Origin of the sequence: Rhodoferax ferrireducens T118 (assembly GCF_000013605.1) — a bacterium.
In the GTDB taxonomy this organism is placed as follows: domain Bacteria; phylum Pseudomonadota; class Gammaproteobacteria; order Burkholderiales; family Burkholderiaceae_C; genus Rhodoferax; species Rhodoferax ferrireducens.
The window spans coordinates 3,318,853-3,376,523 of the sequence record NC_007908.1 but is presented as its reverse complement, the minus strand read 5'-3'; the positions used below and the strand labels follow the sequence as shown (position 1 = coordinate 3,376,523).

At 60.3% G+C, this 57,671-nt stretch carries 41 protein-coding genes, 1 tRNA gene, 1 pseudogene and 2 riboswitches (2 of these 45 only partly in view); of the genes and pseudogenes, 18 read left to right on the top strand and 25 right to left on the bottom strand.

What is annotated here, in order from left to right:
• The 6 genes from RFER_RS15420 to RFER_RS15395 form a co-directional block, all read right to left on the bottom strand.
• On the bottom strand, positions 1 to 413 hold the 5' portion of the coding sequence (locus RFER_RS15420) for a hypothetical protein (RefSeq protein WP_011465327.1). Its footprint begins 256 nt before the window's first position; only the first 413 of its 669 coding nucleotides appear in the window; the start codon lies at positions 411 to 413; the stop codon falls past the left edge of the window.
• A 4-nt stretch (positions 414 to 417) separates the two neighbouring features.
• Positions 418 to 1,188, bottom strand: coding sequence for a hypothetical protein (locus tag RFER_RS15415; RefSeq protein WP_011465326.1), 771 nt, complete (start codon positions 1,186 to 1,188; stop codon positions 418 to 420).
• A gap of 144 nt (positions 1,189 to 1,332) precedes the next feature.
• Complete coding sequence (locus tag RFER_RS15410) at positions 1,333 to 2,211, bottom strand: hypothetical protein (RefSeq protein ID WP_011465325.1); 879 nt, start codon at positions 2,209 to 2,211, stop codon at positions 1,333 to 1,335.
• On the bottom strand, positions 2,208 to 2,480 hold the full coding sequence (locus RFER_RS15405) for a hypothetical protein (protein WP_011465324.1): 273 nt from the start codon (positions 2,478 to 2,480) through the stop codon (positions 2,208 to 2,210). Before RFER_RS15405 ends, RFER_RS15410 begins: the two co-directional genes overlap by 4 nt.
• A 100-nt stretch (positions 2,481 to 2,580) precedes the next feature.
• Positions 2,581 to 3,291 carry an SHOCT domain-containing protein gene (locus tag RFER_RS15400; RefSeq protein ID WP_011465323.1) on the bottom strand — a complete coding sequence of 237 codons (711 nt, stop codon included), beginning with the start codon at positions 3,289 to 3,291 and terminating at the stop codon, positions 2,581 to 2,583.
• Positions 3,292 to 3,461: 170 nt separating this feature from the next.
• Positions 3,462 to 4,511 (bottom strand): helix-turn-helix transcriptional regulator, encoded by a 1,050-nt coding sequence (locus tag RFER_RS15395; RefSeq protein WP_011465322.1) that lies wholly within the window; start codon positions 4,509 to 4,511, stop codon positions 3,462 to 3,464.
• 60 nt (positions 4,512 to 4,571) lie between these two features.
• On the opposite strand from RFER_RS15395, the gene RFER_RS24165 reads away from it, so the two are divergent.
• On the top strand, positions 4,572 to 5,042 hold the full coding sequence (locus RFER_RS24165) for an HAD domain-containing protein (protein ID WP_011465321.1): 471 nt from the start codon (positions 4,572 to 4,574) through the stop codon (positions 5,040 to 5,042).
• Between the two features lie 406 nt (positions 5,043 to 5,448).
• Here RFER_RS24165 and RFER_RS23555 read toward each other — a convergent pair.
• A pseudogene (locus RFER_RS23555) lies at positions 5,449 to 5,664 on the bottom strand (transposase); the annotation flags it as partial.
• A 74-nt stretch (positions 5,665 to 5,738) separates the two neighbouring features.
• Here RFER_RS23555 and RFER_RS15390 point away from each other — a divergent pair.
• Together RFER_RS15390 and RFER_RS15385 are read left to right on the top strand one after the other, a co-directional pair.
• Positions 5,739 to 6,881 carry a metallophosphoesterase family protein gene (locus tag RFER_RS15390; protein WP_011465320.1) on the top strand — a complete coding sequence of 381 codons (1,143 nt, stop codon included), beginning with the start codon at positions 5,739 to 5,741 and terminating at the stop codon, positions 6,879 to 6,881.
• Complete coding sequence (locus RFER_RS15385) at positions 6,878 to 9,520, top strand: AAA family ATPase (RefSeq protein ID WP_011465319.1); 2,643 nt, start codon at positions 6,878 to 6,880, stop codon at positions 9,518 to 9,520. The genes RFER_RS15390 and RFER_RS15385 overlap by 4 nt, the downstream gene beginning before the upstream one ends.
• Positions 9,521 to 9,535: 15 nt before the next feature.
• Here RFER_RS15385 and RFER_RS15380 read toward each other — a convergent pair whose 3' ends face one another.
• The gene (locus RFER_RS15380; RefSeq protein ID WP_011465318.1) at positions 9,536 to 12,622 is read right to left on the bottom strand and encodes a TrlF family AAA-like ATPase; all 3,087 of its coding nucleotides are present in this window, start codon (positions 12,620 to 12,622) and stop codon (positions 9,536 to 9,538) included.
• Between the two features lie 25 nt (positions 12,623 to 12,647).
• The gene (locus tag RFER_RS15375; RefSeq protein WP_011465317.1) at positions 12,648 to 19,316 is read right to left on the bottom strand and encodes a DUF3320 domain-containing protein; all 6,669 of its coding nucleotides are present in this window, start codon (positions 19,314 to 19,316) and stop codon (positions 12,648 to 12,650) included.
• Positions 19,317 to 19,893: 577 nt separating this feature from the next.
• On the opposite strand from RFER_RS15375, the gene RFER_RS23550 reads away from it, so the two are divergent.
• A complete protein-coding gene (locus RFER_RS23550; RefSeq protein ID WP_084795522.1) occupies positions 19,894 to 20,148 on the top strand; it encodes a helix-turn-helix transcriptional regulator in 255 nt (84 codons plus the stop codon).
• A gap of 127 nt (positions 20,149 to 20,275) precedes the next feature.
• Here RFER_RS23550 and RFER_RS15365 read toward each other — a convergent pair whose 3' ends face one another.
• From RFER_RS15365 to RFER_RS15345, 5 genes are all read right to left on the bottom strand, one after another.
• Positions 20,276 to 21,295 carry a site-specific integrase gene (locus tag RFER_RS15365; protein WP_011465316.1) on the bottom strand — a complete coding sequence of 340 codons (1,020 nt, stop codon included), beginning with the start codon at positions 21,293 to 21,295 and terminating at the stop codon, positions 20,276 to 20,278.
• 150 nt (positions 21,296 to 21,445) lie between these two features.
• Positions 21,446 to 21,521, bottom strand: a tRNA-Lys gene (locus RFER_RS15360).
• A 111-nt stretch (positions 21,522 to 21,632) separates the two neighbouring features.
• Complete coding sequence (locus RFER_RS15355) at positions 21,633 to 22,520, bottom strand: NAD(P)-dependent oxidoreductase (protein WP_011465315.1); 888 nt, start codon at positions 22,518 to 22,520, stop codon at positions 21,633 to 21,635.
• A 146-nt stretch (positions 22,521 to 22,666) separates the two neighbouring features.
• Entirely contained in the window at positions 22,667 to 23,644 is a 978-nt protein-coding gene (locus RFER_RS15350) for a GMP reductase (protein ID WP_011465314.1), read from the bottom strand.
• 174 nt (positions 23,645 to 23,818) lie between these two features.
• Positions 23,819 to 24,547 carry a hypothetical protein gene (locus RFER_RS15345; RefSeq protein ID WP_084795520.1) on the bottom strand — a complete coding sequence of 243 codons (729 nt, stop codon included), beginning with the start codon at positions 24,545 to 24,547 and terminating at the stop codon, positions 23,819 to 23,821.
• Positions 24,548 to 24,571: 24 nt separating this feature from the next.
• On the opposite strand from RFER_RS15345, the gene RFER_RS15340 reads away from it, so the two are divergent.
• Positions 24,572 to 26,980: a UvrD-helicase domain-containing protein gene (locus tag RFER_RS15340; protein ID WP_041790830.1), complete on the top strand. Its 2,409-nt coding sequence runs from the start codon at positions 24,572 to 24,574 to the stop codon at positions 26,978 to 26,980.
• 25 nt (positions 26,981 to 27,005) lie between these two features.
• Here RFER_RS15340 and panC read toward each other — a convergent pair whose 3' ends face one another.
• The 6 genes from panC to RFER_RS15310 form a co-directional block, all read right to left on the bottom strand.
• A complete protein-coding gene (panC, locus tag RFER_RS15335; protein ID WP_011465311.1) occupies positions 27,006 to 27,854 on the bottom strand; it encodes a pantoate--beta-alanine ligase in 849 nt (282 codons plus the stop codon).
• Between the two features lie 11 nt (positions 27,855 to 27,865).
• Positions 27,866 to 28,750 carry a 3-methyl-2-oxobutanoate hydroxymethyltransferase gene (panB, locus tag RFER_RS15330; RefSeq protein WP_011465310.1) on the bottom strand — a complete coding sequence of 295 codons (885 nt, stop codon included), beginning with the start codon at positions 28,748 to 28,750 and terminating at the stop codon, positions 27,866 to 27,868.
• Complete coding sequence (panD, locus tag RFER_RS15325; RefSeq protein WP_011465309.1) at positions 28,747 to 29,154, bottom strand: aspartate 1-decarboxylase; 408 nt, start codon at positions 29,152 to 29,154, stop codon at positions 28,747 to 28,749. Before panD ends, panB begins: the two co-directional genes overlap by 4 nt.
• A gap of 35 nt (positions 29,155 to 29,189) precedes the next feature.
• A complete protein-coding gene (gene nadB / locus RFER_RS15320) occupies positions 29,190 to 30,800 on the bottom strand; it encodes an L-aspartate oxidase (RefSeq protein ID WP_011465308.1) in 1,611 nt (536 codons plus the stop codon).
• Positions 30,801 to 30,808: 8 nt separating this feature from the next.
• Positions 30,809 to 31,657 (bottom strand): segregation and condensation protein A, encoded by an 849-nt coding sequence (locus tag RFER_RS15315; RefSeq protein ID WP_011465307.1) that lies wholly within the window; start codon positions 31,655 to 31,657, stop codon positions 30,809 to 30,811.
• A gap of 75 nt (positions 31,658 to 31,732) precedes the next feature.
• Entirely contained in the window at positions 31,733 to 31,939 is a 207-nt protein-coding gene (locus RFER_RS15310) for a DUF3460 family protein (protein WP_011465306.1), read from the bottom strand.
• A 170-nt stretch (positions 31,940 to 32,109) separates the two neighbouring features.
• On the opposite strand from RFER_RS15310, the gene RFER_RS15305 reads away from it, so the two are divergent.
• On the top strand, positions 32,110 to 33,618 hold the full coding sequence (locus RFER_RS15305; protein ID WP_041792523.1) for a DEAD/DEAH box helicase: 1,509 nt from the start codon (positions 32,110 to 32,112) through the stop codon (positions 33,616 to 33,618).
• Between the two features lie 21 nt (positions 33,619 to 33,639).
• Here the strand turns inward: RFER_RS15305 and RFER_RS15300 are convergent, their stop codons facing one another.
• Positions 33,640 to 34,488, bottom strand: coding sequence for a symmetrical bis(5'-nucleosyl)-tetraphosphatase (locus tag RFER_RS15300; protein ID WP_011465304.1), 849 nt, complete (start codon positions 34,486 to 34,488; stop codon positions 33,640 to 33,642).
• Positions 34,489 to 34,512: 24 nt separating this feature from the next.
• On the opposite strand from RFER_RS15300, the gene RFER_RS15295 reads away from it, so the two are divergent.
• From RFER_RS15295 to RFER_RS15275, 5 genes are all read left to right on the top strand, one after another.
• Complete coding sequence (locus RFER_RS15295; RefSeq protein ID WP_011465303.1) at positions 34,513 to 35,841, top strand: hemolysin family protein; 1,329 nt, start codon at positions 34,513 to 34,515, stop codon at positions 35,839 to 35,841.
• A gap of 155 nt (positions 35,842 to 35,996) precedes the next feature.
• On the top strand, positions 35,997 to 36,599 hold the full coding sequence (locus tag RFER_RS23060; protein ID WP_166485737.1) for a cyclic nucleotide-binding domain-containing protein: 603 nt from the start codon (positions 35,997 to 35,999) through the stop codon (positions 36,597 to 36,599).
• A 6-nt stretch (positions 36,600 to 36,605) separates the two neighbouring features.
• Positions 36,606 to 37,613 carry a tRNA dihydrouridine synthase gene (locus RFER_RS15285; RefSeq protein ID WP_011465301.1) on the top strand — a complete coding sequence of 336 codons (1,008 nt, stop codon included), beginning with the start codon at positions 36,606 to 36,608 and terminating at the stop codon, positions 37,611 to 37,613.
• 106 nt (positions 37,614 to 37,719) lie between these two features.
• On the top strand, positions 37,720 to 39,333 hold the full coding sequence (locus tag RFER_RS24935; RefSeq protein WP_011465300.1) for a methyl-accepting chemotaxis protein: 1,614 nt from the start codon (positions 37,720 to 37,722) through the stop codon (positions 39,331 to 39,333).
• A gap of 459 nt (positions 39,334 to 39,792) precedes the next feature.
• Positions 39,793 to 41,907, top strand: coding sequence for a D-(-)-3-hydroxybutyrate oligomer hydrolase (locus tag RFER_RS15275; protein ID WP_011465299.1), 2,115 nt, complete (start codon positions 39,793 to 39,795; stop codon positions 41,905 to 41,907).
• Positions 41,908 to 42,010: 103 nt separating this feature from the next.
• On the opposite strand, the gene gcvP is transcribed toward RFER_RS15275, so the two are convergent.
• The 4 genes from gcvP to RFER_RS15255 all read right to left on the bottom strand — a co-directional run bounded on the left by gcvP (position 42,011) and on the right by RFER_RS15255 (position 48,598).
• The gene (gcvP, locus tag RFER_RS15270; protein ID WP_041792514.1) at positions 42,011 to 44,899 is read right to left on the bottom strand and encodes an aminomethyl-transferring glycine dehydrogenase; all 2,889 of its coding nucleotides are present in this window, start codon (positions 44,897 to 44,899) and stop codon (positions 42,011 to 42,013) included.
• A gap of 104 nt (positions 44,900 to 45,003) precedes the next feature.
• On the bottom strand, positions 45,004 to 45,378 hold the full coding sequence (gcvH, locus tag RFER_RS15265) for a glycine cleavage system protein GcvH (protein ID WP_011465297.1): 375 nt from the start codon (positions 45,376 to 45,378) through the stop codon (positions 45,004 to 45,006).
• Positions 45,379 to 45,417: 39 nt separating this feature from the next.
• Complete coding sequence (gcvT, locus tag RFER_RS15260) at positions 45,418 to 46,563, bottom strand: glycine cleavage system aminomethyltransferase GcvT (RefSeq protein WP_041790829.1); 1,146 nt, start codon at positions 46,561 to 46,563, stop codon at positions 45,418 to 45,420.
• Positions 46,564 to 46,631: 68 nt separating this feature from the next.
• Positions 46,632 to 46,772: riboswitch (glycine riboswitch) on the bottom strand.
• Positions 46,773 to 46,794: 22 nt separating this feature from the next.
• Positions 46,795 to 46,898, bottom strand: a riboswitch (glycine riboswitch).
• An 8-nt stretch (positions 46,899 to 46,906) separates the two neighbouring features.
• Positions 46,907 to 48,598, bottom strand: coding sequence for an electron transfer flavoprotein-ubiquinone oxidoreductase (locus RFER_RS15255; RefSeq protein ID WP_041792512.1), 1,692 nt, complete (start codon positions 48,596 to 48,598; stop codon positions 46,907 to 46,909).
• A gap of 136 nt (positions 48,599 to 48,734) precedes the next feature.
• On the opposite strand from RFER_RS15255, the gene RFER_RS15250 reads away from it, so the two are divergent.
• The 7 genes from RFER_RS15250 to RFER_RS15220 form a co-directional block, all read left to right on the top strand.
• Positions 48,735 to 49,517, top strand: a complete 783-nt coding sequence (locus RFER_RS15250) for an SDR family oxidoreductase (protein ID WP_011465294.1) — start codon at positions 48,735 to 48,737, stop codon at positions 49,515 to 49,517.
• A 90-nt stretch (positions 49,518 to 49,607) separates the two neighbouring features.
• The gene (locus RFER_RS15245) at positions 49,608 to 50,519 is read left to right on the top strand and encodes a DMT family transporter (protein WP_011465293.1); all 912 of its coding nucleotides are present in this window, start codon (positions 49,608 to 49,610) and stop codon (positions 50,517 to 50,519) included.
• Positions 50,516 to 51,109 carry a chorismate--pyruvate lyase family protein gene (locus RFER_RS15240; protein ID WP_011465292.1) on the top strand — a complete coding sequence of 198 codons (594 nt, stop codon included), beginning with the start codon at positions 50,516 to 50,518 and terminating at the stop codon, positions 51,107 to 51,109. Before RFER_RS15245 ends, RFER_RS15240 begins: the two co-directional genes overlap by 4 nt.
• Positions 51,106 to 51,525, top strand: a complete 420-nt coding sequence (locus RFER_RS15235) for an acyl-CoA thioesterase (protein ID WP_011465291.1) — start codon at positions 51,106 to 51,108, stop codon at positions 51,523 to 51,525. The genes RFER_RS15240 and RFER_RS15235 overlap by 4 nt, the downstream gene beginning before the upstream one ends.
• Before the next feature lie 113 nt (positions 51,526 to 51,638).
• On the top strand, positions 51,639 to 54,272 hold the full coding sequence (locus tag RFER_RS15230; protein ID WP_011465290.1) for a chemotaxis protein CheB: 2,634 nt from the start codon (positions 51,639 to 51,641) through the stop codon (positions 54,270 to 54,272).
• Complete coding sequence (locus RFER_RS15225) at positions 54,259 to 56,118, top strand: sensor domain-containing diguanylate cyclase (protein WP_011465289.1); 1,860 nt, start codon at positions 54,259 to 54,261, stop codon at positions 56,116 to 56,118. Before RFER_RS15230 ends, RFER_RS15225 begins: the two co-directional genes overlap by 14 nt.
• Positions 56,119 to 56,208: 90 nt before the next feature.
• Positions 56,209 to 57,671 carry the 5' portion of an adenosylcobalamin-dependent ribonucleoside-diphosphate reductase gene (locus tag RFER_RS15220; RefSeq protein WP_011465288.1) on the top strand. 307 nt of this gene lie beyond the right edge of the window, so only the first 1,463 of its 1,770 coding nucleotides appear in the window; the start codon lies at positions 56,209 to 56,211; its stop codon lies off the right edge, out of view.

Sequence of the window (57,671 nt, the reverse complement as noted above, 5' to 3'; positions counted from 1 at the left end):
CGGGGTTGATGCTCCTGATCCACCGGATAAGCCATGTGCACGCCTTCATCGCCAAAGCCTATTTCGATATCCCAGAAACAAACGTGGAGCAACGGCTCTTCATTTCCATCAAACGACATCCCATCACCCGTCAGGCTAATCTGGTAGCCAAGATACATTTCGGCCCTTTTTTTCCGAAACGCCTTGTCCATCAACGGCAATGAATAAGCGACATCTGTAAAGATCCAGTCCCATTCATCTTCTCGAGAACTTTTCATAAATTGGCCAGCAACTTTACATGGCAATTCGTCCTTCAGATTATCAATTTCTTGGGTTAGCCGCGCATTGAGCGTTTCGCATAAAGCTTCAATTTCTTTGCCGTAGGCTGATACCGCACGGAAGCATTGCACTACTTGTCTTCCTTCTTCAGTCATCACATTACTCCTTGAAAAAAAGTTTGAAATCAATCTCTGATTTAGGTAGTTCATTTGCTGCAACTGCGAAGCCCGTGAACCGGTGGGTTAGTCCTTTAAAGGACCAGAGATGCAAGATTTCTGCGACAGGTAGCTCTTTTTGGGCCTTATCGAAGCCATTGAACCGTCTGATGCCTATTTTTTCAAGAAAATGGCTCGTTAATGCAGCCCAACGGGCAAGGCCATCCGGACGTCCCTGACACTTGGACAGGGCATTGCGTATCTGAGCCCAACTGACAAGAATTAATCTTTCGTCATTGCCAATCTTCCACACATTACCGGAATCCCTGGCCTCTAAGCCCGCACTAATTTCGGGAGCGATGAAAACATGCCAGCAATTTTGTCTAACATCCTCATCCAAATAGTTCAGCCACTGCAGGCGGAGCTGATTTTTACCACTTAATGGCGCATGCCACTTAACTTCGATCAGGATATCAAAGCGTTTGTTTTCAGCGGAAAAAAACGTTAGGTGTGCATCCGGTTCGACCTCATGCCGCGGCCAAAGTTTGAACTTGTAACGAACAGGCGCTTGCACTGGTAACGCCGCTGATCGACCTTGCAGCCGAAATACTTCACTCCAAAATTGAAAGACTGAGGCCGCCTCGATGAATTCGAGGGGCCCGAATACCGTCGACGTGATTTCGTCTTCTTCGCATACCCGCTTCTCATGCCCATCACGGTAGCCTAAGTAGCGTCGGTAATAGGCTGTTTTGTTCTTCTCAAGAGCATGCAGCATTGAGTTCCCTTGTTGATTCTACGCGTGACATATATGACTGATCAGGTCGCTCCCTAGCCGCCGCTCCGACCATGTTACTGCTGATCAGTTTTTGAGCAGTCTATTTGTATTTCACCGAGGGCCAGTATCACCTGCCATCCGACGTCACCATCGACCACCCCCTCGGCGCCAGAATAAATTCTGTCCTGACAACTGTTCACCATTGCAACCAGCGACCCTCATCCTGCCAATGACGCTGATGCCGCCGGTTGCGAGAATGTTGTCATAACTCAGCGGTGAATTTTGAATGGGTTCCCAGTCAAGCCACTCAGACGGATAAACATGGCCTGCATCTGGAAACCCACCCAGCCGAACTCCTGCAATCTGGCCGAAGCATCCTTGAATAGTTAACGGTGTCCCGGTCTGGTGAATTGCTGCAGCAAGACTTAGCGCGTCTCTCAATTCAGAGAATCCAAGGTTCTCTGGGCTCCACAGTCCGACCATGGCCTCTATCGGATCGGGGAACATGCCACCCATCGGAATCCACTCGACCCTGGGCTTGGTCCACCATTCACCAGGGCCACCGAGGCCCTCACGCCGACTATCCCTCTTGTACCGATTTCGTCTACCTCCTTGGGGATAGTTGCTGTCGATCGTTTGGAGCAGATCCGCTTTGGGGATGATCCGCAGCAGCGGGTCCCAGTGGTTGGGATGCCCAAACATGGCGCTGGCCCAACATTGCAGCAGGCCATCACCCATACTTTCCCCCAGCAGCTTGCCTGCGCTTTCAAGGTTGACTTGGGCGATTGGCTGCATCGGCTCATCGTCTGCCAATGGCCACGGCCACGCCGCGCTGGTGAACGGAAAGCCGGGGCCCAGTTGATCGGCCAGCCGATGAGCTGGGTTGGATTTGTCCAACGGCAAGAACCGGGGCAGACAGTAGGGGCGTGACATTCCGGCGTAGGCTTCAACGAAGTTTCTCAGTACAGCCGTGGGCTGCACGCGGGCGAAGGCATCAAGACGGCGTAATGCATCACCGTTCATTGGGTAAACCCCATTGGCCGTGGATTGCCAGTCAGGCCCTGACGGCTGTGCACCTCCTCCTGGACCAGCGCCGCGAGGTCGCCGTTCAGCAGTTCGGGCGTAAATCGCAACAGGCGGGAAACCACCTTGGCCACAGAACGCTCAATCGGCAATGCGGCATCCGGGTGCTGAAAGCGTGACAGATAGCGCATTGTTTGTGGCTCAGCGGGCGGTTCATGCTGGGCAATGCCCGCAGGCTGGTGGCGGGGACTTTGGCGTTTTGTGGGCATGAGGCATCTCCTTGGAAGTGCTCATGGTCGCTCAAAGTTGCGACAACATCTGTCGCTAGTAGCGTCAATGGTCAATGATTCCCTGATTCCGCCCGTTGCCTCATCCGGGCGACTTCTTCTGACATTCGGCTGCCCATTCGTCAAGCATATCGCTCCCGACCAGAACGTCATCACCGTACTCTTTTTTAAACTTTTCAGTTAAATTTTCTACACAACTTTCGATGAAGTCTGCGTGCGCTGGAATCGATTGGATTCGATTCGTTGGGGTGGGAGTAACGGGAATAGCGCTGGAGCTTTTGGCGTCGTCCATTACTTCAAAGGTCAATAAAAAATGACCGTCAGGGCTCTGCTGTATTTTGTAAGACACGGGAGCTTTTTTTGTGGTGTTCAGCGTAATGGTCGCTCGGCATGACAGCTCACCCGATTTTGCATCGCGGCTTTGCTCTGTGACATCACTTACTAGAATCGCACTCAAGTTTATTGATCTTGCAAACTGAGACTGATCAAATGCTTTCTGAAGCGTGTCCTTGGCGACAGCGCTATTGCATTGCAGTTTTGAACTATTTGAATTGCCAACAGGGCTGACAGGGCTGACAGGGCTAGTGTGGCCAGCAAGGCTGCCAAATGCATTCAAAAGGCTGATGGTGCCGATGATTAGCAGGGGTATTGCCCAAAACAGGCGGCGTGACTTCTTTACTTTGGGGCTGCTGGTATTCAATATTTCCGCCTTTTTGGCAGCAAATTCTTCTGCGCTAAGCACTCCCTTTTCTTTGAGTTGGCTCAGCTTTTCCAGTTCGTCGGCTTGACTCATGTTGTTCCACCTTGAGAAAGTTGTTATTGAAGTTGTCGAAAAAATCAAGGGGAGGTTTCATTGGCATGAGGCATCTCCTTGAAGGTGCTCATGGTCGTCCACTATTGCGACAGTATTCGTCGCTAAAAACATTGGCAAAACCGATGCCCGGCACTGCGGCCAAAGGCGATTCAGCGCGGTACGCGCAATCCCGGTTCGGGAATAGCCCCCGATGGATGGCCATATTGCGCCGCACCGTCGCGCAGGCGGGACGCTACTTCACGCTGAAGCGCCAGCGGTTTTTCGACCTTCACGAATGGGCCGAAACTCAGCAGCCACCAGATCAGGCGCTCCGTGTGGGGCACGGTGGCCGTAAAGCGCAAGCGCCCGTCGGACAGCTCTTGAACCGCCTGGTCCGTTGAAAGTGGAGATTCCAGCAGATGCGCTCCGGATTGAGGCCCGAAAACCGCTACGAGTCGGATGGGCTTCGCGTTGCCACTCTGGGTGCCGAAACCGAATGCACCCTGCGCAATGAAACTCTTCAGCGTGAAACCGGGTGGTGTGGTGGATGGAGCGTCAAGAAGCGTGGCCGACTTGATACGATGCAGCGGCAGCAGCCGGGGGTCGTCGTACTGTAAGAAAGTGGCGACGAGGTACTGAACCACACCATGCTGGACCAGGCCAAGCGGGTGAACCGTCGAAGATTTGGCCTGCTTGCCGCCCGGACTGGTGTACTGAATATCCAGTTGCCGTTCAGACAGCAGACCTTGTGTCACGGCGTCATGCACGGCACGCTTGACCGGTGGCGGAAGCAGCGGCTGCGACGCCGGCACTATGGCAACCTTGTCGAGCCAGCGTTGCACAGCAGTGCCGCCATAGTGCTGGTTGAGCTTGTTGCTTGCCTCTTCAAAATAGGGGCGTAGCTCTAGGACCGTCGACTCCGGCAGCAAATCAATGAGATAAATCTGCAGCAGCCGCAAACTGAGCGCCTGACTGGCATCCATGCCCGGGACTGTAATCCGTTTGTTCTCCTTGGCCCAGTACCAGCCGTACGGTTTGTTGCGGTTGTCGCACTCCAGACCGAAGGGAATGGTCAGGGATTCCAGATCCCGTTGAACTGTTCGAGCGCTGACATCGTACCCATGGTTTTCCAACCGTTCCTGTAGCGTCGACGTGGAGATTTTTCCTCTCGTCGGTATCAGTTGAAGGGTTTGGAGAAGACGTTGGAAGTTGCGATCCATGGGCGCATGATAGCAACTGAGTGCGACAGCATCTGACGCATCAGTGGGCACAATCACCAAATGAACTGCATTCTCTTTTTAGATTTCGATGGTGTCACACACCCCGACCCCTGCCGCAAAGGAGCATTTTTTTGTCAGTTACCGTTGATCGAGGATGTACTGCGTGAAAACAAGCATGTGGATGTCGTGATCAGCTCAAGTTGGCGGTATGACCATCGGCTCCCAGAATTGCAGGCATATTTCTCATCTGACATAAGGACTCTGGTCATTGACGTAACACCATCGGTTGCTCGCACTGATGATGAAGGCTGGATACCACCCCATTTATTGCAGCATCATCGCGAATGGGAGTGCAGAAAGTGGATCCGGCAACACTGCCCATTGGATACGCCCTGGCTGGCCATCGATGACGTTTCTGAATGGTTTCTACCCGGCTGCGCCGATTTGCTGATTACGCGCTCTGAGTGTGGTTTCCAGCCGGAGCAGGCTTCAAAGTTGCGCGAGATGCTTAAAGTAAGGCTAAAGAGTTAGTCCTTGACGCTGGTGCACCATGTCGGGAAGTGACGACTGACAGGATTGGATAACTCAAGACTAATTTTGGAGTTCTCCATTGTGGACGCTGATCAATCTCGGCTATATGGTCGGAAGAGCCATCCGCAGTCATGACTTGTATGACCGGATACCCTGCTCACACGACTTACATTTTTCCCCATTGCTGACGTTCAATTTTGACGGTCGGCTTCGGAGAAAGTTGATTGGCTCCGGAAGACATATACCTGACGGTCAGATTTTTCGGGTGTCGGTCTGCTGGGTGCCCTTACCGGTCAGCCGTCGCTGGAGGAAGCTGTCATTCAACTTGGTGCACGGAAATCAGCAAGCGGACCTTCATACTTGACGGTCATTTTTGCCGACTGGTTGGCACTTGTGCAGCTTGAATTCAACCTGTCGATGCAACAAGTTGACTGAATCGTTCAGCGGGCGTGTCGTAGTTTAGAGTCTTCCTTGGTCGCTCGTTGAGTTTTCTCGCCACCGCATGTAGCTGTGCCTGTGAGTAGCTGGAGATATCGATCCCTTCGGGGAAATACTGCCTCTGCAGTCGGTTCGGATTTTCATTGCTCCCGCGCTGCCAGGGACTATGAGGATCACAGAAGTAACCTGTGTATAAATGGCAATAGGTGGATGGTCATGCTGTATCCGCGATACTAGGGAAAAACCAGCGAGGAAGTTATGGCTTTGAAATTGCTGCATTCAGCCGACTGGCAGATTGGGAGGATCTACGCGCAGTTCGAGCCCGACGACGCGGCGGCGTTGTTCGAGGCCCGCTTTCTCTCCGTCGAGCGATTGGCCACATTGGCAACCGAGCATAAGGTCGATGCCGTCCTCGTCGCTGGCGACGTTTTCGACGCACAAACGGTGTCGGACAAGTCGATCCGCCGCCTCTTCAATGCCATGATGGGCTACCCCGGTGCTTGGGTGATGCTGCCCGGTAACCATGACGCTGCACTCGCAGAGTCAGTTTGGACCAGAGCGCATAGGCTGGGTGTTGTTCCCCCCAACGCCGTCATCTGCCTCGAACCCAGCGTCCGTATCGTGGGCGAGCGCTTCGCAGTGCTACCCGCACCCCTGACGCAGCGCCACACCTACGGCGACTTGACGGAATGGTTTTCCTTTGCTTCCACGCCCGAGGGTCTGCACCGCATTGGACTGGCTCACGGCTGCGTGCAGGGCGTGCTTTCGGACGACGTGGACTCGGCCAACCCGATCGCCGCCAACCGTGCGGCCACCGCCGGGCTGGACTATCTGGCGTTGGGTGACTGGCATGGCAGCAAGCGCATCGATGAACGCACCTGGTACGCCGGCACGCCCGAGACCGACCGTTTCAGGGCCAACGACTCGGGCCAGGCGCTCCTGGTTGATATTGCTGCACCGGGCGCAGTACCCGACGTACAGACATTGCAGATCGGGCGATATCGCTGGCAACAGATGGAACCCCGGTTGGCTGTCCCGAGCGACTTGGACGAAACTCTGCAGACTCTCGCAGAAACGCGCTCTGACGACGTGCTGCAGATTCGCGTGTACGGGGTCTGCGATCTGAACGGCCAACGGCGTCTTCAGCAAGCCGTAGAAGCCGCCCGTGCGCGCTTGCGGGCGCTGGTCTACGAGTCGCACGCGCTGCGGCTGGAACCCACTGAAGAGGACTTTGCGTCGCTGCGTGCTGACGGCTATGTCGGTGAAGTGCTGCAACAGCTGCGTACCGAGCAAGACGGGCCGCAGGCGGACAGGGCTCGCGATGCGCTGGTGGTCCTGGCACGCATGCTGGATGAACTGGGCAGTCGCCCAGCAGCTACTGGCACGGAGGCCCGAGCATGAAGCTGAGACGCTTGCGCATCGAGCACTTCAAGCGCTTTCGCGACCCTTTGGTTATCAACGGATTCACCGACGGGCTGAACCTCTTTGCCGCGCCGAATGAGTCCGGCAAATCCACCGTGGCCGAGGCTATCCGAGCGGCCTTTTTTGAACGGCACCGCTCCGGCAGTGTGGAACACCTGCGCCCATGGGGCGACTCTTCAGCCACACCCACGGTCGAAGTGGAGTTCGACATGGGTGCGAAGCGGTACCACCTCACCAAGGTGTTCCTGGGCAAGAAGCGCTGTGACCTGGCCATCGAAGGGCAGCCTTCGCTGGACGGTGTCGCTGCCGAAGACCATTTGGCCCAGTTGCTCGGTTTCAAGTTCCCAGGCAAGGGCGCCAGCGCGCCCGAGCACATGGGCATTCCCGGCCTGCTTTGGATTCGACAAGGCACCGCGCACGAACTGGCCGAAGTCGTGACCTACGCGGCAGATCACCTGCGACAGGTGCTGGGGGAGTCGCTGGGTGACCTGACCTCCTCCAGTGGAGACCTCGTGTTACGGGCCGTGGAAGCCGAGCGCAACGAACTGCTGACGCCCTCCGCTGGCAACCCCAAAGGGGAATACGCCGCCGCCTTGCAGCGCAAGGCCGAGCTGACAGACGCGCTGGCTGCGCTCGACCGCGACATCGCGGCCTACCAGGGCAGCGTTGACCGACTCGCCACCCTCCGCCTTGAGCACCAGCGCGACGAGCAGGAACGCCCCTGGGTGGGCATCCGCGAGCAGCACCGGCTGGCGCAGGCCAGGCTGGAGGCGGCGCAGGGGCTCGAAGCGCGACAACAGGCAGAGCAGGCCACCCTGCAGCAGTGGCGCGCGCAGACGGCCTCACACCGTTCGGAGCTGGAGGCCTTTGCCCGCGACGATGCGGCCGTGACAACGCGCCAGCAAGCGCTGGAAAAGCGAGCTGCTGCGGAAGCCGCCGCACTGACCGAGGTGCAATCCTGGGACCGACGACACAGCGGAGCCCTGGCCGCCGACGCGCAGGCCCGCCAGATGCTGGAGCGGGTGCGTGCAGCCGCGACGCGTGCCGAGACTGCCCGCGCCGCAGGCGAACTGGAAACCACGCTCGCTGCCATGACTGACGCGCTCACCCGTGCGCGCGACGAACGCACCCGCTTGGCCCGCCTGCAAGCCGAGGCTGAAGCCATGGCAATCCCCCCTGCGGACTTGAAGACGCTCAAGCAGCTTTCGGAGACGCTGCGCGACGTGGGTGTGCGGCTGGACGCCTCAGCCACCACGCTGGATTTCGAACTGCTCGAAGGCCAATCGCTGCGTCTGGTCGACGAAGAAGTGAAGGGCCATGCACGCCGCACGGTGGTGAGCCGCACGGAAATTCAGATCGACGGCGTCGGTTGCATCGCCGTGCAGCCAGGCGGCGCCGACATCCCGGCGCTCACGGCGCAGCGCGACGACATCTCTGCCGAGCTGACCACCTTGCTGCAGAGGCTGGCCGTTTGCAACCTGGCCGAAGCCGAAGAGCGCGCACGCCAGGCCGCGCAGCGGCAGCATGACGCCAAAGCCAGCCAGAAGGTGTTGGAAGCCTTGGCCCCCAAGGGCGTGGACGCACTGGAAGCCGAGCTGGCGTCCCGCACCGTGCGCGGGGAAGAGCTGCGCGCAGCCCTCGCCGCCTTGCCGCAGCCGGCGGAGGGTGACGACGGGCTGCCGGACCTTGCCACAGCGCGGGGGCAAGCCGAACACACCGCTGCTGCTCTGCAAGCCGCAGCCACCTCGCTCAACCAGGCCCGGGTGGGCATCGGCAAAGCCCAGAGCGACCACGCCACCGCGAGCCAGGAGCTGGCCGCCGCCCAAGCCACGACAAACGATGCCCAACGCGCACAGCGTATCGTCGCCGCGCGGCAGTCGTTGAGCGATGCACTGGCCCAAGAGGCGACGGCCCTGCAGCGCGTGGAGGCCACAGCCGCCGAGCTCAAGAGTGTGAATCTGGCCCTGCTGCGCCAGGACGTTGATCGTTTCGCGCGCAGCGCACAGCAATTGGAAGAAGGCCATGAACGCCGTCGGCAAGACATCATGCGGGTGGAAGTGGATCTCGAAACCAAGGGTGCGCTGGGCCTGGAAGAACAGGGCGCCGAGCGCCTGCGCGAGCTGGAAGCCGCCACCCGCCGCGCCGACGAACTGACCCGCCGCGCTGCCGCACTGGATCACCTGCTGGGCCTGTTGCGCGAGAAGCGCTCAGCGCTGGCCCGCCGCCTACGCGCGCCGCTGCAAAAGCACCTGGACCATTACCTAGGCATCCTGTTCCCTGGCGCGCGCATCGAAGTGGCGGACGACCTCTCACCCGGCGCCATCACCCGCATCGGCCCGCGCGGGCAGGAGAGCGGCGAGTTTGAGGAACTGAGCGTGGGCACACGCGAGCAGATGGGCATCGTGGCGCGGCTCGCGTATGCCGACCTGCTACAGGAAGCCGGCCGGCCCACACTGCTGATCCTGGACGACGCGCTGGTAAACACCGACGACGACCGGCTGGGGCAGATGAAGCGGGTGCTGTACGACGCGGCGCAGCGGCATCAGGTGCTGATCTTCACTTGCCATCCGGCGGCTTGGAGGGATCTGGGGGTCCCACAAAGAGCTATCCTGAATTAACGGGTACGGCGTCTGTCAGTGGTACTTAATTCGCCTATTGTTGAAGGCTGGCTTCGTCCCCTCAAGGACATCTATCACACCCCTGTTGATCACTGGGTTTTCGATAGCGCCCGCCGTGTAGGAAATCCTGGATCCATCCTTTCTATCGAAAGTGGCCCAAACGATCTGTTCGGCATCGCAAACGACTGCTAGGTTCGGATTGTGCGTCACCATGATGATCTGCCTACGCTTCTTTGCTTGAGTCAGAACAGGCACTAAGAGGCTGACGACGGTCCCGTTGTCAAGGTTTTCTTCTGGCTGGTCAAGGAGGATTGGATTTCTGCCCTTGTCGACCAAGAGGTAGAAAATCAACAGCAGTGCACCTCGTTGCCCGGGGGAAAGCTGCTCGATTTGAGCGTCTTGGAAAAGTAGTGAGTAACGAGGCTCAAGGTAGTTCAGTCCAAAGAGTAAGTCATACACCTCACTGGCGACCTTGTCCTTTCGCAGCGTAGATGCGATTCCGATAGAGGACTTCCCACTGTTGGCCGCTGCTGCTGCCACTTTTCCGTGAAGCTGGGTCAGAAATGCAAGAACATCATCTCTCTTGTTGAAGTCGAACTGCTCGGCCAACTTGCGCACGGTGCCATAGCTTTCGTCGTCACCTCGAAATTCGCCAGAGTTTTGCTTGATGAGCGAAAACAATGATCCGCAAAGCGGATCGACGGAACCGCCGAGTGCCGCGCGAAACTGAAGCTTGTACTCCTCTCGAATGAGACAGTCACTCTGAATCAATTCCTGCACTGGCTTGAAGAGCAGTTCTCGAGCTTGCCGCTGCGCGTTCAGACTGTCGAATATCTCTCCCGAAAGGCTGAGTCGCTTTGCACAAAGTGCTTCAAGTGCGGAAGGCAACGCATCCAACTGTCCAATCCGAGCCTTCAACCCTTGGAGCGAGTCGGGAGCGTCTGGCGATCCGGTCAGTTCTCCAAGCTTTGCATCCCAGTCGGAGGCGCTCTTCAGGCTCTGCTGGTATTGAAGCTGAGGCGCGTTCAGCTTGGCCTGGAGTGGTGCTTGCTGCTTCAGCAATCCCTCTCGCTGCGTGACGTTGTCTGCCACGCTCTGCTTCAGCTTGGCTTGATCGTCGGCGACTTGCGTAGCGGCGTCGTCCAGAGGTTTTGGCGTAACCGCAAAGCTGATCAGATCAGCAACCTTCAATCCGAGAACAATCAAGTCCTTAGCAGCCTCATCGACGAACTGCTTGTGAGCACGTTCCAGCAAGCGCAAGTGCTCGCGGATGTTCTGCACAGACCTCACCTTGGCCGCAAACGTAGTTCCTTCACCGGCGGCCTTCACATCCGCCTCGTCAATAGCCTTCAGCTTGGCATTGACCGCATCCAAGTCCGCGGCTGCGGCTTGTTGTTCCGGTGTCAACTGCTCCGAAGGCTCTGTCACTTCAACGGGCTTGACCTTCTGATGCTCCTCGATCTGGCGTTCCTTCAGCGTCAGCAGTTCTTGGAGGGTCTTCCTCACGTCGGGCTGGAGCTGATCCTCGGAACTCGAGATTGTCTGGTTTAGAGCATGCAAGTCCTTGCGGCATTCGTTGAGCCGCGATCGAAAGACTCCCTCTTGCTGCTCGATGAGTTGATTGAAGTCCAGTGCGCCGAGGCGGATGTCCTCACCTGCGTGAGAGAAGATCACGGAGCGTAGTTCGTTCTCGAATGCATCCGACTTGCCCGAGACGTGTTCGTTGCAGAGATCCTCGAAGTGCCCTTGCGGGATGTAGCGGACCAGCTCAACCCGATCATCCGGTGGGTCGTCGTTCAGACCGCGCGTCTCCGAACTGCCATCGCGCCACGTTAAGGTTCCCGCGAAGTGTTTGGCCGGATCGCCCGACTTGCCGCGAAATCGATCCCTCTTCAGGAAGGAGAAGTGCGCTTTCTGCCGCGAATTTCCCAACAAAGCGATCACGTCGGCAAGCGCACTCTTGCCACTGCCCTTGTTGCCGATGATGGCCACCAAGTCAGCACTCAACGGCAGCTTGACACCGTCCAACCATGTCCCGGCTTGCGTTGCAGCAGCGTTCTTCTTGATCTCAACGGAATCAATGAAGAAGGTTTTGTTGGTCGCGATCTCGACTTGCTTTGGTGGACTTGTACCGATGTAGGAGCGCTTGGCAGGCTCCATGATTGCCTGTTTGAGTCCCTGGAATGTCGGGTCTGCCTTTATCCAAGTGATCTTGCCTGAAGGGAAGTCGCCATAGCCTCGTTTGTCACTGTCACCCATCGTGCCATTGAATCGGTGAGCATCACTTCCAGAGACTGCCAACCTTGGAATGCCTCCGAGCGCACCCTGGAAGTTCGATATCCACTTCTTGTTCCCTTCTGTCACCTCTCCCGCAAAGGCCGCTCGCGTGTCCAAATCGCGTGTTTCAAAAATTGGAGAGGACTGAAACAAGCCGAGACAAAATGCATAGTGCGCGTGCCACTTGATTTCTTCAAGCCCGTCACTCGTATTGAAGGGCATAAATCCAATGGCGAGACCGTTGGGGACCTCTGTGATCGCGGTTTTGTAGCTGTCACAGTTGATCTCGGCGAATGTCGAGCCTGCGCGTAGCGCTGCGTCATTGTCAGCGTCAACGGCCTCCTTCTTGAACCCGTGGTGCTTCAGTTTGTCTTCACCAACCTTGCGCGCCAAGGCAACCAAGGCGTAGCTGGAAAGTGGAAGATCAACAAGTTCGATGCGAAGCTTCGCTTGGAAGTCTCGAAGCAGTTGGTCTTCTATTTCGTCTGAAAACAGGACATGCGCGTTAAGCCTGCCCTCCATTGGGGCCATCAACCGAAGCTCGATCCCTGGGAAGACCTTCTTTTTTAGTTTCGGCGCATCGGGCTCCTTTAGGCGCCGTTGCAAAGCGAACCATCCATCGAAGGTCCAGTAGTCCATTAGTGCGAACACTGCTGGTTCGGCGACGTTCATCGCCTGGATCATCTGGTCCACAAGTGCTTTGCTTGCAGCAGAAAACGGGTCTGCGCCGAACCTCTCGCCTAGCCAATGAAACGACGCCGGCGTGTGAATGTGTAGGTCCCACTGTCGCCACTCGGACCCTCGGATGTAATTACCAACGCTCATGAAACGACCCCCAATTTCTCGAACATCATTTTGATTCGCAGCCCTTCAAGAGGACACCTTCAAGTCGGTCACGGCTTGCCTCGCGCAATCTTTGTAGGCCAAGCTCGCGAGCCATAGCGATCAACGCTTCTTGCCCAGAGTGTCCCCGCCGCAGCACCAGCCGAGCCAGTGACAACAACTCCGCTTCGCAGATTTCTTCAACGCCTCGAGTGCTGTCATCGTCTGTTGGCCATCGGAAAGCTACCTCGCTGCAAGGTTCCACTTCACGAGGCCAGTAGAACGTGTCACCTGCCTCCTCTGTGGTCTTGAAGAGCCGCCGCGCGCTCTGCTCCACCCGTTCCTGAATCCGGCTTCCCGTCCGCTGGAAGCCATGTGCCCGGGCGATGCGCCGCGCCAGCACCGCATCCAGCACCGGTCCCTCACGTTGCACGACCCACTCCACCATCGGCTGCAACACCGCGTCGTATGTGGGTTCGTAGAACAGGTCGGTAGAGATGGCGCCGGGTGGCACCGCGTCGGTGGGCTGTGATGCCTGGAAGCGACGATCCCTTTGCGTGTCGGCGCCCCCAAGAACAGGCGTTGACGGCGTGGATGCCGACCGGGCGTAGACCGCTTCGGTTGGTGCATCCGCTGTCTCCTGGTGGGGTTCGACAGCTGCCGGGGGCAGGCCTGCTGCCGCACGCGTGATGGCTGCTTCGGCCTCGTTGATCGCATGGAGACTGGGTGTTGCTTCGTCGTCACTCGGCTCGGACAACGCTTCGTCGGGCGGTACCTCGGCTTCGTTGGCGCGCCGCTCCCGGTCCTTTTCGAGCAGTTCGGTCAGCGCGGCATGCACGCGCTCCAGCGTGCCTCCTGGGTTCACCCACCAGTCGGTGGACCAGATGCGCACGATCTCCCAGCCCAGGCCGCGCAGCACCTGCTCGCGCAGTTTGTCCCGGTCACGCGCGGTGGCGGATCGGTGGTAGGTGGCGCCGTCGCATTCCACTCCCGCCAGATACCTGCCTGCAAAGTCGGGGTGCACCACGCCCAGGTCTAGGCGGAACGACGATGCGCCGATCTGGGTGTGCACCTGCCAGCCTTTTCGGCCCAGCGCTGTGGCCACGCTGGCTTCGAAGGGGCTTTCGAAGTCGCCTTGGCTGCCGTGGTGTGCTTCGGCCAGTGCGCGCGGCCCGAATTCTGCAAACTCCAGGAAGTGCTTCAGGTCCCGAACGCCAGCCGCCTTGGTGCGCGACAGGTCCATTTGCTCGCCACGCAGACTGGAGAACACGCGCAGTTCGTGCCGGGCGCGGGTCACGGCCACATTCAGGCGCCGCTCGCCGCCGTCGCGGTTCAGCGGGCCGAAGTTCATCGACACGGCACCGGCCATGTCCGGCCCGTAGGTGATGGAGAAGTACATGATGTCGCGCTCGTCACCTTGCACGCTCTCCAGGTTTTTCACGAACACCGGTTCGAGCTCCATTTCGGAAAAATAGGGTTCCAGGCCAGGGTCTTTGCGGCGCGCCTCGTCGAGCAAGTCTTCAATCAGGCCCTGCTGCTCCGAGTTGAAGGTCACCACGCCGATGGTCAGGCCCGACTCCCGGAAGCCCGGGCGCTTGAGCCGGCTCACCAAGTCAACCACAAGGGCTTTGGCTTCCGGTTGGTTGATGCGGGCGCCGCCTTTTTCATAGCACCCCTTCCCCAGGTGGAAGCTGACGGCGCGGTCGTCGGTGACGGGCGACGGGAAGGTGACCAGACCACCCCCGTAATAGCGGTGGTTGCTGAAGGCGATCAGGCTTTCGTGGCGTGAGCGGTAGTGCCACGACAGGTTGCGCGTGGGCAGGCTGGCACCCAGGCACTCGTCGAGGATGCTTTCCAGGTCGCCTTCCACGACGTCGTCGTCACCGTCGGTGCTGTCGCTGCGGCCGAAGAAGTTGGTGGGTGGCAGTTGTTTGGGGTCGCCCACCATCACCACCTGCTTGCCGCGTGCCATGGCGCCGATGGCGTCCCACACCGGGATTTGCGAGGCCTCGTCAAACACCACCAGGTCAAAGTTGCTGGCCTCGGCCGAGAGGTACTGCGCGATCGACAGCGGACTCATCAGCAGACACGGGGTCAGCCGCAGCACGACCGAGGGGATCTCTTGCAGCAGTTGGCGCAGCGGCTTGTGCTGTTTCTTCTTGGTGATCTCGTGGCGCAGGATGCCCCACTCGCTGTTGCGCTGGATGCTGTCGGTTGCCGGCAGGTTGGCACACAGCTTGGCCCGGATCCACTCGCGGGAGACTTTGGTGAACTCGTCATCGAGGGCGCGGAACTCTTTGATGCGAAGTTCGTGCTCTGCTGAGACAAACCGCTTGAGCACCTCGTCCTCGTCCACCGCTTCGGCCAGCCACCAGCGGGCGTAGTTCACCTCAAATGCGGTGGGCACCTGCGCCGGGGTCAGGTCACCCGCCTCGATGGCGCTCACCAGCGCGGGAAGGCCTGCATCGCGTGCGTCGGTCTGTGCGTGGCGCCAGGCGCACCACGCGTGCAAGCCAAGGTGACCGCCCTCCAGCCGCACAGCCGCTTCGGCCAACTCGGCTGGCGCAAGGTCGGCGAATGCGCGGTGCACGTTCTCTGGCTGCGTGGCGGTCTGGCAAAACTGATCTGTCGCCGCGTTGATCTCTGCCAACTGCGCCAGCACCTGGTGACAGGCCTGGCCGATCAAGGCCGTGTCGCTCAGTTCTGCGCGGCGGGTGCCCAGCACCTGATGCAGGCTTTGCCGCGCCTCCACAATGGAAGAGGGCTCCAGCCCGAGGCCCGACAGGCCAGCCTTCAGAGACGCGTGGAACTTCAGCGCGCGCTCGATGCCTTCGCGGTCGGTATCCAGTGCATTCCAGACACCGGGGCATTCGGCGGCCAGGCCGCTCATGGACAGCAGCCGGGTTTCGACCGCGCCGCGCGTCTGCAAGAGCGCATGCTGTTGCTGCAAGGCGGGGCCGCATCGCCCTTCAGCCACATTCGGGTGCGGTGTTTGCAGCGAGCCCCGCTGTGGCAAGCCCAGGCGTTCGCGCTCAAACGCCAGCGCGGCCCGAAGTATCGCGCTGCCGGTGTCGTGACCTTGCCAAAGTCCTTGGCTGCTTTCCGAAAGCGGTGCGCACTCGGACAGGCGGTGATCCAGGTCCAACAAGGCTTTCAGGCGTTGCGCCTCGCGAGTCCAGCGTTCGCCGCAATAGCCCTCACTCGCGCCTTCCAGGCCCTCCAGCGAAAAGGGTTTGTGCATTCGCGCAGCGTGCAGCGCGGCGTTGGCCTTCAAGGCGCTGCTGGCGTGATCGGTTCGCGTCTTGACACCTACCCACAGCCCTTCGGCGGCAGCGCCGGGGTTCAGTTGCTGGACTTCTTCGCGCAGGCTCCTGATGCGCACGAGCGCGGACAGATCATCGGCAACACGTGGCTCGCCAGTGCCTTCGATGACCGCCTCCAGCACCCCACGCACTTTGCGCTTGCCCAACCAGGACATCGGCCAGAACGACTTGTCGGCTTTCGCCCAATCGCGCTGCAGCTGCGCCACGTTGAGCTGCCCCACACCAGCACCGTACTTGACGGAGAGGCTTGCGCGCAGTTGGCCCATCTCTTCGATCCACTGCACTCCGCGCTCGATCTCGTCGCTGACGGTGGGGGGCCATGGCGATCCGAGTTCCGTGTACAGGTTGCGGCGCTTGTCGAGCAAGTCGAGCGCCTGGGCCAGGCGAGTCTGCAGCTCGGTCGGCCACGGGGTGGACATCTTCGAAGAGAGCACGCGGTGTTGACCGAGTAGGTCGTTACCGGCCTTCAGCGCCGCGCACACGGTGTCGCTGTCCGGCAGAGCGCAGAAGCTCCAGTCCTGGGTCGATGCCTGCGGCAAGACCTTGGCGAGCACGCCGATGGAGGACCGGGTCTGCCTGTGCAGCGCAGGCCATTCCATGCCGATCATTTGACCCAGGTCTTGCGCTGCAGCCAGGAAGCCATGGCTGGTGGTCTGCAGCGTTTGAGCGGACCTGACCATCTCCTGCTGCCACTTGGCGGACCAATCGGTGACGTGCACCGGTACCAGGGCGCCAGTCAACAGCTGCTCAGGACCGACCGCCGCAGCGTTGGCTTGCAACCGGCCCGCGAGATTGCGTAGCGCGGTCAGGGCAACTTCATCGTGCGCCCGGGGAGTGGCCCAGCTGAATCGCAGGTCGGGCAACGCATCGCCACCGACGACGCACCCGATGGCTTTGTAGATCGTCCAACCGTTGCCATGGCGTTGGTGAAGGCGCTCAACATAGGTCGACAGTTGTTCGCGCACCTGCCCCAGTTTCCGGGCCTTGGCTTCCCAGGTGGCAGCGTCCACTTCACCCTTGGATTCCCAGGACTTTTGGAGCTGGCTCAACACGTCGAGCTTGCGGCTCTTGTTCGAATGCAGTTCGAGGCAGAACTCCCCGAGGCCCACTTCACGCAGACGGCGGAAGACCACATCTAGCGCAGCGATCTTTTCGGCAACAAAAAGTACGCGCTTGCCTTCAGCCAGGCACTGTGCAATCAGGTTGGCAATGGTCTGACTCTTGCCGGTACCCGGTGGTCCGATCAACACGAAGTCTTTGCCATTGGCCGCGGCCATGACGGCAGAAAGCTGGGATGAGTCAGCGGGGAGAGGGCAGAAGACCTGTTGTGGCGCGTAGTCGGTGTCCAATCTGCGCGCGTCGGGGAAGGGCGTTGTCGACGGATAGGGCTCGCGCGGCGTGTCGATCAGGTGCGCCACCACCGGCGACTTGCGCAAATCGTCGGTGCGATCAGCCAAGTCCTTCCACATCAGGTACTTGGCAAAGGAGAACATCGACAACACGACGTCTTCGCTGACTTCCCAACCCCGGATGTCTTTGATGACGCTGCGCACGCGCTTCCAGATGCCAGCGATGTCCAGGCCGGACTCATCACGCGGGAGGTCACCAGCGGGAATACCCAGCTCCAGCTGGAAGTCTTGCCGCAGCATCTCGACCAGCGTTGGATTGAACAGCGCTTCGTCTTCATGCGCCTGCAGCGTGAACCCCGAGCGAGCGCTTTTGCGGTTCAGCGTGATGGGCAGCAGGATCAAAGGCGCTTTGACACGGTGTTCCGGCTTGTCGGATCGGCTCCAGACCAGGAAGCCCAATGCGACGAAGAGTGTGTTGGCCCCGCCTTCCTGCATCGCGTTGCGGGCGCCTCGGTACAGCTCGACCAGGCGGCTTTCCAGTTCCTGTTGCTCCAGCCGGATGAACACCTCGCGGCGTTGGAGCGCATCGGCCGCGTGCGTCTTGCGCAGGTCTTCAAGGCTTCGGGCTTCGTGCAGTTGCTGGCTTCGAGGGTCCTGGCCCTGCATCAGTTCTGGACTGGGCAGAAGTTTGATCGTGTGCCCTTCCGCCAGGGTGTCTTCGAGCGATGGAGCAGCCACGTCCAGCAGCAAGGCTTTCTTTCCCTGCTTGAAATTCAGCAGCGCGTTTCGCAGAGAGAGATCAAGCAGTTTGCGTTGCCACCGCGCCAGTCGGTCCTTGGGGTCAAGCTCGGCGGTGGGCGTGTCGATCACAACCTCGTCGGGCAGATCAGGTGCTTCTTCGATCGTGATCGTTGTCTCAGGCTCCAATGTGTGAGGAACCACGTCCGCAACAGCCTGGGCCTGGGCGAGCGGTTTGATGCGCGACATGCGGGCGCGCTTCACGTCAATAACCAGCTCGAACTTGTCCTCTTCCTCTTCCGCAAGTTGGCGGTTGGCGTTGTCAATAGCTTGGCTGAAATTGACCGGTTGTCCTTGAGTTGCAAGGGTGGTTTCGAAAACGACCAACTCCTGCAGTTTGAGGCGCTTGCGCAGCGCTGTGATGTCGTCCACGACGGCTGTTGAGAACTCCTCGTTGCGTAACCAGAAACCAACAAAGGAATGACCCTTGGTGAAGACAAGCAGGGGGTTCAGGTTCGCTTGTTCAAGGCACGCGGCAAACAGCAGCGTGGAGTCGAAACAGGTGGCAATGCCGGAGTCCATAATTTGACTGGGGCTGCGGACCTTTTGCCCGGTGTGCTCGAAGCTGGCGGGCGGCAGCGAGTAGTTGAGCTTGCGCTGGAGCACCGCAGCCCAAATCGCCGATGTCAGTTCCCAGGCCCGCTTGGGGCCATGGGTGTAGCCGTCAATCGATCCCGACTTGTCGGCCGCCTGCAAAGACAAGGCCGCCCCCTTCAGCAGGCGATCCACGGCCGGGTCATTGGGCTGTACGAAGGCCGCAACCATTTCGGGCAGTCTGCCGATTCCTCCCCATTGATTGCGAGCCAGCAGTTCGACATTCGATTCGTGCGCGGCCAACACAAGGTCTGGTTGCATGGCACTTCTGAGTTCGAACCGGAGTACCGCCGGTTCGGCTTCGGTCAAACGCGAGAACAATGCACCGTCTAGCCGGACATCCAGATCAGGCAGGTGATAGCTTTCCCCAGGGCCGACGGCATCGAGATTCCACGTTCGTGGTTTCACGAACGCGGGCTCCGAAGTCAGATGGATCGTCAACTCGGTAAGCTGGGATGCCGTGTCGTTGACCACGGCCAGCTCAAGCAACGCGGGTACCGCGTTCTGAAAGGCTGCGAGGTTCAGCTTTTTTGCGGCGCTTATCTGCAATCGAACTATTGGCGGCGGCACCTCGGAAACAGCAGAATTTTCAGGCGTACCAGCCTCTGTCGATTGACTTGACTCCCTTGTCATGCACGTTCTCCTTTTTGGCCCCATTGTGACGCGCGAAGAACGTTACAACAAATTTCGGTGATGTTCTGGAAATACTTGGGCGCATTCTCATGAGCAGGAGTTCTGATTATTGAATGAGCCCAGATGGTGTATGGCGCCGAAATTGCACTTCAGCCGGGGGTTCAAGCTCGAGGTGACTTCATGCAGTCTTTGTCTGCAAAGATCCGAACACCTCAATGTTCCTGTGTGCGGCCAATGTCGGCAGTTGGTCGGGATGCACCCTTCAGTTCAGGGTCCAAAGCAGCCGGTGACGATTCCAGCTTGAATTTCGGCAGCGCAGCGTGCCGTCTGCATCCGGAGTCTCCCCGCGAAAATTGCGACCGCATGCCGGCCCGATATGTGCGATCGCTGGCATGGTTGGCGCTGGCCTGCCACCGTCAGTCGTGCCAACTGCCATGATGGCCACGTCGACGGACTATATGGTCAACCTCACTGGAGGACGAAATTGCAAACATTAGATGAAAAATTACGTCGAGTCCCATGGAAGGGAACGCTATACATCTTCGCAGCGATCTGACTGCTTACTGGCTTGAACCTCATGACCGCCCTCTTATCTCCTGAAACGTTGGCCCAAAAATTGTGTCTCTCAACTCAAACGATTTATAACCGCATGGCAACGGGCGCTGACCTGCCTATCTATCTGAAACTGGGAAGATTGCCTCGCTGGCGAGAAGCCGATGTCGACCATTGGATTGCAGCAAAAGTTCAGGTCCTTCCTGCCCAGGCTTCTGTGCTGGTTCGTCGACGAGGGCGGCCAACCAAGTCTGAACAAATCGCTGCTAGGTGCCATTAAGCGGTGTGGGCCTTGGACCTTTGGGTTGCTCCCAAAATTGTGCCCACGCCAGTTGCGGCTGCGTTGCAGCCGCGCCGGCGTGGGGGGCCAACTAAAGCCGAGCAAGTGGATTCTCGGCGTCAGTTGGCTAGGCCGGTAACCTTACGACCTTGTGCTCGATTTCATGCAGCAGGTTGACAGCCTCGCTGGCCAGCTGGTTGTAATAGCGCAGACTCATTTGGAACGAACGCCATCCCATCAATTTGCATAACGCAGTAGCGGGTACGTGTGGCGCCAGTCGCGATGCGGCTTCATGCCGCAGGTCATGAAAATGCAAATCGACGATATTTGCGCGTTCGCAAGCACGGCGGAATGCAGCGCTGAGTCCGTTCGAATCGTGAAACTCGAACAAACGACCTCCATCCTTGGGGCGTGGTATGGCGCGCAGTAGCTCGACAGCTGCTTTGAAAAGCGGCACGACCCGCGCGTCGCCGTTCTTGGTCATGCTCAAACTTATCGTGTGCTGTTCCAGGTCGATTTGGCTCCATTCGAGATGCGTCAACTCGCCGTTGCGCATGCCGGTCAGAATGCCAAGCTTAATCGCCAACGTCAGGTTCAGTGCATACGATTGCTCGGCAGCAGCCAGTAGCCTGGTTTCTTCATCGCCGACGAGTCGACGTGAGCGCGCATCGCCGGGTTTGGGTAACAAGCCTTTAACAATCCAACTACGCTCAATGGGGAGCGACCATTCGGAGATTGCAACGGTGCAGAGGTGGCCAATGAGCGCCAGCTCCAATCGAACTGTGTTTCGACCGACAACATCCAGGCGCTCGTCCCGGTATTCAGCGAAATCGGCGGTGCGCAAGCTCGCCAGGGAACGCATGGCGAGTGGGTGCTTCTGCCAAGCCCGGATTCTGTGGATTTCCTGTTGAGGGGAACGTTTATGGATTGTTTTTTCTTTTTGGTAGCGTCCAAGCGCCTCCCCGAGCGTTGTCCGCTCGCATTCGGCTCGGTCCGCAAAGATGCCTCGATGCATTTCCGATTCGATGACTGACACCCATTTCTTGGCGTCATTACGTGTCTCAAAAGTTTTTGTTCGGCTGGGGTAGCCTTTTTGCCGTACGATGGCTTGGAATTGGTAAGGACCGCGCTCAGTGATAGTCGCCATTGAATCTCCATAAAAGGAGGTATAGGCAAATTCACAGGTCTACTTCGCGCCATTTGCAGCAAAATTGCAGCAAATAATCAAAACGCTCGGTTTTGGACGAAAAAAAAGACTCGCAATTTCTTGTAAGTCATTGATTTATATGGATTTTATTGGTGGGAACTGAGAGATTCGAACTCTCGACCTACGGATTAAGAGTCCGCTGCTCTACCAACTGAGCTAAGTTCCCACGTTATTAAAACGTTGCTGTGACCGAGGAAAATGGGTTAACACCCGCTGCACTTTGCGTTGCCGGCGCAAGACTTTCCTGACCACGTCCTTCCTCTTGGACAGGCCGAGATCATAGCAGGTCTTTGACGCCGTTAATGCCATTGCGGCTGGCCAATTCAACGAACAAAGCGGATTGATCCAGGTCGCCCAGACCGTGCTCGATGCCATCGCGGTAAAGCTTTTCAAACATTTCGGTTACGGGGGCGTCGAAGCCGATTTCTTTCGCCGTGGCCAGGGCGTTGCGCAAATCGTTATGTTGTATCGACATGCGACCATAGGGCGCGAAATCGCGCTCCACCATGCGTTGGCCGTGAACCTGCAGGATGCGGCTGTCGGCAAAGCCGCCCGAAATAGCCTCTTTGACCTTGGCCATTTTGGCGCCCCCTTTTTCGCACAGCAGCAGCGCCTCTGCCACCGCGCCGATGGTGATGCCCACAATCATCTGGTTGGCTAATTTGGCCAACTGGCCGGCGCCATGGGGTCCCACATGGGTGGCGCGGCCAAAGACCTGAAAAATGGCCTCGGCACGGCTAAAGGCGGCTGGCTTGCCGCCGACCATGATGGCCAAAGTGCCTTGTTCCGCCCCCAGAGTGCCGCCTGACATCGGGGCATCGAGATGGCTGATGCCCAAGGCGCTCAGACGAGCGGCGTGGTCGCGCGCTTCGCTGGGTTGAATCGATGAAAAGTCGATGACCAGCGCTTCGGCCTTGAGCGCCTGGGCCACTTGTCCGACAAAGAGCACTTCATTCACCGCGGGTCCGTTTTCCAGCAGGCAGATGACGATGTCTGCCGTGCGCACGGCATCAGTGGCTTCGGCGTGAATGGTCGCGCCGAATGGTGCCAGTTGGTCGGCCTTCAGGCGCGTGCGGTTCCAGGCGTGGACCGTGTGGCCGGCTTCGCAAAGACGCCGACCCAACAGGTAGCCCATTTGGCCGATACCCAGTACTGCAATCTTCATTGCTCCCCCCTCAAGAAAAATAGCCAGTCGTCGCAAGATGCGATGAAGAGGGTGTACACCCATCTTGCTGTCGAACAACTGACGGTTGCGTCAGCCTATGTAGGGGTGGGGACAGGATCGCTCGGCCGCAAGATGGCCGCCCTGGCTTACATCAGCAGGTGTTCACCCGCGTTGTCGCCGCCCAGTGTCACGTAGTTGACCTTGCGGATGTCCATCAGGCGTTTGCCGCCTGAATAACTGATGGAGCTTTGCACGTCCTGCTCCATCTCAATCAACGTATCGGCGAGCTTGCCTTTGACGGGTTCCAGAATGCGCTTGCCTTCGACGTGTTTGTATTCACCCTTGTTGAAGTCGCTGGCGGAGCCGTAATATTCTTTGTACAGCTTGCCGTCCACTTCGACCGACTTGCCCGGGCTCTCTTCGTGGCCTGCCAACATCGAGCCAATCATCACCATGGTGGCACCAAAGCGGATCGATTTGGCAATGTCGCCGTGCTCGTGGATGCCGCCGTCGGCGATGATCGGTTTGGTCGCCACGCGGGCGCACCACTTCACAGCGCTCAGTTGCCAGCCACCGGTGCCAAAGCCGGTCTTGAGTTTGGTGATGCAGACCTTGCCCGGCCCGATGCCGACCTTGGTGGCGTCGGCGCCCCAGTTTTCCAGGTCGATCACGGCCTCCGGCGTGGCCACGTTGCCGGCGATGATGAAGACGGTGGGCATTTTCTCTTTGAGGTAGCCAATCATGTTTTTCACGCTGTCGGCATGGCCATGGGCGATGTCGATGGTGATGTAGTCGGGCACCAGGCCCAGTGCCAGCAACTGGTCCACGGTGTCGTAGTCCGGCTTTTTGACGCCCAATGAGATCGATGCATACAAGCCGCGCGCTTTCATGTTCTTGACGAACTGCACGTTGTCCAGATCAAAGCGGTGCATCACGTAAAAATAGCTGTTTTGCGCCAGCCAGACGCAAATTGATTCGTCGACCACCGTCTTCATATTGGCGGGAACCACCGGGATGCGAAAGCGTTGCCGACCCAGCTCGACGCTGGCATCGCATTCAGAGCGGCTCTCCACGCGGCATTTGCGCGGCAGCAGCAGGATGTTGTCGTAGTCAAAAATTTCCATGGTCCCAAGCTCCTGTGTCCAACTGGTTGAAAGCATCCCCAACGCATCAAGGATGGGCGCTTGGACTGGACCCGGGTTTTGTTCGTGTGCACTGGACAAGCAGCGCAGAAACAAAAAACCGGGCCGCAATTGCTTGGGCCCGGTGCTTGATTCTACGGCAGTCGCGCGGCAAGGTTATTGGGGCTCGGCGGCCGGGCAGATGGACTCGGCGGCGATGCTCACCCGGCCGGTGGCATCCTGCACCCAGCCGACCACCCGCAAGCGCTCGGATTTTGCCCCCTCGGGGATGTTCAGGGACCTGATGTCCTTGAAACTCAATCGCTCTGAATTTGATAGTGCATCACGCATGTTCCATGTGGGCTGGAACACGTTTCTGACCAGATTTCGGGGCACGGGCGAACCCTCGACGCCTGCTGGCAGAGTTTCCACCAGCACCAGCCAGGCTTGCATCGGGGTTGGTGGCTGCTGGGTCGGCGGCAAGGTCAGCTCAATGGAGGCGCCCACATAGCCGCCCAGCGCAGGCCCATGGGCCACCCGCAAGGCCGCGCCAGGCCATCCGTGCACCTTGGTTTCTTCGCTGCGCAGGGTGTCCGGGCGATCACGGTTGAGCGCGTTCAGGCGCATCAGCGCGTCGCGGCTGGCGGCGCCCGCCAGTGCGGCCTCGTCGCCTTGGCGGCCGGGCACGATCCAGTCCAGCGTCAGGGCGCCGCGCGGCGCCAGCGGGGTGGACGCGTCACTCCAGCACGACTCGCAATCAGCGTTGATAAAGCGCTCGAACAGCACCCTGGGTGCGGCTTGATCGTCACTGCTGCACACCGGCTGGCTGCGCGTCTGGGAGCTGGCCATCAGGAGTGCTGCCAGAACCCAGGTCCAGGCGGGGTGGATGGGGTTGTGTGTGGTCATTGGTCCGCTTTCTACAATCGGGCTATGTTCTCTGCAATTACACAACAAAGCCCCCCGGACGATCTTCTGCTGCAGCACCTTAACCCCGAGCAGCGTGCGGCTGTGACGCTGCCGGCCGAGCATGCCCTGATTCTGGCCGGGGCCGGCTCCGGCAAGACCCGGGTGCTGACCACCCGCATTGCCTGGCTGCTGCAAACCGGGCAGGTGACGCCCGGCGGCGTGCTGGCCGTGACTTTCACCAACAAGGCCGCCAAGGAGATGATGACGCGCCTCTCCAGCATGTTGCCGGTCAACGTGCGTGGCATGTGGATTGGCACCTTTCATGGTCTGTGCAATCGCTTCTTGCGGGCGCATTTCAAGTTGGCCAATCTGCCGCAGAGCTTTCAGATACTGGACACGCAGGATCAGCTGTCAAGCATCAAGCGCCTGTACAAGCAGTTTGGCATTGATGACGAGCGCTTTCCGCCCAAGCAGATGCAATGGTTCATTGGCGGCTGCAAGGAAGATGGGCTGCGCCCGAACATGGTGGAAGTGCGCGACGAGGAAACCCGTAAAAAGGTTGAGATCTACCAGCTGTATGAAGACCAGTGCCAGCGCGAAGGCGTGGTTGATTTTGGCGAACTGATGCTGCGCAGCTATGAGGTGCTGCGCGACAACGACCCGATTCGCGAGCACTACCAGCGGCGCTTTCGCCACATCCTGATCGACGAGTTTCAGGACACCAACAAGCTGCAATATGCGTGGATCAAGATGCTGGCAGGCACCGGCGCGCACAGCACGGCCGACGATGCCAGCTTCAACCCGACCGGCTGTGTGCTGGCGGTGGGTGACGATGACCAGAGCATCTACGCCTTTCGCGGTGCAAGGGTGGGCAATATGGCTGACTTTGTGCGCGAGTTCAAGGTCAAACACCAGATCAAGCTGGAGGAGAACTTCCGCAGCGGCAGCAATATCCTGGACTCCGCCAACGAGCTCATCAGCTACAACACCAAACGGCTGGGCAAGAACCTGCGCACCGCCCAAGGCCCCGGCGAGCCGGTGCGGGTGTTTGAAGCCACCAGTGACTTTGCCGAAGCGCAGTGGATGGTGGAGGAGATGCGGCAACTGGTGCGCGAGGGCATGGAGCGCAAGGAAGTTGCCGTGCTGTACCGCAGCAATGCGCAAAGCCGGGTCATCGAGACCGCCTTGTTCAACGCCGGCATACCGTACAAGGTGTATGGGGGCTTGCGCTTTTTTGAGCGCGCTGAAATCAAGAATGCGCTGGCTTACCTGCGCTTGCTGGAGAACCCGCGTGATGACACCAGTTTCCTGCGCGCCGTGAATTTCCCGCCGCGCGGCATTGGTCTGCGCAGTCTGGAGCAGCTGCAGGACGTGGCGCGCGCCAGCGGCTGTTCGCTCAGCGACGCGGTCAGCGGCCTGGGCGGCAAGGCAGGCGCCAACATTGGCGCCTTCTTGGCCGGCATCGACGTCTTGCGCGAGCAGACATCCGGCATGAAATTGAGTGAGATTGTCGAGCGGGTGTTGGAGCACAGCGGACTGATTCAGCATTACAAAGCCGACCGCGAAGGCGCGGACCGGGTGGAGAATCTGGAAGAGCTGGTCAACGCGGCCGAGAGCTTTGTCTCGCTGGAAAACTTTGGCCGTGATGCCGCGGCCTTGCCGGTCGATGAACAGGGCCACGCCTTGACCCAATCGCCAGCGTCGCAGGGGTTGGACCTCAGTCAGCCAGTGCTTGACGAGCCGGTGCCGGATCTTGAGACCGGCGAAACCCAGTCGCCGCTGGCGGCGTTTTTGTCCCATGCGGCGCTGGAGGCGGGCGACAACCAGGCCCAGGCGGGGCAGGACGCCATCCAGCTCATGACGGTGCATTCCAGCAAAGGCCTGGAGTTTGACTGTGTCTTCATCACCGGCATCGAAGAAGGCCTGTTCCCGCACGAAAACTCGATGAGCGACCGCGACGGTCTGGAGGAAGAGCGGCGCCTGATGTACGTCGCGATTACCCGCGCGCGCAAGCGGCTGTACCTGAGCCATTCACAAACCCGCATGCTGCATGGGCAGACGCGCTACAACCCGAAGAGCCGGTTTTTTGACGAGTTGCCGGAAGCGGCACTGAAGTGGATCACGCCGAAGCATCAGGGCTTTCGCGCTGATGGTGCTACGTATTCAGGAGCTAATAGCCAAGGATACACGGGGGCTAGAGGCCAATTTGATATAAATTACTCTAAATTCGCGGCAGCCCCGGCGCCGATTCAAAAAGCAGCTCCGGCGCATGGTTTGCGCGCCGGCATGAAGGTTTTTCACGCCAAATTTGGCGAAGGCACGGTACAAACCCTGGAAGGCACCGGTGACGACGCCCGGGCCCAAATCAACTTCCCGCGCCATGGCGTGAAATGGCTGGCGCTGAGTGTGGCCAAGCTCACGCCAGTGCCTTAGCCGTCAACGCCCAAGGCCGGGCGGTTCAGACTTCGAGGTTGTCAATCAGCCGCGTGTTGCCAATCCGGGCAGCGCCCAGCAGCACCAGGCCGTCGTTTTGCACCAGTGCCGCCACTTCGTCCGCTGCGGGCACTTGCAAATCAGCGCGGCGCCGGGCGGCCAGGTAGTCCGGTTGCCAGCCACGTGCGGTCAAATCGACCATGGCTTGTTGTTCCAGCGCGGCAATGTCCACGGTGCCAGCGCGCAACGCTTTTGCCATTTGCTGGAGCGACTGGGACAGGTGCACGGCTTCTGCGCGCTCCAAGGGGGTCAGGTAGTTGTTGCGCGATGACAGGGCCAAGCCGTCCGCAGCGCGCAAGGTGGCTACGCCCAGCACCGCAATGGGCAAGGCAAACTGGCGCACCATGCCCCGGATCACCATGAGTTGCTGGTAGTCTTTTTGACCAAACACCGCCACGCGGGGCTGCACGCAGGCAAACAACTTCATCACCACGGTGCTCACGCCGACAAAAAAGCCGGGTCGGAAGTGGCCTTCCAGAATGTCGGCCAATTCAGCCGGTGGTTGCACCCGATAGGTTTGTGGCTCGGGGTACAGCTCTTGCTCACCAGGTGCAAACAGCACATCGCAGCCAGCGGCTTGCAGCGCCTGGCAGTCGGCCTCCCAGGTGCGCGGGTAGGTGTCAAAGTCTTCGTGCGGCAAAAACTGCAGGCGGTTGACAAAGATACTGGCGACCAGCACATCGCCCAGCGGCTTGGCCTGACGCAGCAGCGACAAATGTCCCTCGTGCAGATTGCCCATGGTGGGCACAAAGGCGGGGTGCTTGTAGGCGCTCAGGTGCTGGCGCAGTTCTGCAATGGTTCTGACGATTTTCATAGCAAAAAAATTTACCAGGCGTGTTGCGTGTTGTCGGGGAAGCTGCCGTTCTTCACGGCCGCCACATACGCTTGCATGGCTTCTTTCACACCCGGTGCGCCGGTCATGAAGTTGCGCACGAACTTGGGCATCTTGCCCAGGTTGATGCCCAGCATGTCATGCAGCACCAGCACCTGGCCGGCGGTGTCTTTGCCGGCGCCGATGCCGATGGTCGCGCAGTGGGTGAGTTCCCGGGTGAGCTCGGCGGCCAGCGCAGCGGGCACCATTTCCAGCACCAGCAGGGCGGCGCCGGCATCTTGCAGTTCATGGGCCTGGCGTTTCATGAGGGCGGCAGACTCCTGCGTCTTGCCCTGCACCCGGTAGCCGCCCAGCGCATGCACGGTTTGCGGTGTCAGGCCCAGATGAGCGCACACCGGGATGCCGCGTTCCACCAAAAACCGCACGGTATCGGCGGTCCAGCCCCCGCCCTCCAGCTTGACCATGTGCGAGCCGGCCTGCATCAGGGCGGCAGCGCTGCGCAGGGCTTGCTCGCGCGATTCGTGGTAGCTGCCGTAGGGCAGGTCGCCAATCAGCCAGGCCGTGGCTTGCGCGCGGCGCAGGCCACGCGCCACGCTTTCGATGTGATAACACATGGCTTGCAGGGTGACGCCCATGGTGCTGGAGAGGCCCTGGCACACCATGCCGAGTGAGTCGCCCACCAGGATGCACTCCACGCCGGCCGCGTCGGCCACTGCGGCAAAAGTGGCGTCGTAGGCGGTGAGCATGGTGAGTTTCTCGCCCCGCGCGTGCATTTCCAGCAGGCGCGGCAGGCTGATGGGCTTGCGTGCCGATGCCGCGGCGGTTGGCGGCAGCGTGCCGTACGGTGTGGCGTTGGTGGACTCAGCACTCGCGCTCATGAGGGTCTTCCTTCTTGCGGGTGCGCCGCCGCCTGCACCGGAATGTGCGAGCGTTGATGCTGCACGCGGTTGTTGGCATCGACAAACACCAGCTGGGGCTTGAATCCGTCCAGCTGGGCCTCGGGCACCTGGGCAAAGGCGGCAATGATGATCAGGTCACCCACGGCGGCGCGGCGCGCCGCAGAGCCGTTGACCGAGATGATGCCGGTGCCGCGCTCGCCGCGGATGGCGTAGGTCACAAAGCGTTCGCCGTTGTTGATGTTCCAGATATGAATCTGTTCGTTCTCAAGCAGATTGGCGGCGTCGAGCAGATCCTCGTCGATGGCGCACGAACCCTCGTAGTGCAGTTCGCAGTCGGTCACCGTGGCGCGGTGAATCTTGGATTTGAGCAGGGTGCGCAGCATGATGGGTCTCTCCGTTGGCAGGGGGGCAGGGCGCCTCAAGGCACCAGCGTGGTTGGTTGGGCGACTGCGTCGGTTTGCGGGTAATCGCGACTGAAATGCAAGCCGCGGCTCTCATGGCGGGACTGGGCCGAACGCACGATCAGGTCCGCCACCTGCACCAGGTTGCGCAACTCCAGCAGGTCGCGGGTGACATGAAAGGCGGCGTAAAACTCATGAATTTCACCCTGTAGCAGGGCGATGCGGTGGGCGGCGCGCTCCAGCCGTTTGTTGGTGCGCACAATACCGACGTAGTCCCACATGAAGCGGCGCAACTCGTCCCAGTTGTGTGAAATCACCACCGCCTCGTCCGCATCGCTCACACGGCTGTCGTCCCAGGCGGGCAGTTCCCGTGGCTTGGCCACCGGGGTCTGATCGATGACCTGCGTGGCGGCGCGCGCAAACACCATGCACTCCACCAGTGAGTTGCTGGCCAGCCGGTTGGCGCCATGCAGGCCACTGCAGGCGGTTTCGCCGATGGCATACAGACCGCCCAGGTCGGCGCGTCCGTCCAGGTCGGCCAACACGCCACCACAGGTGTAGTGGGCGGCGGGAACCACGGGAATGGGCTGCTTGGAAATATCAATTCCCAGTTCCAGACAGCGTGCGTAGATGTTGGGGAAATGTTCTTTCAGGAAGGCCAGTGGCTGGTGTGAAATGTCGAGATAGACGCAATCGAACCCGCCCTTTTTCATTTCGAAGTCAATGGCACGCGCCACGATATCGCGCGGTGCCAGCTCAGCGCGTGCATCGTGCTGAGGCATGAAGCGCGTGCCATCGGGCAGCAGCAGGCGCCCGCCCTCGCCCCGCACCGCCTCACTGATCAGGAACGACTTGGCGTGCGGGTGGTAAAGACAGGTCGGGTGGAATTGAATGAATTCCATGTTCTGCACCCGGCAGCCCGCGCGCCAGGCCGCCGCAATGCCGTCGCCGGTGGCGGTGTCGGGATTGGTTGTGTACAGATAAACCTTGCCAGCGCCGCCGGTGGCCAAAATGGTGTGCTGCGCCTCGAAGGTAATCACCTCATCCGTGACATCGTCGAGTGCATAGAGCCCCAGGCACTGATTGGCACCGGCCTGGCGGTTGCCCAGCGGGTCCAGCTTGGCGCTGGTGATCAAGTCCACCAGGGTGTGGTTCTCGAACAGGGTGATGTTGGGGGTCCGGCGCACGCGCTCAATCAAGGTGTCCTGGACGGCGGCGCCGGTAGCGTCGGTCACATGTGCAATGCGCCGCGCGCTGTGGCCACCTTCACGGGTGAGGTGCAGGCGGCCGTTTTCTTCAGAAAAAGGCACACCCATGGTCTGTAGCCAGGCAATCGCCTGGGGCGCTTGCTCCACCACAAAACGGGTCGCAGCCACGTCGCACAGACCGGCGCCGGCCACCAGGGTGTCGTCCACGTGGGCTTGAAAGCTGTCGTTTTTGTCCCAAACGGCAGCAATGCCACCTTGGGCCAAGCCGCTGGAGCCCTCTTTCATGGCGCGTTTGGTGATCACGGCCACGCGCCGGGTCGGCGCCAGCAGCAGGGCAGCGTTCAGTCCAGCCAGGCCGCTGCCGACAATCAGCACGTCAAAATGAAGGGTGGAAGGGGTGTTCACATTTTTGGCATTCATGCGGGGCTTCAGTTAAGTGAATAGGCCAGACGGACGTAAATGGGGGCAAAAACTTCAGCCTGGGTGATTTCGATCAGGGTTTCCTTGGCCAGTTCAAGCATGGCGATGAAGGTCACGACCAGCACGGGCGCGCCGCTCGCCGGGTCGAACAAGTCTTCAAATTCGACAAAACGTCGCCCCTGCAGTTTTTTGAGCACCAGGCTCATATGTTCGCGCACCGACAACTCTTCGCGCGTGATTTTATGGTGCTGCACCAGTTTGGCACGCTTCAAAATCGCACCCCAGGCTTCCTGCAAATCGACCACGCTGACATCCGGAAAACGTGGCTGCAGCGATTGTTCAATAAACACCTGCGCCTGCAGGAAGTCGCGGCCAAACTGGGGCATGGCGTTGAGCCGTGCCGCGGCCAGCTTCATGCGCTCGTATTCGAGCAGGCGGCGCACCAGTTCGGCGCGCGGGTCTTCGGCCTCCTGTCCCTCGGCCATTTTCTTGGGCGGCAGCAGCATGCGCGACTTGATCTCGATCAGCATCGCAGCCATCAACAGGTATTCGCCGGCGAGTTCCAGATTGCGGCCGCGAATTTCTTCCACATAGACCAGGTATTGGCGCGTCATGCCCGCCATGGGAATGTCAAGAATATTGAAGTTTTGTTTGCGGATCAGGTACAGCAGCAGGTCCAGCGGCCCCTCAAAGGCCTCCAGAAAAACTTCCAGCGCATCCGGGGGAATGTACAAATCCCGCGGCATGGCAAACAGCGGCTCACCATACAAGCGGGCGACCGCGACGTGGTCCACCACATCCGGCATGCCGGATGAATCGGGCTTGAATTGGGCGAGCAGCTCGGCGCTGTCAACCATGCCAGGCAGTCATTCTGCTATTTAATATATAGCTATAAGCACCCTGTTTCAGGGGGCTGGAGGCCAATTTGACTCTTAATCAGTCAGGGTCTGGTAGACGTAAGGTTTTTGCTTGACCTGGGCGGCCCGGTACTCGCGCCAGGCGCTCCAGTCGACAGCCTTGTCCCACAATAGTTTCAGCCCCTGGCGCTGCTTTACCGCCAGCTCAGGGTTCTTGGCTTTGAGCTGATCGATGAACTGCGTTGCTTCAGACTGGTAATAGGGGCGGTGAAAAATATTCATGAACTTAAACCTTTCGGCGCTATTTTAGCGGCCTCCCACAGCGTCGAATGGGGCGCCTGCACCGCAGCATTTTCCTGTATAGAGGATAATGACTGTTTGTCCCCAGGCTTGGGGATTTCACCAGCTATCGGATCGATAGCACTTAACCTTGGCTATGAATGACCGATTTGATGACTGAACTGACCCCCGATACCCTTCCCATGGCCTTTGCCCAGTTGCAGCTCGCCGCCCCTTTGGCGCGCGCCGTGGCCGACATGGGATACGAGACCATGACACCGATTCAGGCGCAGGCCATTCCAGTGGTGCTGCAGGGCCGTGACGTGATGGGCGCGGCCCAGACCGGGACCGGCAAGACAGCCGCTTTTGCCCTGCCTTTGCTGCAGCGCATGCTCAAGCACGAAAACAGTTCGACCTCACCGGCCCGCCATCCGGTGCGCGCCTTGGTGCTGCTGCCCACGCGTGAGCTGGCCGACCAGGTGGCGCAAGCGATTAAAGACTATGCCGTCCATACCAATCTGCGTAGCGCGGTTGTTTTTGGCGGTATGGACATGAAGCCCCAGACGCTGGAATTGAAAAAAGGCGTTGAAGTGCTGGTGGCCACGCCCGGGCGGCTGCTGGACCACATCGAAGCCAAGAATTGCGTGCTGAACCAGGTGGAATATGTGGTGCTCGATGAGGCCGACCGCATGTTGGACATCGGCTTTTTGCCCGATCTGCAACGCATCCTGAGCTATTTGCCCAAGCAGCGCATCACCTTGCTGTTCTCGGCCACGTTTTCGTCCGAGATCAAACGCCTGGCCAGCAGCTATCTGCAAGACCCGGTGACGATTGAAGTCGCACGTTCCAACGCTGCTGCTTCCACCGTGGAGCAGCATTTTTACAGCGTTGATGCGGATGACAAGCGTCATGCCTTGCACCAGATACTGAAATCACGCGGCATGAAGCAGGCCTTTGTGTTTGTCAACAGCAAACTCGGCTGCGCCCGCCTGGCCCGCTCGCTTGAGCATGAAGGCCTGAAAACCACGGCGCTGCATGGCGACAAGAGCCAGGATGAGCGCTTGAAAGCCCTCGAAGCTTTCAAAAGCGGCGAGGTTGATTTGCTGGTGTGCACCGATGTGGCGGCGCGCGGACTCGACATCAAGGATGTGCCCGCCGTCTTCAACTTTGATATTCCCTTCAACGCGGAAGACTATGTGCACCGCATTGGTCGCACCGGGCGCGCCGGCGCTGCTGGCCTGGCCGTCAGTTTTGTGGCCAAGAGCGACATTCGGTTGGTGGCGGATATTGAGAAACTGCTCAATACCAAAATTGAACTTGAAGCCGTTGAATATGATGAAGATGTGCCCGACATTCGCAAGCAGGGCCGCATCAACGACGGCCATCGCATGTATGCCGAAGGCGCGCAGAATGACTCCCGCCATGGCGCCCATCGGTCGGGCTCGCTGCGCGACGTGGCCCATGAAGGCCAATATGCCCGGCCGGAGCGGCCACCCCGGCGGGATTTCACACGACCGCTGTCGGCGCCGCGCGACCCGTTTTTTGACAAGCCCTACGAACCTGCGGTGGTTGCCGCGGAAGCACCGTCCTGGGAGGCCGCTGCGACTCGGCAGGGTGGGCGCAGCGCGTCTGCCAACATCAAGCCCAAGCGCCGGGTTGCAGCGCTGTTCAAGTCGGCATAGTGTGGGTTGGGGTCGGGTCGGCTAGCCGGGTTTTTGGGCTTGCTGACACTTGACCTGAATCAACTGCTGCTGCAGTTGCCCATTGACGCTCTCGAGTCGCAAGGCGCTTAAGGCACCACCCCAGACGCAGCCAGTATCGAGCGACAGCACATCGCTGCGTCCCAGCCAGCCCAATGTGGACCAGTGGCCAAAAGCCAGCATGACGCCGGACGTCTGGCGACCCGGCACCTCAAACCACGGCAGATAACCGGCCGGCGCGGCGTCGAGCCCGCCGGTGGTGCGAAATTCCATTTGGCCAGCCGGCGTGCAAAAGCGCAGGCGCGTGAGGGCGTTCACAATCACGCGCCAGCGGGCCGTGCCGGTCAGCGCCTCGTCCCAATGGTCAGGCTGGTCGTCATACATCTGCTGCAAAAATTCGCCCAGCGCCGCGCCGCGCAGTACCGACTCCACCTCCTTCGCCAGGGCCATGGTTTGGGTTGCGGTCCAGGTTGGCAGGACGCCGGCATGCACCATGAGGACGTCATGCCCTGCGACCTGTTCCAGTATCGCCATGCGCTGCCACCTGAGCCAGTCCAGCATCGCCTGCCGGTCGGGTGCATCCAGAATGCCATTCAGTGTGTCGTGCCGGCCCGGCCGGCGCGCGCCGTAGGCGATGGCCAGCAGATGCAGGTCGTGGTTACCCAGTAGACATTGCGCTGCTGCGCCATAGCCCATCAGACGTCGCACCACGCCAGCCGAATCCGGCCCGCGGTTCACCAGGTCGCCCAGCAGAAAGAGGGTGTCGCGGCTTGGGGAGAAAGATATTTCATCCAGCAAGCGCTGCAAGGCGCTGTTGCAGCCCTGCACGTCGCCAATCAAGTAAAGTGCCATGGTGTTTATTCTCGCTTGTGATTCATGGAAATCTTGTTAATCGCCTTTCTGACCCTGCTCAATGGCGTGTTCGCCATGTCGGAGCTGGCTTTGGCCGCCAGTCGCAAAGTGCGGCTCACAACCATGGCTGAAGCAGGTGACAAAGGCGCGCACGCTGCGTTGACGCTGCTGGAGAACCCGAATCAATTTTTATCTACCGTGCAGGTCGGCATCACGTCCATCGGCGTGCTCAACGGCATTGTGGGCGAGGCGGCCTTCAGCGCCGGTGTGGCCGCCTGGCTGCACGGCTGGGGCGTCGCCGACAAAGCCGCTGCCATTTCAGCCACCGCGATTGTGGTCACCTTGATCACCTTCATCACCATCATTTTTGGTGAGTTGGTGCCCAAGCGCATTGGCCAGTTGCACCCGGAAATCGTGGCGCGCTGGGTGGCGCGGCCGATGGTGTGGTTGGCCACCGCCGCTGGGCCTTTTGTGAACCTGCTCTCGGGCACCACCGCGGCAGTTCTCAAGTTGTTGCGCATTGACACGACCGGCGCGCGCTCCGTGACCGAAGAAGAAATCACGGCCAGTCTCGAAGAAGGTGTCGACGCCGGCGTGATCGAGCAGCATGAGCACCAGATGGTGCAAAACGTATTTCGGCTCGATGACCGGCCGCTGACGTCGCTGATGGTGCCGCGTACGGATGTGGAATGGCTGGATGCCTCCAATACGGTGGCCGACAGCCTCAAGCTGGCCGGCTCGGGTGGCGAACGAGGGGCCCATTCCTGGTACCCGGTGTGCCGTGGCTCGCTCGATGACGTGGTGGGCAAGATCAGCGTGGCGCGGTTGCTGCAACTTGGCGCTGACACACCGGGCACGATTGAGGCCTATATCACCCCCGCCACTTTTGTGCCTGAGACGCTCAGTGGCATGGAGTTGCTGGAGCAGTTTCGCGCCAAAGCCGGCCGCTTTGTGCTGGTGGTCGATGAGTACGGGGTGGTGCAGGGTTTGCTGACACCCCGCGATTTGCTGGAGGCCATCACGGGTGAACTGCAGCCGGGTGCGCAGATTGATGCCTGGGCCACGCAGCGCGACGATGGTTCGTGGCTGCTCGATGGCCTGATGCCGGTGAGCGAACTCAAGGTTCGCCTGGCGATTGATGACCTGCCAGAAGAAGACCGCGGCCGCTACAACACGGTGGCGGGCTTGCTGATGTCCGTGTCGGGCCACTTGCCGTCGGTCGGCGAGCGCATTACCTGCGCCGAATGGCAGTTTGAAGTGCTGGACCTCGACGGCAAGCGCATTGACAAGGTGCTGGCCACGCCGCTGGCTGCCTGCGCGCAGCCGGGTCAGGTTATGCCTGGCCGTGTGTGACGACGCAGTTGCACCTTGAGGTTGTCGACGTAGGCCAGCTGCGCCGCCAGGGCGCGCCAGGAACTGCCGGCGTTGCTGACAAACCAAATGCGTCGCGTCGGATTCAGGCGACTGCGCGCGCCGACGCGGAGCCGATATGGCGTTGAGGATGTGCGTTGAGCTTTTCTTTTTCAGCCCCTGATCGATCACCCAACTCGGCCCGTGTACCATCATCGCTCATGAAAGTTGATCCCGCCATTGTTCAAATGTCCGCTGAAAACGTGCGGGCCGAAGTGATCGTGCGGCAACCTGCGCTCAAGCTTGACCCCGCCATCATTCAGAAAATCAAGCAACAGGTGCCGATTTTCAAAGGCATGACGCCGGACTGTTTGATGCGCACACTGGCGATGGCTGAATATTTTTCGGTCAAGGCCGGTGAAGTGGTGTTCAACGAAGAAGATATTGGCGAGTCATTTTTTGTTCTGATCGCAGGTGAGGTGAGGGTTGAAAAATTGCGCAACGGACAGGTGGTCGAGCTGACCCGGCTCAGCGCTGGCCAATGCGTGGGTGAGATGGCGCTGGTGAGCAAGCAGCTGCGATCCGCCACGGTGCGCGCCATCCGTGATACCGTGACCATGCGCTTCTATCGCGAACTCATTGATACCAATCCTGAAAGTGCACACATCATTTACCGCAATATCGCCAGCATTCTCGCCAGCCGACTGGACGATTCAAGCGTGATGCTTGCCGATCTGGCGAGGCGCCAAACCGCTCCTTAGAACCGGATGGCGATTCTTCTCGCACCCATGGAGGGACTGCTGGACTTTGTGCTGCGTGACATCCTGACCCGTGTCGGCGGGGTGGACCGCTGCGTGTCCGAATTCATCCGCGTCAGCAACACCCTGCTGCCCGATCAGGTCTTCATTCGCGTCGTGCCTGAATTGCTCAATGGCGGGCGCACTTTCGCCGGCGTACCGGTCGCCGCCCAGTTGCTGGGATCCGACCCGGTCTGCCTGGCAGAAAACGCCGCCCGCCTGGCCGCCCTGGGGCCACACGGCATTGACCTGAACTTTGGCTGCCCGGCCAAAACGGTGAATCGCCACGGCGGCGGCGCTGCCTTGCTCGATGAGCCCGAGCTGCTATTGGCGATTGTGGCGGCTGTGCGCCGTGCCGTCCCCAAAACCATGCCCGTGTCGGCCAAGATGCGCCTGGGGGTTCATGACGATTCACGTGCGCTGGAGTGTGCGCTGGCCCTTGAAGGTGGTGGTGCCAGTGAGTTGGTGGTACACGCCCGCACCCGGGCCGACGCTTACCGTCCACCCGCTTATTGGGAACGCATTGCCGACATTCGGGCCGTGGTCAACATTCCGGTGGTGGCCAATGGCGAAATATGGAATGTGCAGGACGCGCTGCGCTGTCGCGAGGAGTCGGGCTGCGACAGCCTGATGCTGGGCCGCGGTATGGTGACCAACCCGGGTTTGGCCCTGGCGATTCGGGCGGCCATGGCAGGGCCTGATGCCAGCCCCGCGCCTTGGGGGAATGTGCGGCCCGATTCTTCCTTGACCACCTCCCCAGCGCTGTACCCGATCATCAACTGGCAGGTCCTGCTGCCATTCATCGCCGAATTTTGGCGCCTGGTGTGCGCGCGGCTGGATCGTCGCAAGCAGGCGGGCCGGCTCAAACAGTGGCTCAATTTTCTGCGCCACCACCACCCCGAAGCCGAGCGGGCCTATATGGCGTTGCGGACCCTCAGTGAGCCCGCTGCCATTGGTCAGTGGCTGGCGTTGCAGTGACAGACAAGGTTAGCTCGCAATTCTTGTTTTGCGGCCCCAACGCTGTTCAATCAGCGGGAAAAATGCCGCTATGAATCGATTACCATCCAGCCGTTCAGGAGCCTCTATGTTTGAAAACATTCGCATCACGCACCGCTTTATCGCTGTGGTTGTCATTTTCTCGGCCGCCATGTGGACCGTGATTGGTGTCAGCTATTGGGGCCAGGTGTCGGCGCGGGAGAGTATCAAGACTTTGCACGATGGCGCCATGCAACCGGCCCTGCTGGCGGACCAGTCGATCGACAAAATCGTACAGAACCGCCTGCAGGTTTTGCTGGCGTTCCAACATGCGCCAGACGGGCCACTGGCCTCTGTCCATGAGCACGCCACCAGCGTCCATACTGACGCGATTGCCGCCAACCGTGTCGAGGCAAACCGGATTTTCAAGTTGATGGAATCCGCCTTGGCAAGCCCGGAAGAAAAAGCTGTTTTCGAGGCTACCCAAACGAGCCGCGCGGCCTGGCGCGACAAGCTTGACCAGGCGGTCAACGCGATCCAATCGAACAACTTCAGTCCGGCCACCATGACAGCCTTCCTCAAGGCCAGTCGTGAAGAAGGTGAAGCCGCTGTCAAGTCGCTGCTGGTCTACCGGGACTACCAGGTCAAGAAGGCGAATGAAGCCTATGCGGCAGCCCAAAGTCGCTTTCGCACGGCGCTGATCGCGTTTGGGCTGGTGATTTTGATAGCTGCCACGCCTGCCACACTGCTCACATTCACCCTGCTGACACGCATGCGCCATGGTTTCAAATTGGCCAATGAAACTGCCACCGCTATTGCCGGGGGCGACTTGTCACACGTTGTGCCGCATACCGGTCGCGACGAAATTGGTGATTTGCTGCTGCACATGGACACCATGCGCAGCAAACTGCACCACGTCATCGGCCAGGTGCGCAACGGCTCCGATTCCATCGCCAACGCGTCGACCGAAGTGGCCACTGGCACGCTGGACCTGTCAAGGCGCACCGAGGAACAAGCCAGTTCGCTGGAGAAAACCGCCTCCGCCTCCGAGGAGTTGACCAGCACCGTGCAGGCCAACGCCGACAACGCCGCCCAGGCGAACCAGCTCGCGGCATCGGCCTCGGACGTGGCGAGCCGGGGTGGGGCGGTGGTGGCGCAAGTGGTCGACACCATGGAAGCCATCAACACCTCATCGCGCAAGATCGTGGACATCATTGCGGTCATCGACGGTATCGCCTTCCAGACCAACATCCTGGCACTTAACGCCGCCGTGGAAGCGGCGCGCGCCGGTGAACAGGGCCGCGGCTTTGCCGTGGTCGCGGCCGAAGTGCGCAGCCTGGCGCAACGCAGCGCTGAAGCGGCCAAAGAGATCAAGACGCTGATTTCAGACTCGGTTCAGAAGGTCGGCGTGGGCACGGCGCAGGTCGCCCAGGCAGGCGCCACCATGCAGGAGATCGTTGCCGGCATCCAGCGCGTGGCCGACATCGTGGGAGAAATCGCCTTGGCCAGCCGCGAACAGTCAGCCGGCATTGCCCAGATCAACCAGGCCGTCACGCATCTGGACGGCGTGACGCAGCAAAACGCCGCGCTGGTGGAGCAGACCTCGGCCGCCTCCAACGCCCTGCAGGATCAAGCGCGTGAACTTGCTGGTTTGGCAGCCTCGTTCAAGCTGGAGCAGTATGCTGGCGCAGGCAGCAGCCAGGCCTTGGTGCGTTTGCGCTAGCGCCAGAGACATCTGCCAAAGTCGACCGAGCGATGACCCCGGCCGCCGACTGGGCACCCGGGTAGAAATCGAGCGGGCACAGACACGCTTGGCTGACGAACGCCATCCCATCCCGAGCACGCCCAGTCCAATCGCCGGCAATGCTTGTGATTGAAGGTTCGTTGGCAAACTTGTGATTTGCAGAAATTTTGCTTGCAGCACAGACCGTGCCCCACCGCTTGAGTCAACTTATGGGGTCGCTGTCAAGCTCGGTTTCCCCGGTAAGTAGTTGTACGGTATTGAAGCGCTGGGTGTTACCCATCATCATCCGCTTGGCCTTATCGGCCCAAACCGACGCGCTTTGGGCCGCTGACGGTTCGCACGTTTGAGTGACAAGCTTGCTGAGAGGACAAGATTGCCAGCAACCGATGTGCGATGACTCGTGGAAGAACCTATAGACCAACACTAAAAGGACGAGACATGACTACGACAAACAGAAACAACTTGAAGTTAACGGCACTGACCGCCGCCGTACTGACACTCAGCGCCTGCGGTGGGAGCGATGCCGTTGCCGAAAATAAAAATGTCAAGCCGGCCTATCTGGGCGAAGTCGCTAGCGCCAGCTACGACGGCATCAGCGACGACCTGCTCACAGCCGGCCTTGGCAAAACTGGTTTGGGTGGGGCGGCCCCAGCCGTGGTGGACCCTTTGAGCCCGACGTCCGCCGAACTGCGCAAACTTGCCATTTTCAACAACTACCGCGCCATCCTCGACATTACCGCGGGCGGCGGCTATGGCACCCTGTATGGCCCCAATGTCGATGCCAAAGGCGTCGTGGGCGCCAGTGAAGGCATGATTGCAGGCACCGAATATATTGCCTACTCCGATGACGGCACGGGGCGCCAAAACATCACCATGATGGTGCAGGTGCCCGCCACGTTCAACCCGGCCAGCCCCTGCATTGTTACCGCGACCTCCAGCGGATCGCGCGGCGTTTACGGCGCCATTGGTTCGTCAGGCGAGTGGGGCTTGAAAAACGGCTGCGCCGTGGCCTATACCGACAAGGGCACCGGCACCGGTATTCACGACCTCCAGAACGATACGGTCAATGTACAAAACGGCGGCCGCGCAAGTGCAACTGCGGCTGGAAAGGCATCGATCTTTACCGCCTTGCTGACTTCCATCGAACGCGCGGCGTTCAACTTGGCAACGCCGAATCGTTTCGCCATCAAGCATGCGCATTCGCAACAAAACCCCGAAAAGGACTGGGGCAAATGGACCCTGCAATCGGTTGAGTTTGCGTACTTTGTCCTGAATCAAAAATACGGCGATCTGGCCTCCGATGGCGTGGCGCATCTTAAAAAGCTGACACCGGCCAACACCATCGTGATCGCCTCCAGCGTGTCCAATGGCGCTGGCGCGGCACTGGCTGCGGCGGAGCAGGACACGCAAGGCCTGATCAGCGGCGTGGCGGTGGCCGAGCCCGAGGTCCAGCTGGCCCCCGATGCCCGCCTGAGCATCGTGCGCGGCACCACCACCCTGGTCGGCACCGGCAAGCAGTTGCTCGACTATTTCACGCTGGCCAATTTGCTGCAGCCGTGCGCCGCGCTGGTGTCGCCCAGCACCAATGTGTTCAACACGGTCAACGCGGCGATTGCGGGCAACCGCTGCAGCGCCCTCAAGGCCAACGGCCTGATCACCGGCACCACAACGGCCGAGCAGGCCGCCAGTGCCATGGCCGCGTTGGTCGCGGCAGGCTGGCAGCCCGAGAGCAGCGACCTGCAGGCCTCGCACTACTCGTTCGCCACCTTGCCGGTCGCGTTGACTTACGCCAACACCTATGGTCGGTTCGGCGTCGCCGACAACCTGTGCGGCTTCAGTTACGCGGCCACTGGTGCGGCAACATCGGCGACCCCGCTGGCGCCGGTTCCCGCTTCCGCTGCTGTGCTGGCCACTTCGTTTGGCACCTCTAACGGCGTGCCGCCAACCGCTGGCATCAACATCGTCAACAACAACAGTGTGGGCGGGCCTTTGCTGGATGCTGCCTCGTTGTCAGTGGGGGGGGTGCAGGACTACAACATCGCCGGCGCACTGTGCCTGCGCGGGCTGGTCACTGGCACCAGTGCCAACGCCGTGCGGGTCCAGCAGGGGATGAGCGAAGTGTTGCGTAGCGCCAATCTGCACGGCAAACCAGCGCTGATCGTGCAAGGCCGCAGCGACACGCTGCTGCCGGTGGCCTTCACCGGGCGGCCCTATTTCGGCATGAACAAGATCGTGGAAGGCGCCAATAGCAGACTGTCCTACATTGAAGTGACCAATGCCCAGCATTTTGATGCCTTCCTGGGATTCCCCGGTTATGCCAATCGTCTGGTGCCCTTGCATCGGTACTTCATCCAGGCGATGGACATGATGTACGCCAACCTGAAAACCGGCGCCGCACTGCCGACCAGCCAGGTGGTTCGCACCGTGCCGCGCGGTTTGGCGGGCACGGCTGCCAACCCGATCACCGCCGCCAATGTGCCGCCGATCAAGGCCGTGGCCGATGTGGCGGATCAGATCACCTTCGCCAACAACGTGGTGACCGTGGCCGACTGATACGTCATTGTGTGCATCCGTCCCATGGGGCAGGGCGTCTCCATGGGACTTTGTTGTTGCCGAGCGGCAGCTTGGATCCCCAGGAAATAGCCCGCCCCTGCGCTCAGTCCTTTACCGGCACACAGCGGCAGAACAAATTGCGGTCGCCATGGACGTTGTCGATACGGCCCACCGGCACCCAGTATTTGGATGATTTCAGGCTGGGCACCGGGAACGCCGCCAGTTCTCTGGAATAGGGCCGATCCCAGGCCTCGCCGAGGAGCGCTGCGGCCGTATGCGGCGCGTGGCTGAGCGGGTTGTTGCCCTGCGGCCAAAGACCTTGCTCGACCTTGGCAATCTCTTCGCGGATGGCGATCATGGCGTTGATGAAGCGGTCCAGCTCATCGAGCGTTTCACTCTCGGTGGGCTCCACCATCAGCGTGCCGGGCACCGGAAAGCTCAGGGTGGGCGCATGAAAGCCATAGTCCATCAGGCGCTTGGTCACGTCTTCGGCGCTGACGCCGTGAACACCACCACTGGTTTCTTTCAAGGGGCGTAAATCCAGAATGCACTCGTGCGCGACACGGCCCGGCTTGCCGTCCTCTGGCGAGCTGGTGTAGAGGGTCGGGTAGTGGTCTTTGAGCCGGACGCTGATGTAGTTGGCGCTCAGGATGGCGACCTCGGTGGCGGCCTTCAAGCCCTCGGCGCCCATCATGCGGCAGTACATCCAACTGATGGGCAGGACCGAGGCATTGCCCAATGGCGCAGCCGCGACTGGGCCGATGCCGTTCGCGTCAGCGTGAGCAGGCAAAAACGGCACCAAATCAGCCACCACGCACACCGGGCCGACGCCGGGGCCGCCGCCGCCGTGCGGGATGCAGAAGGTTTTGTGCAGGTTCAGGTGGCTCACGTCGCCGCCAAACTCACCGGGTGCGGCCAGGCCCACCAGGGCGTTCATGTTCGCGCCGTCCACGTAAACGCGCCCGCCATGGGAATGCACCAAGGCGCACAGGTCTTTCACGCTGGTCTCAAACACGCCGTGGGTGCTGGGGTAGGTGATCATCACCGCGCCCAGGTTGGCGCTGTATTGCTCGCACTTCGTCTTCAGGTCGACCATGTCGACATTGCCGTTGGCATCACACGCGGTCACCACGACCTTGAAACCGGCCATGGTGGCGCTGGCCGGGTTGGTGCCGTGGGCGCTGGAGGGAATCAGGCAGATGTTGCGCTGGCTCTGGCCACGCGCGGCGTGGTAGCCACGAATCGCCATCATGCCCGCGTATTCGCCCTGGCTGCCGGCATTGGGTTGCAGGCTGATGCCGGCGTAACCGGTGGCCTGGCACAGCCAGGCCCGCAGTTGCTCGTCCAGCTCGGCATAGCCTTCGCGCTGATTCGCTGGGCAGAAGGGGTGAATGTCGGCAAACTCGGGCCAGGTGATGGGAATCATCTCGCTCGTGGCGTTGAGCTTCATGGTGCAACTGCCCAGCGGGATCATGCTGCGGTCCAGCGCCAGGTCAAGGTCGGAGAGGCGGCGGATGTAGCGCAGCATGCCGGTTTCACTGTGGTGGGTGTTGAAGACCGGGTGCGTCAGGTAGCTGCTGGTGCGAAGCAGGGCAGCGGGCAGCAGGGTGTTGGCGGCTTGCTCGAAGTCACTGACCTGGGGCACGGTTTGTCCGGGCTTGGCAAAGAAACGCCATAGCGCTTCCACATCGACGCGGGTGCTGGTTTCGTCCAGCGACACGCTTAATGAATTGTTTGAGGCAAATCGCAGGTTAGCCCCCTTGGAAAGGGCGTTAGAAGCTATTGAATTTGTAGCATCACCGGTGTTCACCGTGAGTGTGTCAAAGGCGCTGGTGTTGGCTGTTTTGTAACCCAGGGCCAGTAAGCCTTGCGCCAAGACCGCTGTCAAAGCCGCCACCCGCTGCGCAATGCGCTTCAAACCTGCGGGCCCGTGATAGACGGCAAACATGCTCGCCACCACGGCGGGCAGCACTTGCGCGGTGCAGATGTTCGAGGTGGCTTTTTCGCGGCGAATGTGCTGCTCACGCGTTTGCAGCGCCAGCCGGTAGGCCGGGTTGCCGTGCACATCGACACTCACGCCCACCAGGCGACCGGGCATGGTGCGTTTGTACTCGTCGCGGCACGCCATGTAGGCAGCGTGCGGGCCACCGTTGCCCATCGGCGTGCCAAAACGCTGCGTGGTTCCCACGGCAATGTCCGCGCCCAGTTCACCGGGTGGGGTGAGCAGGGTCAGCGCCAGCAGGTCCGCGGCCATGATGACGATACCGCCTTTGGCCTTGTAGGCTTTGATCCACTCGCGGTCATCACGCACCACACCGCTCACACCGGGGTATTGCAGCAGCACGGCAAAGCTGTCTTGCCCCAAGGCTTCATCGCCCTTGCAGGTTTTGACCTCAATGCCCAGCGGCTCGGCGCGGGTCTTGATCACGGCCAGCGTTTGTGGCAGCACCTCAACGTCGACAAAGAATGTGGTCGATTTGGATTTGCTGGCTCGCTGCGCCATGGTCATGGCCTCGGCCGCCGCAGTGGCTTCGTCCAGCATCGAGGCATTGGCCATCGGCATGCCGGTCAAGTCCATCACCATGGTTTGAAAGTTGACCAGCGCCTCCATGCGGCCCTGGCTGATCTCGGCCTGGTACGGCGTGTAGGCGGTGTACCAGGCCGGGTTTTCAAGGATGTTGCGCAAAATAACGCCGGGCGTGTGGGTGCCGTAATAGCCCTGGCCGATGTAGCTCTTGAACACCTTGTTTTTGGCCGCCATGGCTTTGAGCTCGGCCAGTGCCGCGGCTTCGGTAATCGGCGCGGGGATGTCCATCGGCTGGCTACGCGCGATGCTGCGCGGCACGATGGCATCGATCAAAGCGCCGCGCGACGTGGCAGCCACAGCGCGCAGCATGACGGCTTCGTCGGCCGCATCAATGCCAATGTGGCGGGCGATAAATTCAGAGGGGTTTTCTAGTTCAGACAGAGAGGGGGTAGAGGTCGTGGGCATGGCAGGCTCGATCATCCGTTCGCCCCGAGCCTGTCGAAGGGCCAGCGAAACTGGAAATGGGCAAGGGCTTCGACAGGCTCAGCCCGAACGGTGTGGCGTGGCGATCAGTGCGCGTCAGCCGCGTAGCTGGTGTAGCTGGTCTCGTCCATCAGTGCGTCCAGATCAGCCGGGTTGGCCAGTTTGACCTTGAAGAACCAGCCCGCGCCCAGCGGATCGCTATTGGCCAGCGACGGGTCGGCGCGCAGGGCTTCGTTGACTTCCACGACTTCGCCATTGGCGGGCATGTACACGTCAGCGGCGGCCTTGACGGACTCGACGACGGCGGCGGCATCTTTTTGTGCGTAGGTCTTGCCCACTTCGGGCAGATCGACAAACACCACGTCGCCCAAAGCGTCCTGCGCATGGGCCGTGATGCCGACGGTGCCGATGTTGCCGTCAATGTTGATCCATTCGTGATCGGGGGTGTATTTGATGCTCATAGGGTTCTCGAAGAAAAATAAGATGAAGAAACAAGAAAATTAACCGCGGAAGTAGTTGGTCGGCACAAACGGCATCGCCACCACTTCCATCGGCACGGGTTTACCACGCACGATGGCGTTGATGCGTGTGCCCAAGGCAGCCAACGCGGTTGGCACATAGCCCATGGCGATGGGCTGGTCGATGGTGGGGCCAAGCAAACCACTGGTCACTTCGCCAATGTGCTGACCATTCAAATCCTGCAATTCGATGTGTTCGCGCACGGGAATGCGCTCCAGTGCCAAAAGTCCAACACGTTTTCGGGCTGCAGCCCCCGTTCCTCCTTCGAGTTGTGCTAGTATTTTTGCAGCACCCGGAAAACCACCGGCGCGCGCGCCACCCGCGCGGCGCACCTTTTGCATGGCCCACTGCAAACTCGCTTCAACCGGTGTGGTCGTTGTGTCGATGTCGTTGCCATAGAGCGGCAGTCCGGCTTCCAGCCGCAGCGAATTGCGTGCGCCCAGGCCAATCGGTTTGACTTCGGGTTGCGCCAGCAGTGCCTGCGCCAGCGCCTGCGCCTGGGAATCGAGCACCGAAATCTCAAAACCATCTTCGCCGGTGTAGCCGCTGCGGGTCAGGAACACGTCAATGCGCTGATTGCCCGCCTGAATGGTGAAGTTGCCACCGGTCATGAACACCAGCTTTTCAACACCCGGTGCCAGCCGTGACAGGGCGGTTACGGCCAGCGGGCCTTGCAGCGCCAGCAGGGCGCGTTCCGGCATGGGGATGACCTTGCAGCGCGTGCCAATCTTGGCCTGAATGTGCGCGATGTCACCGGCCTTGCAGGCGCCGTTGACGATGACAAAAATATCGCTGCCCCGGTTGACGAACATCAGATCATCGATGATGCCGCCTTCGTCGTTGAGCAGCAGGCCGTAGCGCTGCTTGCCGACCGGCAAATCGATCACATCGACCGGAATCAGGCTCTCCAACGCGGCGCCAGCGTCCGGCCCGACCAGGCGCAACTGGCCCATGTGGGACACGTCAAACAGGCCTGCGGCGGTGCGCGTATGTTTGTGTTCAAACATCAGGCCTGCCGGGTACTGCACCGGCATGGAATAGCCGGCAAAGGGCACCATGCGGGCGCCGAGAGACACATGCAGGTCGTTGAGCGGGGTTTTCAGAAGGCTCTCAAGCGCGGTCGTCATCAGCGAACTCCAATAAAGGAAAAGGGGCATGTCAAATTCCATGGCCTCGACTGCTGTCCAAGCCATGGGCTGCCCCCGCTGTCCGCTTTACCTGAGAGATTCGCCGCGCCTGTGCATGCCATGCTGGCTGACAGACTGCGGGTTGCTCCTTCGGTGGATCAGCCGCAGCACCCAAGCGCCGGCGGTGACCTCTCTCCAGTGGGGAATCGCTCCGACATCTTGCGACGTCTGAAGCGTTTGTCAGTCCTTTTGCCTGAGCGTTCAAACTGCTGCGATCAGCAACTCTGCGCCTTCGGCGGCCACCTCAAGGGGCGGCTCTCTCCTGACCCGCGGGATTCTACAACTACATCCCCGCGTAGTTGGGTCCACCGCCCCCTTCGGGCGTGACCCAGACGATGTTCTGCGTCGGGTCCTTGATGTCGCAGGTCTTGCAGTGCACGCAGTTGGAGGCGTTGATCTGCAGTCGGTCGGTGCCGTCATCGTTCTTGACAAACTCATAAACCCCGGCCGGGCAGTAGCGCGCCTCGGGGCCGGCAAACTTGGCCAGGTTGATGGCAACCGGCACCGACGCGTCTTTGAGTGTCAAGTGCGCGGGCTGATTTTCTTCATGGTTGACGTTGCCGATGAAGACACTGCTCAAGCGGTCAAAGGTGAGCTTGCCGTCGGGCTTGGGGTAAACAATGGGCTGGCACTCGGCGGCGGGCTTGAGGTAGGCATGGTCGGGCTTGTCACGGTGAATGGTCCAGGGCATGTTGCCCCCCAGTCCGAACTGCTCGAAACCATTCATCAGGGTGCTGATGCGCAAGCCATACTTGAACCAGGCCTTGAAGTTGCGCGATTTGTTGAGCTCGGTATAGACCCAACTGTTCTCAAACGCCTCGGGATAGGCGCTCAGTTCGTCATGCTGGCGTCCGGCCGTGACGGCCTCAAACGCCGCCTCGGCTGCCAGCATGCCGGTCTTGATGGCCGTGTGGCTGCCCTTGATGCGGCTCACGTTCAGGAAGCCCGCTTCGCAACCCACCAGGGCGCCGCCCGGGAACACGGTCTTGGGCAGTGCCAGCAAACCGCCGGCGGTGATGGTGCGCGCACCATAGGCCAGCCGCTTGGCGGTGACTTCGCCCTTGTCGTTCTCAAAATACCAGCGCACATTGGGATGGGTTTTCCAGCGCTGGAACTCCTCGAACGGGCTTAAGAATGGGTTTTGGTAGTTCAGCCCGGTGATGAAGCCCAAGGCGATCTTGTTGTCCCCCATGTGGTACATGAAGGAGCCGCCGTAGGTGCTGTTGTCCAGCGGCCAGCCTGCGGTGTGCATGGCAAACCCAGGCTGGTGGCGCGAGGGGTCCACCTCCCAAACCTCCTTGATGCCCAAACCATAACTTTGCGGATCACAGCCCTCGTCAAGCTTGTACTTGGCAATCAGCTGGCGCCCCAGATGACCGCGTGAGCCTTCGGCAAAAATGGTGTATTTGGCCAACAGCTCCATGCCGATCTGGAAATTCTCGCCCGGTTCGCCTTCCTTGTTCACACCCATATTGCCGGTGGCGACCCCTCTGACGGCGCCTTGCTCGCTGTAAAGCACTTCAGCGGCGGCAAAGCCGGGGAATATTTCCACGCCCATGTTTTCGGCCTGGGTCGCCAGCCAGCGCGTCAGCTCGCCCAGGCTGATGATGTAGTTGCCGTGGTTATGGCTGCATTTGGGCAGCAGAAAATTGGGCGTGCGATAGCCCGAGGTTTCACTCAGGAACATCATGGCGTCATCGGTCACCGGCTGGTTCAGGGGCGCGCCCATGGCCTTCCAGTCGGGGAACAGTTCATTCATGGCAACGGGATCCATGATGGCGCCCGAGAGGATGTGGGCGCCGGGCTCGGCGCCTTTTTCCAGCACCACCACCGACAGCTCCTGGCCTTTTTCAGTGGCCAGTTGCTTGAGGCGGATGGCGGTGGACAGGCCGGCAACGCCGCCTCCAACAACAACGACGTCGTATTCCATCGCTTCGCGGGGGCCAAACTGGGCCAAGATTTCCTGGTTTGTCATGGTTGAACTCATCTGATAATGGGGCATGGTCCGGGAATGGACCGCGACCCGTGATTGTCGAACGCAGAAGTGATTTTAGGCGTTGATTTTGCAAAATAGAACGATCGTTCTTTTGTTATTGATGGAGATACTTTAAATGGCTTACAACATTGATCTTTCAGGCCGGGTGGCATTCATCACCGGCGCCTCCAGTGGCCTGGGCGCCCAATTTGCAAAAACCCTGGCCAGCGCCGGTGCCGCCGTGGTGCTGGCGAGTCGCCGACTGGACAAACTGAAGGACTTGCGCGCCGAAATCGAAGGTCAGGGCGGCGACGCCCATGCGATTGAACTCGATGTGACCGACATCGACTCCATCAAGTCGGCCGTGGCGCATGCCGAGACCGAAGTCGGCTCGATTGACATCCTGGTCAACAACTCGGGCGTCAGCACCACGCAACGCCTGCAGGACGTGTCACCGGACGACTATGACTATGTGTTCGACACCAACGTCAAGGGCGCTTTTTTTGTCGCGCAAGAGGTTGGCAAGCGCATGCTGGCGCGGTCCAAAGGCGCGGCACCCGGCACCTTCACGGGTGGGCGCATCGTCAACATTGCCTCGATGGCGGGCCTGCGCGTGTTGCCGCAAATTGGGGTCTATTGCATGAGCAAGGCAGCGGTGGTGCAAATGACCCGCGCCATGGCGCTGGAATGGGGCCGGTTTGGCATCAATGTCAACGCCATTTGCCCCGGTTACATCGACACCGAGATCAACCACCAGCACTGGCACACCGAACAGGGTAAAAAACTGGTGCAGATGCTGCCACGCAAACGCGTTGGGCAGGCCAAAGACCTGGACGCTGTGCTGGTCATGCTGTGTTCGGATCAAAGCCATTTCATCAACGGCGCTGTGATCTCGGCCGACGATGGTTTTGGCGTCTAGGAATATGGCCTCCACGCCTGCCACCCTTTGGGCGGCGCTGCCCCCCGAGGGGGCTAATTTCCCTTGGGGCGGCCCGGCGGGAAATTGTGAATGCTGAAGGGAATTCTGGCCGGGCTCGCTGCGGGCGCCTTGTGGGGGCTGGTGTTTGTGGTGCCGCGCATGACGCCGGGGCTGTCATCGGTTGACCTCACCGCCGGTCGTTTTGTCAGCTACGGCCTCATGTCGGCGTTGTCGATGGCGTTTACCTGGGCCAACCACAAACTGCCCACGGCGCGCCAGGCCGTCACGGCCCTCGGTATGAGTGTGCTCGGCGCTACCGGCTACTACCTGCTGCTGGCACTGGCGATTGGGCGTGCCGGTACCGAGGTGCCCACGCTCATCATTGGCACCATTCCGCTGTGGGTCATGCTGCTGGGCAAACCCTTGGGGCTGAAATGGTCGTCCCTGTTGCCCGGCTTGCTGCTCACGGCAACCGGTCTGCTGCTGATGATGAACGCCACGTTCACGGCGCACTCAGCAGGCGCTTTGGCGATTGAGCCTGACGGCACCCAATTCTGGAGCGGTGTTGCACTGGCGACGGCGGCGATGCTGTGCTGGACGGCGTTTGCCATCCTGAACGCGGCCTGGCTCAAGCGCCACCCGGAGGTTTCCGCTACTGAGTGGACCAACTGGCTCGGTATGGCCACCGGTGTTGGCGCGGCGCTGCTCTGGCTGCTTGCAGGTTCAGAGTCCAAAGCGATGCTAGCCCTTGATCAGCCTGTACGAGCAGCTATTATTTGCATAGTAACCGGGGTGGGCTCCGCGTGGGCCGCCAGTATTTTGTGGAACATCGCCAGTCAGCGCCTGAGTGTCAGTCTGTGCGGCCAACTGATTGTCAGCGAGACCTTGTTTGCCCTGTGTTACTCGTTTTTGTGGGACCAGGCCTGGCCCGGCGCGCTGCAATTGCTCGCCGCCGTGCTTTTTACGCTGGGCATTCTGGCCAGCATCCGGGCCCATCGATGAAGGTCTGGAGCAAGCGCAATGTGCAGCGCGGCAACCGCAAACGCTGGGTCGGTGCGACCGGCTCGCTCAGCGCGCGGCTGGCGGCTGCGGGCCAGCGTTTTAGCGTGCAGGTGCTCAGCCAGGGTCTGCAAGCGCTAGACCCCGATGAGGCCAGCGCCCTGGGTCTGTCCAGACTCAAGGTCGGCTATGTGCGCGAGGTGCTGTTGCGCGTGGACGAGGTCGCCGTGGTGTTTGCCCGCAGCGTCACCGCACACCCGCACTCACAAGGGCCGTGGCGCTCCATCCGGGGCCTGGGCACGCGGCCACTGGCCGATGTGCTGTTCGGGCAACACGGCATCGCGCGCACGCCGCTGCAATTTGCCAGTCTGCAAGTCGCCAGTTCGCTGCATCGCCATGTGGCACACGCCTGGCTGGGCGCTACCGGCGCAGCGCTGGCCAGCCGCGTGCTGCCCGCGCGGCGCTCGGTCTTCACGCGCGGCGCGGCACCGCTGCTGGTGATGGAAGTGTTTGCAGCACCACACGCGCCCTGGGGCTGGCTGACCACCAAGACACGCCGCGGGCCACCCGCATTACCAAGGACAAAACCATGAAATTCGAGATTCCAGAGCAAAAAAAGCTCGTCTTCCAGATGCTCATCCCGATTCGCTGGGGCGACATGGATGCGATGAACCACGTCAACAACACCACCTACTTCCGCTATCTGGAAACCTGTCGTATCGACTGGATGCGTTCCGTCGGCTGCATGCCGGACCCGCACGGTTCAGGTCCGGTGATCGTCAACGCCTTCTGCAACTTCTACAAGCAGCTCGAATACCCCGGCGACGTCGTGATGAAAATGTACGTCAGCGACCCCGGTCGTACCACCTTTGAGAGTTGGGCCACCTTGGAGCGCGCTGACCAGCCGGGTGTGATTTACGCCGCCGGTGGCGCCACCACCATCTGGGTCGATTTTCCGAAGCAAAAGGCCACCACGTTGCCCGACTGGATGCGCGAACTGGTGAGCTAGTTTAAATAGACAAAGTCAGGCTCCAGCCCCCAGCCCCGTTCTTATTGAGATCGTGTTGCAAGATTGTGTACAGTCTGCGGTAATTGCTTGAACAGACGCGCATCGGAGGTTGATTGAACAGAAACGGCTTAGCGCCCAGGGAGCGACCTTTCTCCATCGTCGGTATCGGCGCCTCGGCCGGGGGTCTGGTGGCGCTGGAGCAATTTTTTTCGCAGGTGCCGCCTGACAGTGGCTTGGCCTATGTGATCGTGCAGCATCTGGACCCCAAGCGCGAAGGCATGCTGGTGGAGTTGCTGCAACGTCATACCCCGCTGCCGGTGGCCGAGGTGCAGGACCAGACGCTGGTCGAGCCCAACCATGTTTACGTTATTCCACCGGGGCGAGACCTGTCCTTGCTCAAGGGCGTGTTGCACTTGATGGTGCCACCCGAGCTGCGCGGTCTGCGCCTGCCGATTGATTTCTTTTTCAAGTCGCTGGCCGATGACCAGCAGCAAAACAGCATCGGCGTCATCCTCTCCGGCATGGGTTCAGACGGCACCCAGGGCCTGCGCGCCATCCGCCAGGCCGCTGGCGCGTGCTTTGTGCAAACGCCCGCGAGCGCCCAGTTTGATAGCATGCCGCGCAGTGCACTGGATGCCGGTGTGGCCGATGTGGTGGCCCCGGCCGAGGAGTTGCCGCTCAAAATAATGGCCTATGCGGGGCGCAGTCAGCTTGCCGTCGCAGCCGACGTCCGGCTTCAATCGGATCAAAAGGACGACGGTTTTCTCGATAAAGTGATTGTGTTGCTGCGCAACCAGACCGGGCACGATTTTTCGTTTTACAAAAGATCTACCATTTTGCGGCGTGTTGAGCGCCGCATGGGCCTGCATCAACTGCCGCACGTCTCCGAGTACCTGCGCTATTTGCGTGAAAACCCGGACGAGTCCGAGCTGTTGTTTAATGAGTTGCTGATTGGGGTGACCAGTTTCTTTCGCGACTCTTCGGTATGGAATCAGCTCAAAAACGAGGTCCTGCCAGTGCTGCTCGCCAGGCACCCGCAGGGTGCCGCACTGCGCGCCTGGGTGCCCGGCTGCTCGACCGGCGAAGAGGCGTATTCGCTGGCCATGGTTTTCAAGGAGGCGCTGGAGTTAGCCAAGCCAGAGCCGCGCTTTACGCTTCAGATTTTTGCCTCTGATCTGGACCGCGACGCCATTGCCACGGCACGCAACGGCATCTACCCGCGTTCTATTGCCGCCGATGTGTCGGAAGAACGTCTAGCCCGTTTTTTTGTGGAGGACGCTGCCGGCTACCGGATCAACAATGAAATTCGCGAGATGGTGATCTTTGCCGAGCACAACCTCGTTGTCGATCCACCCTTCACAAAACTCGACCTGTTGAGTTGCCGCAACCTGCTGATCTACCTGGAAGCCGAGTTGCAGGCGACGCTGATGCAGTTGTTTCATTACAGCCTCGGTGCGGGCGGTTTCTTGCTGCTGGGTAGCGCCGAGTCGATTGGTGCCGCCACTGAATTATTTGCCCCCTTGCCGGGCAAATCACGGCTTTACCGACGCCTGGACGCGCCGGATCGGGCGCTGCGAGTCGGTGTTCCGGCGGCGTTTATGCAGGCGCATGGCAAGTCGGGGGCGGGCGCAGCCGCATTGACGAGCGACGGCTCGGCGACCACGCCCAGCCTGAAGGTCCTGGTGGAAACGCTGGTATTGCAGCGTTACGCGCCAGCGGCGGTGCTCGTGACAGAAAAGGGAGACGCGCTTTATTTCAGCGGCAAAACCGGTGGCTATCTGGAGCCCGCTGCGGGCAAGCCCAGCCTGAATCTGTTCGCCATGGCGCGCGACGGGCTCAACCAGGCGTTGAGCGAAGCATTTCACCGGGCGCTACGTGACAAAACCCTGGCCACGCGCAAAAATATCAAAATTAACAGCGAGACCGGGGTGCAGTATGTTGATGTCATCGTCCAGCCCTTGCAGGAGCCAGCAGCCCTGCGCGGGCTGGCGCTGATTGTTTTCTTTGACGTCCCCAAGCCCCGCCACCGCCTCTCCCAAGCCAAAGGCGTCGACCTGGCCATTGACGGCACCCAGGTCGAAACCCTGTTGCAGGCGCTACGGCAGTCGCGCGAGGATGCCAAATCAATGCGCGAAGAAATGCAAACCACGCAGGAAGAGCTGAGATCAAGCAACGAAGAGTTGCAGTCGCTGAACGAAGAGTTGCAGTCCGCCAACGAGGAACTGACCACCTCCAAGGAGGAGATGCAATCGATGAACGAAGAACTGCAGACGGTCAACTATGAATTGCAGGCCAAAGTGGCCGACCTGGCGCGCGCCAGCAACGACATGAAAAACCTGCTCGACAGCACTGAAATTGCCACTTTGTTTCTGGACGATGCGCTCCATGTGCGGCGCTTTACGCCACAAACCACTCGCGTCATCAAGCTCATTCCGGGCGACATGGGACGACCCATCACCGACATCGTCTCTGACCTGGTCTACCCCGAACTGGTGCAGGACGCCCATGACGTCTTGCGTACGCTGGTTTTTTGTGAAAAGGATGTACCCACGGTCGATGACCGCTGGTACAAGGTGCGCACCATGCCTTATCGCACGCAGGAGAACCGGATTGACGGCTTGGTGATCACCTTTTCGGATATTTCCAAGAGCAAAAAGCTTGAAGCCGAGTTGCGGGCCACGCAAGCCCGGCTGGCGGCGCAGCCTGACAACTCGAAACCACAGGGGAATGGTGATGGGATTTCGTAGAAACCCGCTGAGCATGGACGAATTGCGCGAACTCGCCCGCAAGCGATTCCTGGGGCGCACCGCCAGCTCGGCCAAGGCCTTGAGCGTCGCGGAAGCACAACGTCTATTTGAAGAACTCGAAATCCATCAAATTGAGCTGGAGCTGCAAAACGAGCACCTGAACACGACCCGCATGCAACTGGAGTCGGCGCTCACGCAAAGCAATGAGTTCAACGATTTTGCGCCGGTCGGCATTTTTTCGCTCGACGCCGCCGGGACCATCACCAAGTTGAATCTCGCCGGGGCCAGTCTGTTGGGCCGCGAGCGCGCCCGCCTGTTGGGGAGCCGGCTCGGGCTCTTCGTGGCCGACGTCGACCGCCCGCAGTTCAATGCCTTGCTGGCGCAGGCCACCAACTCCGGTGACGTGCAAAGCAGTGAGTTGACGTTTTCCAACAAAGGGCCGCTGGTCTCGCATGTGCAGATCAAGGTGGCAGGGTTGGGGCCGGCCCAGGGCTGGCAGATCATTCTGGTGGATATCACCGAACGCAGGCTGGCAGAAGAACAGTTGCGCGCCAGCGAGGAACGCTGGAAGCTGGCGCTGGAGGCTGCCGGCGATGGTGTGTGGGACTGGAACGTGGTGACGGGTGAGCAGATTTTTTCCAGGCGTTTCGAGCAACTCTACGGTTTTGCCGAGAAAGAATACGGGCACCACCTTGATGACTGGGTTTCCCGCATCCATCCCGACGATAAGGATCGTGTGATCAGCGAGCATCAAGCGTGCCTGAGCGGCAAGACTGCCAGCACATTCATTGAATTCCGGGGCCAATGCAAGGATGGCAGCTGGAAGTGGGTGCTTTCCCGCGGCGCCGTCGTCAGCCGCAACGCCCACGGTAACGCCCAGCGCATGATCGGCACGCATGTCGACATCAGCAAGCAAAAAATGACTGAAGAGGCCTTGCGGGTTGCCAGCCATTTCCAGCAGGCGGTGTTTGATTCCCTGGCGGCCCATATCGCGGTGCTCGACCAGGCGGGTACGGTGATGCAAACCAATGCGGCGTGGCGGCAATATACCGTTGACAGCGGGTTTGCAGCGCGCCCCTGTTGCCAGGAGGGCAGCTATCTGAAAATTCTCGGTTGCCTGACCGAACAGGACCCTCAAACGGTGCAGGCCGCGCAGGCCGGCATCACCGCGGTCCTGGCCGGCGAGCTGCCCTATTTTCAGCTGGTCCAGCCGTTTTTTACCCCGCTGGACAAGCGCTGGTTCAGCCTGAAAGTCACACCGGTGCACGATGGCGAGGAGCGACTGGTGGTCAGCCATGAAGACGTGACCCAAATCAAGACCGCCGAATTGAACAGCCTGACGCTGGCCAATCGGGACACCCTGACCGGCGCGCTGAGTCGACGCAACTTCTTCAACCTGGCCGAGCAGGAGGTGGTCCGCTCGATTCGCTATGCCTTGCCCCTGATGGTGCTGATGCTGGACCTGGATCATTTCAAGGTCATCAACGACCGGTATGGCCATGCCGCAGGCGATGTGATTCTGCAAAAGTTTGTGCAAAACGTGACCGGTGTGTTGCGCGAGTCCGACCTGATTGGGCGCATCGGTGGCGAGGAGTTTGCGGTGTTGTTGCCCAATACCCCGCTCGAAGGCGGGCGCGCACTGGCGCAGCGCATTGTTGAACGCGTTCGTGCCGACCCGGTGCAAGTCAATGGCCACCTCATCGCGTACACGGTCAGCATTGGCGCGGGCTGTCTGTCGAGCGAGACTTCGTTTGCCGCTCTGTTGAGCCTGGCTGACGCGGCGCTGTACCGAGCCAAGGACGGGGGGCGCGACCGCCTTGAAGTGGGGCCGGCTGGAGCCCCTTAGCGCACTCTTAGCGACGCCTTTGCGAATCATCAAGCGCCTGCGTCGGGCGCTGGCTACGCTAAAACCATCTCGAAATCTGGATGGCACATCATGTTCAAGTCTTCCTTTGACACTGCAATTTCAGAGCATGTCTGGCGCACCCGCTACTTGTGGGCGGAGCCGGGCAGCGTGCCGGAGCCCGCTATTGAGAACACCTGGGCGCGGGTGGCATTGGCCGTGTCGGGCGCCGAACCTCACCACCAGAATGATTGGCGCGAGCGTTTTCTGGCGATGCTCAGCGATTGGCGCTTCCTGCCGGGCGGGCGCATATTGGCCGGCGCGGGCACCTCGCGCCGCGTGACCCTGTTCAATTGCCTGGCCATGGGGCCCATCGAGGATTCGGTGCAGGGTATCTTCAATGCGCTGCGCGAGGCGATGCAGTGCCTGCAGGCCGGCGGTGCTATCGGTATCGACTTCTCTACCCTGCGCCCCGCGTTGGCGCTGGCGCAGTCGAGTGGCGCGGTAGCCAGCGGGCCGGTCTCGTTCATGAACGTCTGGCAGGCGGCCAACGCGGTGCTGGAGGCGGGCAACCGGCGCCGCAGCGCCATGCTGGCGACGCTGCGTTGTGATCACCCGGATATCGAAGCTTTTATTGACGCCAAACTCGACACCGGTGCCTTGTCGCACTTCAAGCTGTCGGTGCTGTTGAATGATGAGTTCATGCAGGCGCTGCAGGAGGACGGTCCGTGGCCGCTGGTTTTCCCGCTGGGCGAACACCCGATTCCGGTCGGCGGCGAAGTGTGCGAGCGCGTCTGGTCTGACGGCGGACCACCGCAACTGTGCATGGTGCACCGGCGCGTGCCCGCGCGCGCCTTGTGGGAGAAACTGCTGCAAGCCCAACACGCCAGTGGCGAGCCGGGCGTGCTGTTCATCGACCGGATCAACCGCGCCAACAATCTTTGGTATGACGAGCATTTGACGGTGGCCAACCCCGATGGGGGCGTGCCGCTGCCGCCTTGGGGCGCGTGCAATCTGGGGTCGATCAACCTGAGCCGCTTTGTCCAGCAGCCGTTTGCCGCACACCCCAGTGTCGATCTGGGTGGTCTGCGGGCCGTGGCGGCAGTGGCAACGCGCTTTCTGGACGACGTGTATGACATCTCCCTGTTCCCCCTGAAAGCGCAGCAAAAGAGTGCGCTGGCCAGCCGACGCATTGGCCTGGGCGTCACCGGGCTGGCCGATATGCTGGCCATGCTGGGCCTGCGTTACGGTTCAGCGGCGAGCATTGACCTGACGCGCGAAATCATGGGTGCTATCCGCGATACCGCCTACCGTACGTCGGTCGAGCTGGCGCAGGAGAAAGGCGCGTTCCCCGCCTGCGACAAGCTCAAATATGGTGCCAGCCCGTTTGTGCTGGAACTCGACCGCGCGCTGCAGGATGCCATCGCGCAACACGGCATTCGCAACAGCCACCTGCTGGCGGTGGCACCCACAGAGTCCATCAGCTTGCTGGCCAACAATGTGTCAAACGGCATTGAGCCCATGCGGGCTTTCCAGGCCATGCGCCGGGTGCGCGG

Excerpts from the sequence above, each read along its gene's own strand:
- RFER_RS15275 (WP_011465299.1), top strand. The coding sequence starts at position 39,793 with ATGACTACGACAAACAGAAACAACTTGAAGTTAACGGCACTGACCGCC.
- RFER_RS15395 (WP_011465322.1), bottom strand. The coding sequence starts at position 4,511 with ATGGATCGCAACTTCCAACGTCTTCTCCAAACCCTTCAACTGATACCG.
- RFER_RS15300 (WP_011465304.1), bottom strand. The coding sequence starts at position 34,488 with ATGGCACTTTACTTGATTGGCGACGTGCAGGGCTGCAACAGCGCCTTG.
- RFER_RS15255 (WP_041792512.1), bottom strand. The coding sequence starts at position 48,598 with ATGACAAACCAGGAAATCTTGGCCCAGTTTGGCCCCCGCGAAGCGATG.
- RFER_RS15385 (WP_011465319.1), top strand. The coding sequence starts at position 6,878 with ATGAAGCTGAGACGCTTGCGCATCGAGCACTTCAAGCGCTTTCGCGAC.
- RFER_RS15350 (WP_011465314.1), bottom strand. The coding sequence starts at position 23,644 with ATGGAAATTTTTGACTACGACAACATCCTGCTGCTGCCGCGCAAATGC.
- RFER_RS15400 (WP_011465323.1), bottom strand. The coding sequence starts at position 3,291 with ATGAGTCAAGCCGACGAACTGGAAAAGCTGAGCCAACTCAAAGAAAAG.
- RFER_RS15345 (WP_084795520.1), bottom strand. The coding sequence starts at position 24,547 with ATGACCACACACAACCCCATCCACCCCGCCTGGACCTGGGTTCTGGCA.
- RFER_RS15340 (WP_041790830.1), top strand. The coding sequence starts at position 24,572 with ATGTTCTCTGCAATTACACAACAAAGCCCCCCGGACGATCTTCTGCTG.
- RFER_RS15240 (WP_011465292.1), top strand. The coding sequence starts at position 50,516 with ATGAAGGTCTGGAGCAAGCGCAATGTGCAGCGCGGCAACCGCAAACGC.
- RFER_RS15380 (WP_011465318.1), bottom strand. The coding sequence starts at position 12,622 with ATGAGCGTTGGTAATTACATCCGAGGGTCCGAGTGGCGACAGTGGGAC.
- nadB (WP_011465308.1), bottom strand. The coding sequence starts at position 30,800 with ATGAATGCCAAAAATGTGAACACCCCTTCCACCCTTCATTTTGACGTG.
- RFER_RS15355 (WP_011465315.1), bottom strand. The coding sequence starts at position 22,520 with ATGAAGATTGCAGTACTGGGTATCGGCCAAATGGGCTACCTGTTGGGT.
- RFER_RS15390 (WP_011465320.1), top strand. The coding sequence starts at position 5,739 with ATGGCTTTGAAATTGCTGCATTCAGCCGACTGGCAGATTGGGAGGATC.
- panC (WP_011465311.1), bottom strand. The coding sequence starts at position 27,854 with ATGAAAATCGTCAGAACCATTGCAGAACTGCGCCAGCACCTGAGCGCC.
- RFER_RS15410 (WP_011465325.1), bottom strand. The coding sequence starts at position 2,211 with ATGAACGGTGATGCATTACGCCGTCTTGATGCCTTCGCCCGCGTGCAG.
- panD (WP_011465309.1), bottom strand. The coding sequence starts at position 29,154 with ATGCTGCGCACCCTGCTCAAATCCAAGATTCACCGCGCCACGGTGACC.
- RFER_RS15415 (WP_011465326.1), bottom strand. The coding sequence starts at position 1,188 with ATGCTGCATGCTCTTGAGAAGAACAAAACAGCCTATTACCGACGCTAC.
- panB (WP_011465310.1), bottom strand. The coding sequence starts at position 28,750 with ATGAGCGCGAGTGCTGAGTCCACCAACGCCACACCGTACGGCACGCTG.
- RFER_RS15365 (WP_011465316.1), bottom strand. The coding sequence starts at position 21,295 with ATGGCGACTATCACTGAGCGCGGTCCTTACCAATTCCAAGCCATCGTA.
- RFER_RS24935 (WP_011465300.1), top strand. The coding sequence starts at position 37,720 with ATGTTTGAAAACATTCGCATCACGCACCGCTTTATCGCTGTGGTTGTC.
- RFER_RS15245 (WP_011465293.1), top strand. The coding sequence starts at position 49,608 with ATGCTGAAGGGAATTCTGGCCGGGCTCGCTGCGGGCGCCTTGTGGGGG.
- RFER_RS15295 (WP_011465303.1), top strand. The coding sequence starts at position 34,513 with ATGGAAATCTTGTTAATCGCCTTTCTGACCCTGCTCAATGGCGTGTTC.
- RFER_RS15225 (WP_011465289.1), top strand. The coding sequence starts at position 54,259 with ATGGGATTTCGTAGAAACCCGCTGAGCATGGACGAATTGCGCGAACTC.
- gcvT (WP_041790829.1), bottom strand. The coding sequence starts at position 46,563 with ATGACGACCGCGCTTGAGAGCCTTCTGAAAACCCCGCTCAACGACCTG.
- RFER_RS24165 (WP_011465321.1), top strand. The coding sequence starts at position 4,572 with ATGAACTGCATTCTCTTTTTAGATTTCGATGGTGTCACACACCCCGAC.
- RFER_RS23550 (WP_084795522.1), top strand. The coding sequence starts at position 19,894 with ATGACCGCCCTCTTATCTCCTGAAACGTTGGCCCAAAAATTGTGTCTC.
- RFER_RS15235 (WP_011465291.1), top strand. The coding sequence starts at position 51,106 with ATGAAATTCGAGATTCCAGAGCAAAAAAAGCTCGTCTTCCAGATGCTC.
- RFER_RS15315 (WP_011465307.1), bottom strand. The coding sequence starts at position 31,657 with ATGGTTGACAGCGCCGAGCTGCTCGCCCAATTCAAGCCCGATTCATCC.
- RFER_RS15250 (WP_011465294.1), top strand. The coding sequence starts at position 48,735 with ATGGCTTACAACATTGATCTTTCAGGCCGGGTGGCATTCATCACCGGC.
- RFER_RS15310 (WP_011465306.1), bottom strand. The coding sequence starts at position 31,939 with ATGAATATTTTTCACCGCCCCTATTACCAGTCTGAAGCAACGCAGTTC.
- RFER_RS15375 (WP_011465317.1), bottom strand. The coding sequence starts at position 19,316 with ATGACAAGGGAGTCAAGTCAATCGACAGAGGCTGGTACGCCTGAAAAT.
- RFER_RS15305 (WP_041792523.1), top strand. The coding sequence starts at position 32,110 with ATGACTGAACTGACCCCCGATACCCTTCCCATGGCCTTTGCCCAGTTG.
- gcvH (WP_011465297.1), bottom strand. The coding sequence starts at position 45,378 with ATGAGCATCAAATACACCCCCGATCACGAATGGATCAACATTGACGGC.
- RFER_RS15285 (WP_011465301.1), top strand. The coding sequence starts at position 36,606 with ATGGCGATTCTTCTCGCACCCATGGAGGGACTGCTGGACTTTGTGCTG.
- gcvP (WP_041792514.1), bottom strand. The coding sequence starts at position 44,899 with ATGCCCACGACCTCTACCCCCTCTCTGTCTGAACTAGAAAACCCCTCT.
- RFER_RS15405 (WP_011465324.1), bottom strand. The coding sequence starts at position 2,480 with ATGCCCACAAAACGCCAAAGTCCCCGCCACCAGCCTGCGGGCATTGCC.